The organism is Streptomyces sp. NPDC002896 (assembly GCF_040295225.1).
Lineage (GTDB): Bacteria > Actinomycetota > Actinomycetes > Streptomycetales > Streptomycetaceae > Streptomyces.
The window spans coordinates 1-55,608 of sequence record NZ_JBEOVA010000024.1; the positions used below are offsets into that span (position 1 = coordinate 1).

54 protein-coding genes and 3 pseudogenes are annotated in these 55,608 nt (G+C 69.7%); 30 read left to right on the forward strand and 27 right to left on the reverse strand.

Annotation, left to right across the window (positions count from 1 at the left end; translation table 11 throughout):
• The 4 genes and pseudogenes from ABT009_RS33310 to ABT009_RS33325 form a co-directional block, all read right to left on the reverse strand.
• A pseudogene (locus ABT009_RS33310) lies at positions 1-251 on the reverse strand (electron transfer flavoprotein subunit alpha/FixB family protein); the annotation flags it as partial.
• A 72-nt stretch (positions 252-323) separates the two neighbouring features.
• Entirely contained in the window at positions 324-1,112 is a 789-nt protein-coding gene (locus tag ABT009_RS33315) for an electron transfer flavoprotein subunit beta/FixA family protein (protein ID WP_351303541.1), read from the reverse strand.
• Positions 1,113-1,302: 190 nt separating this feature from the next.
• On the reverse strand, positions 1,303-1,809 hold the full coding sequence (locus tag ABT009_RS33320) for a flavin reductase family protein (protein ID WP_351303544.1): 507 nt from the start codon (positions 1,807-1,809) through the stop codon (positions 1,303-1,305).
• A 197-nt stretch (positions 1,810-2,006) separates the two neighbouring features.
• Positions 2,007-2,375, reverse strand: coding sequence for a TlpA family protein disulfide reductase (locus ABT009_RS33325; protein WP_351303547.1), 369 nt, complete (start codon positions 2,373-2,375; stop codon positions 2,007-2,009).
• 255 nt (positions 2,376-2,630) lie between these two features.
• On the opposite strand from ABT009_RS33325, the gene ABT009_RS33330 reads away from it, so the two are divergent.
• Positions 2,631-3,359: a lysophospholipid acyltransferase family protein gene (locus ABT009_RS33330; protein WP_351303550.1), complete on the forward strand. Its 729-nt coding sequence runs from the start codon at positions 2,631-2,633 to the stop codon at positions 3,357-3,359.
• A 4-nt stretch (positions 3,360-3,363) separates the two neighbouring features.
• On the opposite strand, the gene ABT009_RS33335 is transcribed toward ABT009_RS33330, so the two are convergent.
• The 5 genes from ABT009_RS33335 to ABT009_RS33355 form a co-directional block, all read right to left on the reverse strand.
• A complete protein-coding gene (locus tag ABT009_RS33335) occupies positions 3,364-4,059 on the reverse strand; it encodes a B3/B4 domain-containing protein (RefSeq protein WP_351303553.1) in 696 nt (231 codons plus the stop codon).
• Positions 4,060-4,072: 13 nt separating this feature from the next.
• Complete coding sequence (locus tag ABT009_RS33340) at positions 4,073-4,645, reverse strand: transglutaminase domain-containing protein (protein WP_351303556.1); 573 nt, start codon at positions 4,643-4,645, stop codon at positions 4,073-4,075.
• 89 nt (positions 4,646-4,734) lie between these two features.
• Positions 4,735-5,805 (reverse strand): threonine aldolase family protein, encoded by a 1,071-nt coding sequence (locus tag ABT009_RS33345; protein WP_351303559.1) that lies wholly within the window; start codon positions 5,803-5,805, stop codon positions 4,735-4,737.
• Complete coding sequence (locus tag ABT009_RS33350; RefSeq protein ID WP_351303562.1) at positions 5,802-6,548, reverse strand: SDR family oxidoreductase; 747 nt, start codon at positions 6,546-6,548, stop codon at positions 5,802-5,804. The genes ABT009_RS33345 and ABT009_RS33350 overlap by 4 nt, the downstream gene beginning before the upstream one ends.
• A gap of 38 nt (positions 6,549-6,586) precedes the next feature.
• On the reverse strand, positions 6,587-7,984 hold the full coding sequence (locus ABT009_RS33355) for a DUF6421 family protein (protein ID WP_351303565.1): 1,398 nt from the start codon (positions 7,982-7,984) through the stop codon (positions 6,587-6,589).
• Positions 7,985-8,322: 338 nt separating this feature from the next.
• On the opposite strand from ABT009_RS33355, the gene ABT009_RS33360 reads away from it, so the two are divergent.
• Positions 8,323-8,448, forward strand: coding sequence for a hypothetical protein (locus tag ABT009_RS33360; RefSeq protein ID WP_269801062.1), 126 nt, complete (start codon positions 8,323-8,325; stop codon positions 8,446-8,448).
• Positions 8,449-8,551: 103 nt separating this feature from the next.
• A complete protein-coding gene (locus tag ABT009_RS33365; protein WP_351303568.1) occupies positions 8,552-9,235 on the forward strand; it encodes a glycerophosphodiester phosphodiesterase in 684 nt (227 codons plus the stop codon).
• Positions 9,236-9,336: 101 nt separating this feature from the next.
• Here the strand turns inward: ABT009_RS33365 and ABT009_RS33370 are convergent, their stop codons facing one another.
• A complete protein-coding gene (locus ABT009_RS33370; protein WP_351303571.1) occupies positions 9,337-9,888 on the reverse strand; it encodes a GNAT family N-acetyltransferase in 552 nt (183 codons plus the stop codon).
• A gap of 70 nt (positions 9,889-9,958) precedes the next feature.
• Between ABT009_RS33370 and ABT009_RS33375 the strand changes: the two genes are divergently transcribed.
• Positions 9,959-10,351 carry a VOC family protein gene (locus ABT009_RS33375; protein ID WP_351303574.1) on the forward strand — a complete coding sequence of 131 codons (393 nt, stop codon included), beginning with the start codon at positions 9,959-9,961 and terminating at the stop codon, positions 10,349-10,351.
• 60 nt (positions 10,352-10,411) lie between these two features.
• Here the strand turns inward: ABT009_RS33375 and ABT009_RS33380 are convergent, their stop codons facing one another.
• On the reverse strand, positions 10,412-10,942 hold the full coding sequence (locus ABT009_RS33380; protein WP_351303577.1) for a MarR family winged helix-turn-helix transcriptional regulator: 531 nt from the start codon (positions 10,940-10,942) through the stop codon (positions 10,412-10,414).
• On the reverse strand, positions 10,939-12,606 hold the full coding sequence (locus ABT009_RS33385; RefSeq protein WP_351303580.1) for an FUSC family protein: 1,668 nt from the start codon (positions 12,604-12,606) through the stop codon (positions 10,939-10,941). Before ABT009_RS33385 ends, ABT009_RS33380 begins: the two co-directional genes overlap by 4 nt.
• A gap of 161 nt (positions 12,607-12,767) precedes the next feature.
• Here ABT009_RS33385 and ABT009_RS33390 point away from each other — a divergent pair, with 161 nt between their 5' ends.
• From ABT009_RS33390 to ABT009_RS33410, 5 genes are all read left to right on the forward strand, one after another.
• A complete protein-coding gene (locus tag ABT009_RS33390) occupies positions 12,768-13,328 on the forward strand; it encodes a DUF5134 domain-containing protein (RefSeq protein WP_351303582.1) in 561 nt (186 codons plus the stop codon).
• Positions 13,329-13,421: 93 nt separating this feature from the next.
• The gene (locus ABT009_RS33395; RefSeq protein ID WP_351303585.1) at positions 13,422-14,357 is read left to right on the forward strand and encodes a M56 family metallopeptidase; all 936 of its coding nucleotides are present in this window, start codon (positions 13,422-13,424) and stop codon (positions 14,355-14,357) included.
• 58 nt (positions 14,358-14,415) lie between these two features.
• Positions 14,416-15,156 (forward strand): phosphatase PAP2 family protein, encoded by a 741-nt coding sequence (locus ABT009_RS33400; protein ID WP_351303587.1) that lies wholly within the window; start codon positions 14,416-14,418, stop codon positions 15,154-15,156.
• A gap of 80 nt (positions 15,157-15,236) precedes the next feature.
• Positions 15,237-15,932 carry an HAD family hydrolase gene (locus ABT009_RS33405; RefSeq protein WP_351303590.1) on the forward strand — a complete coding sequence of 232 codons (696 nt, stop codon included), beginning with the start codon at positions 15,237-15,239 and terminating at the stop codon, positions 15,930-15,932.
• 257 nt (positions 15,933-16,189) lie between these two features.
• Positions 16,190-16,846 carry a TetR/AcrR family transcriptional regulator gene (locus tag ABT009_RS33410; RefSeq protein WP_351303593.1) on the forward strand — a complete coding sequence of 219 codons (657 nt, stop codon included), beginning with the start codon at positions 16,190-16,192 and terminating at the stop codon, positions 16,844-16,846.
• A 27-nt stretch (positions 16,847-16,873) separates the two neighbouring features.
• Here ABT009_RS33410 and ABT009_RS33415 read toward each other — a convergent pair whose 3' ends face one another.
• Positions 16,874-18,376 (reverse strand): LVIVD repeat-containing protein, encoded by a 1,503-nt coding sequence (locus tag ABT009_RS33415; protein ID WP_351303596.1) that lies wholly within the window; start codon positions 18,374-18,376, stop codon positions 16,874-16,876.
• 198 nt (positions 18,377-18,574) lie between these two features.
• Between ABT009_RS33415 and ABT009_RS33420 the strand changes: the two genes are divergently transcribed.
• The 8 genes from ABT009_RS33420 (at position 18,575) to ABT009_RS33455 (ending at position 28,204) form a co-directional block, all read left to right on the forward strand.
• Entirely contained in the window at positions 18,575-19,237 is a 663-nt protein-coding gene (locus ABT009_RS33420) for a DUF305 domain-containing protein (protein ID WP_351303914.1), read from the forward strand.
• A 120-nt stretch (positions 19,238-19,357) separates the two neighbouring features.
• Positions 19,358-20,713: an FAD-dependent oxidoreductase gene (locus tag ABT009_RS33425; protein ID WP_351303599.1), complete on the forward strand. Its 1,356-nt coding sequence runs from the start codon at positions 19,358-19,360 to the stop codon at positions 20,711-20,713.
• 233 nt (positions 20,714-20,946) lie between these two features.
• On the forward strand, positions 20,947-22,335 hold the full coding sequence (locus ABT009_RS33430) for a nucleobase:cation symporter-2 family protein (protein WP_351303602.1): 1,389 nt from the start codon (positions 20,947-20,949) through the stop codon (positions 22,333-22,335).
• Positions 22,336-22,488: 153 nt separating this feature from the next.
• Complete coding sequence (locus ABT009_RS33435; RefSeq protein WP_351303605.1) at positions 22,489-23,688, forward strand: damage-control phosphatase ARMT1 family protein; 1,200 nt, start codon at positions 22,489-22,491, stop codon at positions 23,686-23,688.
• Between the two features lie 195 nt (positions 23,689-23,883).
• Positions 23,884-24,969, forward strand: a complete 1,086-nt coding sequence (locus tag ABT009_RS33440; RefSeq protein WP_351303608.1) for a WD40/YVTN/BNR-like repeat-containing protein — start codon at positions 23,884-23,886, stop codon at positions 24,967-24,969.
• A gap of 240 nt (positions 24,970-25,209) precedes the next feature.
• Complete coding sequence (locus tag ABT009_RS33445) at positions 25,210-25,887, forward strand: uracil-DNA glycosylase (protein ID WP_351303611.1); 678 nt, start codon at positions 25,210-25,212, stop codon at positions 25,885-25,887.
• A gap of 99 nt (positions 25,888-25,986) precedes the next feature.
• A complete protein-coding gene (locus ABT009_RS33450; RefSeq protein ID WP_351303614.1) occupies positions 25,987-26,982 on the forward strand; it encodes an N-acetylglucosamine kinase in 996 nt (331 codons plus the stop codon).
• A gap of 298 nt (positions 26,983-27,280) precedes the next feature.
• The gene (locus tag ABT009_RS33455; RefSeq protein WP_351303616.1) at positions 27,281-28,204 is read left to right on the forward strand and encodes a sirohydrochlorin chelatase; all 924 of its coding nucleotides are present in this window, start codon (positions 27,281-27,283) and stop codon (positions 28,202-28,204) included.
• A gap of 70 nt (positions 28,205-28,274) precedes the next feature.
• Here ABT009_RS33455 and ABT009_RS33460 read toward each other — a convergent pair whose 3' ends face one another.
• From ABT009_RS33460 to ABT009_RS33485, 6 genes are all read right to left on the reverse strand, one after another.
• Positions 28,275-29,324 (reverse strand): lactonase family protein, encoded by a 1,050-nt coding sequence (locus ABT009_RS33460; RefSeq protein ID WP_351303619.1) that lies wholly within the window; start codon positions 29,322-29,324, stop codon positions 28,275-28,277.
• A 229-nt stretch (positions 29,325-29,553) separates the two neighbouring features.
• The gene (locus ABT009_RS33465; RefSeq protein WP_351303622.1) at positions 29,554-31,062 is read right to left on the reverse strand and encodes an FUSC family protein; all 1,509 of its coding nucleotides are present in this window, start codon (positions 31,060-31,062) and stop codon (positions 29,554-29,556) included.
• A 341-nt stretch (positions 31,063-31,403) separates the two neighbouring features.
• Positions 31,404-32,072, reverse strand: a complete 669-nt coding sequence (locus ABT009_RS33470) for a DUF305 domain-containing protein (protein WP_351303625.1) — start codon at positions 32,070-32,072, stop codon at positions 31,404-31,406.
• Between the two features lie 96 nt (positions 32,073-32,168).
• On the reverse strand, positions 32,169-32,624 hold the full coding sequence (locus ABT009_RS33475; protein WP_351303628.1) for a DUF6153 family protein: 456 nt from the start codon (positions 32,622-32,624) through the stop codon (positions 32,169-32,171).
• Positions 32,625-32,834: 210 nt separating this feature from the next.
• Complete coding sequence (locus ABT009_RS33480) at positions 32,835-35,117, reverse strand: heavy metal translocating P-type ATPase (RefSeq protein WP_351303631.1); 2,283 nt, start codon at positions 35,115-35,117, stop codon at positions 32,835-32,837.
• A gap of 129 nt (positions 35,118-35,246) precedes the next feature.
• Entirely contained in the window at positions 35,247-35,471 is a 225-nt protein-coding gene (locus tag ABT009_RS33485; protein WP_351303633.1) for a heavy-metal-associated domain-containing protein, read from the reverse strand.
• Positions 35,472-35,725: 254 nt separating this feature from the next.
• Between ABT009_RS33485 and ABT009_RS33490 the strand changes: the two are divergent.
• Positions 35,726-36,010, forward strand: a pseudogene (locus ABT009_RS33490) (RNA polymerase subunit sigma-24); the annotation flags it as partial.
• Between the two features lie 97 nt (positions 36,011-36,107).
• Here ABT009_RS33490 and ABT009_RS33495 read toward each other — a convergent pair.
• Both ABT009_RS33495 and ABT009_RS33500 read right to left on the reverse strand, forming a co-directional pair.
• A complete protein-coding gene (locus ABT009_RS33495; RefSeq protein WP_351303636.1) occupies positions 36,108-37,283 on the reverse strand; it encodes a macrolide family glycosyltransferase in 1,176 nt (391 codons plus the stop codon).
• 276 nt (positions 37,284-37,559) lie between these two features.
• Positions 37,560-38,210, reverse strand: coding sequence for a CatB-related O-acetyltransferase (locus ABT009_RS33500; protein ID WP_351303638.1), 651 nt, complete (start codon positions 38,208-38,210; stop codon positions 37,560-37,562).
• A 259-nt stretch (positions 38,211-38,469) separates the two neighbouring features.
• Here ABT009_RS33500 and ABT009_RS33505 point away from each other — a divergent pair, with 259 nt between their 5' ends.
• A complete protein-coding gene (locus ABT009_RS33505) occupies positions 38,470-38,952 on the forward strand; it encodes an Lrp/AsnC family transcriptional regulator (protein WP_351303641.1) in 483 nt (160 codons plus the stop codon).
• Positions 38,953-39,066: 114 nt separating this feature from the next.
• Positions 39,067-39,765: an HAD family hydrolase gene (locus tag ABT009_RS33510; protein WP_351303644.1), complete on the forward strand. Its 699-nt coding sequence runs from the start codon at positions 39,067-39,069 to the stop codon at positions 39,763-39,765.
• A gap of 34 nt (positions 39,766-39,799) precedes the next feature.
• On the opposite strand, the gene ABT009_RS33515 is transcribed toward ABT009_RS33510, so the two are convergent.
• Positions 39,800-40,573, reverse strand: a complete 774-nt coding sequence (locus ABT009_RS33515) for a LysR substrate-binding domain-containing protein (RefSeq protein ID WP_351303647.1) — start codon at positions 40,571-40,573, stop codon at positions 39,800-39,802.
• A 72-nt stretch (positions 40,574-40,645) separates the two neighbouring features.
• Between ABT009_RS33515 and ABT009_RS33520 the strand changes: the two genes are divergently transcribed.
• The 4 genes from ABT009_RS33520 (at position 40,646) to ABT009_RS33535 (ending at position 44,907) form a co-directional block, all read left to right on the forward strand.
• Positions 40,646-41,050, forward strand: coding sequence for a DUF5997 family protein (locus ABT009_RS33520; RefSeq protein WP_351303650.1), 405 nt, complete (start codon positions 40,646-40,648; stop codon positions 41,048-41,050).
• Between the two features lie 142 nt (positions 41,051-41,192).
• Entirely contained in the window at positions 41,193-41,711 is a 519-nt protein-coding gene (locus ABT009_RS33525; protein WP_351303653.1) for a (2Fe-2S)-binding protein, read from the forward strand.
• A 2-nt stretch (positions 41,712-41,713) separates the two neighbouring features.
• Positions 41,714-42,703 carry an FAD binding domain-containing protein gene (locus tag ABT009_RS33530; RefSeq protein WP_351303917.1) on the forward strand — a complete coding sequence of 330 codons (990 nt, stop codon included), beginning with the start codon at positions 41,714-41,716 and terminating at the stop codon, positions 42,701-42,703.
• Complete coding sequence (locus tag ABT009_RS33535; RefSeq protein WP_351303656.1) at positions 42,700-44,907, forward strand: xanthine dehydrogenase family protein molybdopterin-binding subunit; 2,208 nt, start codon at positions 42,700-42,702, stop codon at positions 44,905-44,907. The genes ABT009_RS33530 and ABT009_RS33535 overlap by 4 nt, the downstream gene beginning before the upstream one ends.
• A gap of 185 nt (positions 44,908-45,092) precedes the next feature.
• On the opposite strand, the gene ABT009_RS33540 is transcribed toward ABT009_RS33535, so the two are convergent.
• Entirely contained in the window at positions 45,093-46,199 is a 1,107-nt protein-coding gene (locus tag ABT009_RS33540) for an NAD(P)/FAD-dependent oxidoreductase (RefSeq protein WP_351303659.1), read from the reverse strand.
• Positions 46,200-46,408: 209 nt separating this feature from the next.
• On the opposite strand from ABT009_RS33540, the gene ABT009_RS33545 reads away from it, so the two are divergent.
• On the forward strand, positions 46,409-47,596 hold the full coding sequence (locus ABT009_RS33545) for a cytochrome P450 (RefSeq protein WP_351303662.1): 1,188 nt from the start codon (positions 46,409-46,411) through the stop codon (positions 47,594-47,596).
• A 12-nt stretch (positions 47,597-47,608) separates the two neighbouring features.
• Here the strand turns inward: ABT009_RS33545 and ABT009_RS33550 are convergent, their stop codons facing one another.
• Together ABT009_RS33550 and ABT009_RS33555 are read right to left on the reverse strand one after the other, a co-directional pair.
• Positions 47,609-47,821 (reverse strand): hypothetical protein, encoded by a 213-nt coding sequence (locus ABT009_RS33550; RefSeq protein ID WP_351303665.1) that lies wholly within the window; start codon positions 47,819-47,821, stop codon positions 47,609-47,611.
• Positions 47,822-47,868: 47 nt separating this feature from the next.
• Complete coding sequence (locus ABT009_RS33555; protein ID WP_351303668.1) at positions 47,869-48,885, reverse strand: DNA-directed RNA polymerase subunit alpha; 1,017 nt, start codon at positions 48,883-48,885, stop codon at positions 47,869-47,871.
• 218 nt (positions 48,886-49,103) lie between these two features.
• Between ABT009_RS33555 and ABT009_RS33560 the strand changes: the two genes are divergently transcribed.
• From ABT009_RS33560 to ABT009_RS33575, 4 genes are all read left to right on the forward strand, one after another.
• Complete coding sequence (locus ABT009_RS33560; RefSeq protein WP_067316111.1) at positions 49,104-49,325, forward strand: hypothetical protein; 222 nt, start codon at positions 49,104-49,106, stop codon at positions 49,323-49,325.
• 1,018 nt (positions 49,326-50,343) lie between these two features.
• Complete coding sequence (locus tag ABT009_RS33565; RefSeq protein ID WP_351303671.1) at positions 50,344-51,573, forward strand: IS110 family RNA-guided transposase; 1,230 nt, start codon at positions 50,344-50,346, stop codon at positions 51,571-51,573.
• 152 nt (positions 51,574-51,725) lie between these two features.
• Positions 51,726-51,941: a DUF4177 domain-containing protein gene (locus ABT009_RS33570; RefSeq protein ID WP_351303674.1), complete on the forward strand. Its 216-nt coding sequence runs from the start codon at positions 51,726-51,728 to the stop codon at positions 51,939-51,941.
• 213 nt (positions 51,942-52,154) lie between these two features.
• Positions 52,155-52,835, forward strand: coding sequence for a class I SAM-dependent methyltransferase (locus ABT009_RS33575; RefSeq protein WP_351303677.1), 681 nt, complete (start codon positions 52,155-52,157; stop codon positions 52,833-52,835).
• 36 nt (positions 52,836-52,871) lie between these two features.
• Here ABT009_RS33575 and ABT009_RS33580 read toward each other — a convergent pair whose 3' ends face one another.
• Together ABT009_RS33580 and ABT009_RS33585 are read right to left on the reverse strand one after the other, a co-directional pair.
• On the reverse strand, positions 52,872-54,356 hold the full coding sequence (locus ABT009_RS33580; protein ID WP_351303680.1) for a DEAD/DEAH box helicase: 1,485 nt from the start codon (positions 54,354-54,356) through the stop codon (positions 52,872-52,874).
• A 168-nt stretch (positions 54,357-54,524) separates the two neighbouring features.
• Entirely contained in the window at positions 54,525-54,728 is a 204-nt protein-coding gene (locus ABT009_RS33585; RefSeq protein ID WP_311699250.1) for a cold-shock protein, read from the reverse strand.
• A gap of 557 nt (positions 54,729-55,285) precedes the next feature.
• Between ABT009_RS33585 and ABT009_RS33590 the strand changes: the two are divergent.
• Positions 55,286-55,467: pseudogene (locus tag ABT009_RS33590) on the forward strand (integrase core domain-containing protein); the annotation flags it as partial.
• Positions 55,468-55,608: the final 141 nt, after the last annotated feature.

Consider the following 55,608-nt stretch of genomic DNA (forward strand, 5'->3'; position numbering starts at 1 on the left):
GACACGGCCTCGTACGCGGCCTGCAGCGCCTCCACCTTCGGCACGACCAGGTAGTCGGCGAACTCAGGCGCGTCGGCGGTCAGGACGCGTACCGCGCCGTGCTCACCGAGCGTGGCGGCCGTCGCCTCGGCACCGGCGCCCAGGGCGACGGCGACGGGCTCGCCGATGCGGCGGGCCAGCGTCAGCAGCTCCAGGGTGGGCTTGCGGACGGCACCGTCCACGTGGTCGACGTAGACGAGAACTTCAGCCATGGGACTTCTTCTCTCCTGCTTGCGAAGTATGCGGGGCGGTTGGGGTGATGACCAAAGCTCAGAAGCTCAGGCTCAGATGAACTTCTGGCTCGCGAGGAACTCCGCGAGCTGCTTGCCGCCCTCGCCCTCGTCCTTGACGATCGTGCCGGCCGTGCGGGCCGGACGCTCCGCCGCCGAGTCGACCGTGGTCCAGGCGCCCTCGAGACCGACCTCGTCCGCCTCGATCTCCAGGTCCTCCAGGTCCCAGGAGGTCACCGGCTTCTTCTTGGCCGCCATGATGCCCTTGAACGACGGGTAGCGGGCCTCGCCCGACTGGTCCGTCACGGACACGACCGCCGGCAGCGATGCCTGAAGCTGCTCGGACGCGGTGTCACCGTCGCGGCGGCCCTTGACCACGCCGTCCTCGACGGACACCTCGGAGAGCAGGGTGACCTGCGGGACGCCCAGACGCTCGGCCAGCAGGGCCGGGACCACACCGGCGGTGCCGTCGGTGGAGGCCATACCGGAGACCACCAGGTCGAAGCCGGCCTTCTCGATCGCCTTGGCCAGCACCAGCGACGTGCCGATCACATCCGTGCCGTGCAGGTCGTCGTCCTCCACGTGGATCGCCTTGTCCGCGCCCATCGACAGCGCCTTGCGCAGCGCGTCCTTGGCGTCCTCCGGGCCCACCGTCAAAACGGTGATCTCCACGTCGTCGTCGGAGTTCTCGGAGATCTGCAGCGCCTGCTCGACCGCGTACTCGTCCAGCTCCGACAGCAGCCCGTCGACGTCGTCACGGTCGACGGTCAGGTCATCGGCGAAGTGCCGATCGCCAGTGGCGTCGGGCACGTACTTCACAGTGACAACGATCCTCAAGCTCACGCCGGCTCTCCTACTGCATCGTCATTTCCGGGCTGCCTTATTGCAGGCAGCATAGGCGCCTGAAGCGGCAGATTCCGCTCGTGGCGGCCCGCGCTCCGAACGAAATATTACTCGTCAGTACACCCAGTACATGCCCGCTAAGCAAGCGCTTTGAACTGTGACCTTCGCAACGCTGTGTAACCGGGATCTCTCAGTCGCGCAGCGCGTTGAAGCGCCCCTGGTGGTACAGGAGCGGGCGTCCGGCGCCCGCGGGGTCACCGACGACCGCCTCGGCCAGGACTATGCGGTGGTCCCCGGCCGGAACCCGGGCGACGACCCGGCAGACGAGCCAGGCCAGAACGCCCTCGAGCACGGGTACGCCGTGCGGGCCTTCGTACCAGTGGGTGGGCGCGCCGAAGCGGTCGGCGCCGCTGCGGGCGAATGTGGCGGCCAACTCCTGCTGGTGCTCACCGAGTATGTGCACTCCGATGTGCTCGGACTCGGCTATCACCGGCCAGCTGGAGGCACCGAGGCCGATGCCGAACGAGATGACCGGGGGCTCCGCGGACACCGACGTGAGGGAGGTCGCGGTGAAGCCGACGGGGCGGCCGCCCTGCGCGGTGATCACCGCCACCCCGGCGGCATGCTGCCGGAAGACGGAGCGCAACAGATCCGGGGAGGCGAGCCGGGGATTGCCGAGACCGGACGTGGCCGTCATGGAGTCGTCCTTCTGTCGGAGGTTCGAGCGGATCGGCGACTGTTCATCGGCCGGGACAGCGGGCGCTCGCGTTGCGGGCGAGATCCACATCGACGCGCTCGTGAAGAAGGAGTTCCGTGGGCATGAAAGTCAGGCTGATGATAGGTGGCCCGTGCAGTCAAGTCTGTTCCGGTATCCGGAAGCCGGCTCACCATGCGTCAGACCGCCCCTCCGAGTGCCGCGATCACGTCGGCCTTGCGCGGCTGACCGGTCGCCCGCCGCACGATGCGCCCGTCCGCGTCGAGGACCAGCACCGTGGGCGTTCTGACGATGTCCAACTCCCGTACGAGGTCGAGATGGTCCTCGGCGTCGATGTCGACGTGTCTGACGCCGGGGACGAGTCCGGCGACGTCGGAGAGCACGCGGCGCGTGGCCCGGCAGGGCTGGCAGAAGGCGCTGGAGAACTGAACGAGCGTCGCCCGCTCGCCCAACTCGCCGCCCAGCTCCGCCGTACCGAGCCGCCGGCTTCCGTCCACTGCGCGCACTCCCGCCCTCCTGCTCTGCTCGTTGTCACGCCCCGTACACATCGTCGGTGCAGCAACGCCCTGTTCGTCTTCCCGTAGTCAGCGTCCGCCGAGCGGCAAAGATTCCCGGTTCGGCTGCCTTTGCGTGCCCGTTCGTTTACTCCAACGTGACGAGGATCTCGCGCCTTACAGGAGCCAGGACTGGCCACTCGTTCGTTCTTGGGGCACGATCTGCGCAAAGCCGCAAACCTACGGCTGCGTAACTTACCGCCGGGAGCAGCCCCCTCCCCAGGCAGAGACGAAGGGTTCTCCCCACGCATGGCAGAGCTTGTCTACCGTCCGGTCATCGGTGCCGCCCGCACGATGTTCAAGGCACTCGATCTGAAGATCGACTGCAAGGGGTCGGAACACATCCCCCACTCGGGCGGTGCGGTGCTGGTGAGCAACCACATCGGCTACCTGGACTTCATCTTCAACGGTCTCGCCGCGCTGCCGCAGAAGCGCCTGGTGCGCTTCATGGCGAAGGAGTCGGTCTTCCGGCACAAGATCTCGGGGCCGTTGATGCGCGGGATGAAGCACATCCCGGTGGACCGCAAGCAGGGCGAGCACGCGTATGCGCACGCGCTCGCCTCGCTGCGTGCCGGTGAGATCATCGGCGTGTTCCCCGAGGCGACCATCTCGCAGTCGTTCACGCTGAAGAGCTTCAAGTCCGGTGCCGCACGCCTGGCCCAGGAGGCCGGGGTGCCGCTGATCCCGATGGCCGTGTGGGGTACGCAGCGCCTGTGGACGAAGGACCGCCCGCGCAACTTCAAGCGCCACCACATCCCGATCACCATCCGCGTCGGCGAGGCTGTGGAGGCCCCGGGCGACCAGTACGCGGGTGCGATCACGCGGCGGCTGCGCGGCCGGGTCCAAGAGCTCCTCGAAGCCGCGCAGCGCTCCTACCCCGTGCGCCCGAAGGGCCCGGACGACACCTGGTGGATGCCGGCCCACCTCGGCGGTACGGCTCCGACGCCCGCCGAGGTGAAGGCCGCCGAGGCCCGCTGAGGGATTACGCCCGAGACTCCGGGGCGTGGAGAGTGAGCCGCGCCCCGGGGCTGAACTTCTCGATCAGCTCGGCCAGTTCGGCCCCCGCTGCCTCCGGGGCGCAGTGCGGCCCCATGCATTCCAGGAGGAAGAGGGCGCTCACGGACTCCTCGGTGAGGCGGGTGCGCGTTCCCTGCCGCCAGTTCCAGCGCCGGCACGTGACTCCGCTGTCGTCCCGCCACACCACTTCGCCCGCGTCGGGGTGTTCGACGACCTCCTCCCCCGCAGCGGCCGTCACGAAGTCCTCGTCACCCGTCGCCCGTACGAGCCGCATGCCGCCCTGGATGCGGTCGGCGTCCTCGCCGCCGACCGGGATCAGATGGGCCACGCTGATCGCGTTGTAGACGTCGACGAGCGCGTTGATCCGCGGCAGGCCCGCGTCGGAGAGTGCTCGCTTGGCGAGCGCCTCGGCCGAGTTGCGGGTCCGCGAGGGCTTGGCACCGAACGCCGTATAGGCCTCGCGCCAGGCGGTCATGTGCGGGTCCTCGTGCGGGGCGCGCCCACCGAGGCGCTCCGTGAGACGCCGGGCCGCGTCGTCCAGTAGCGCCGAGGTGGCGTCGGTGCTGGGCCCGTTGACGAGGCCGTACGCCTCGACGGCGACATGGGTGAAGCCGGGGGCCAGGGCGCGGACCTCGTCCGACACGGTGAGCGTGAGGGTCATTGTCTGCCTTGCCTCAGAGTGCGGTGGGAAGCGTCTTCCACAGGTGCTCCCGGTCGGAGGCGTCCTTGAGGGCACGCAGCACGGCCGGGTGAGGTTCAGCGTACAGCACTGGATAGTCCATCTCATTGGACTTTGGGTCGAGGGCGAAGGCGAGGCGCTCACCGTCGAGGGAGAACTGGGCGTCGACTCCCGGCTTGTTGCCACGCGCATCCTGGCGGTGCCATGCGCCACGGAACCGTACGGCGATCAGCCCGTGCACCATGTCGAGCCTCTGGTAGCACAGCGCGGTCGGGATATCCTCGGCCCTGAGCAGCGCGGCCAGTGCATGGGCCTTGGCGTGGCAGATGCCGGTGCGCTGCTCAAGGACGTCGGAGGCACGCCAGGTCACGCGCAGGTCGCCGCTGTCGGCGGAGTGCGGGATCTCGTCGCGCACGAACTCGTACGCGGCCTGCGCATAGGCATACGAGTCCACCGCACCGGCGGCGATACGCGCGGCCGTCTCGCGCACCAGCGGATGGTGATGGTCGATGACGTCGCCAGCGGCCAAATAGGCCGAAAGGTCAGGGGTTTCCTGGATCAGCTCCATGCCCGCAGAGCATAGGAATACGGCCGACCGAGAGTCAATGACTTTTCGTTCGACCGTATATCTATGCATCAACAGCCATGGCCGTGCCGCTAGCGCGCCATCTCCTCCTTGAGCGCCGCCACGAACCCGTCGACGTCGTCCTCGGTCGTGTCGAAAGAGCACATCCAGCGGACGTCGCCCGCCGCCTCGTCCCAGAAGTAGAAGCGGTAGCGCTTCTGCAGCCGGGCGCTGACGTCGTGCGGAAGGCGCGCGAAGACCGCGTTCGCCTGCACCGGGTAGAGGATCTCCACGCCGTGCACGGCCCGGACGCCCTCGGCGAGGCGCTGCGCCATCTCGTTCGCGTGGCGGGCGTTGCGCAGCCACAGGTCCTTGGCGAGCAGCGCCTCCAACTGCACGGACACGAACCGCATCTTCGAGGCGAGCTGCATCGACAGCTTGCGCAGATGCTTCATGTGGCTGACGGCGTCCTGGTTGAGGACGACGACGGCCTCCCCGAACAGCGCCCCGTTCTTGGTGCCGCCGAGGGACAGGATGTCGACGCCGACCGCGTTCGTGAACGCCCGCATGGGGACGTTGAGCGACGCGGCGGCGTTGGCTATCCGGGACCCGTCGAGGTGCACCTTCATTCCGTGGGCGTGCGCGTGCTCGCAGATCGCGCGGATCTCGTCGACCGTGTAGAGGGTGCCGAGTTCCGTGTTCTGCGTGATCGAGACGACCTGCGGCATCGCGCGGTGCTCGTCGTCCCAGCCGTACGCCTGCCGGTCGATCAGCTCGGGCGTGAGCTTGCCGTCGGGCGTGGGGACCGTGAGCAGCTTCAGACCCCCGACCCGCTCGGGCGCGCCGCACTCGTCGACGTTGATGTGCGCGCTCTCGGCGCAGATCACCGCGCCCCAGCGGTCGGTGACCGCCTGGAGCGCCACGACGTTCGCGCCCGTGCCGTTGAAGACCGGGAACGCCTCGGCGGCCGCACCGAAGTGACTGCGGATGACCTGCTGCAGATGCGCGGTGTAGTCGTCCTCGCCGTAGGAGATCTGGTGACCGCCGTTGGCGAGGGCGAGGGCGGCGAGGATGTCGGGGTGGGCGCCCGCGTAGTTGTCGCTGGCGAATCCGCGGATCTCCGGGTCGTGGTGACGCCGGGCGTCGGTCTTCGAAGGGTTCACGGCTTCTCGGTGAGCCACAGACGCTGTCCGTTCACTTCCTGGGCGGGCCGCTCCCAGAGCCCGGCGATGGCCTCGGCCAGCTCCTTGACGTCTGTGAAGCCCGCGAACTTCGCGTTGGGTTTCTCGGCGCGCATGGCGTCGTGCACCAGCGCCTTCACCACCAGGATCGCAGCCGCCGACGTGGGCCCCTCGGTGCCCCCGGCCTTGCGGAAGAAGTCCGCCATGGCCAGTGTCCACGCCTCGGCGGCGGCCTTGGCGGCGGCGTAGGCGGCGTTGCCCGCGGTGGGCTTGCTCGCGCCCGCGGCGCTGATCAGGATGTACCGGCCGCGGTCGCTGCGCTGCAGCGCCTCGTGGAAAGCCAGGGAGGTGTGCTGCACGGTGCGGATGAGCAGCAACTCCAGGAAGTCCCAGTCGTCGAGGCTCGTCCTGGTGAACGTCTCGCTGCCGCGCCAGCCGCCGACGAGGTGTACGAGCCCGTCGACGCGGCCGAAGTCCTTCTCGATGCGGGTGGCCCAGTCATGGGTGGCCCCCAGGTCGAGCAGGTCGACCGTGTCCCCCACGACGCTGGCGCCGCCGTGTCCGTAGCGTGCCGCGTCCACGGCCTCCGCCAGTCGCTCCGGGTCGTTGTCCGAGCCGACGACGGTGGCCCCCGCCTCGGCGAGCCGCACCAGCGTCGCACGTCCGGCGGGTCCGCCCGCACCGGCGACCGCGATCACCGCACCGCTGAGAGCCCCGTTCCCCATGATCCTCGCCTCCTGAGCAGTGTTGTGGACGTGATCGCTCACGCGGCGATCCGCTCGGCGCTGTCCGCTGTGATGCCCCTGGTGGAGGCGATCACGTCCTTCAGCTTCTTGGAGAGCGCCTCATAGAACATGCTGAGCGGAAACTCGTCCGGAAGCACGTCATCCACGAGTTTGCGCGGAGGCTGCGTCAGGTCGAGGGCGTCGGGGCCCTTGGCCCAGCGGGATCCGGGGTGCGGGGCGAGGTAGCGCGAGACCAGCTCGTACCCGGCGAACCAGTGGACCAGTTTCGGCCGGTCGATGCCGTCGCGGTAGAGCTGCTCGATCTCGGCGCACAGCTGGTTGGTGACCTGCGGGGCACGGTCCCAGTCGATGTGCAGCTTGTTGTCGGTCCAGCGCACGACGTCGTGCTTGTGCAGGTACGCGAAGAGCAGCTGGCCGCCGAGCCCGTCGTAGTTGCGTATGCGCTCACCGGTCACCGGGAAGCGGAACATACGGTCGAACAGCACCGCGTACTGCACGTCGCGGCCTTGTGGGAAGCCGTCGGCCTCGAGCTTCACGGCCTCCTTGAAGGCGGTGAGGTCACAGCGCAGCTCCTCCAGGCCGTACATCCAGAACGGCTGGCGCTGCTTGATCATGAACGGGTCGAACGGCAGGTCGCCGTGGCTGTGAGTGCGGTCGTGGACCATGTCCCAGAGCACGAACGCCTGCTGGCAGCGGTCCTGGTCGGCGACCATGTCGCGGATGTCGTCGGGCAGGTCGAGGCCGAGGATGTCGACGGCGGCCGCGGTGACACGGCGGAAACGGGCCGCCTCGCGGTCGCAGAATATGCCGCCCCAGCTGAACCGCTCGGGCGCCTCGCGCACAGCGATGGTCTCCGGGAAGAGCACCGCGGAGTTGGTGTCGTAGCCCGAGGTGAAGTCCTCGAAGGTGATGCCACAGAACAGCGGGTTGTCGTAGCGCGTGCGCTCCAGCTCGGCGAGCCAGCCGGGCCACACCATGCGCAGCACGACCGCTTCGAGGTTGCGGTCCGGGTTGCCGTTCTGGGTGTACATCGGGAAGACCACGAGGTGCTGCAGCCCGTCCTCGCGGTGCGCGGCCGGCTGGAAGGCGAGCAGCGAGTCGAGGAAGTCCGGGATCTGGAAGCCGCCGTCGGCCCAGCGGCGCAGATCCTTCACCAGGGCGCGGTGATAGGCGGCGTCGTGCGGAAGGAGCGGGGCGAGCTGCTCGATGGCGCAGACCACGCGGTCGACGGCGAGCTCGGCGACGGCCTTCGACGGTGCGCCGTCGGCCGCGAAGTCGATCGAGCCGTCCTTGGCCTGCCACGGACGTATCTCTTCCACGGCACCCTTGAGCACGGGCCAAGCCGGGTGCTCCACCACCCTGCCCATGGGAGGATCCTGTTCCTCCACGACCGCCTGCACAAGAATTTCCGTCATGACCCATCCTCCACGGGAGAACCTTCCGTAGGCACACCTTATGTTCAGACGCTTCGACCATCAAGGCGAGGTGACCGAAAATTCTCCTGCACACCACTCCTCAAACAGGTCTTTCTTCTGTGACACTCCGATGCGGGAGACGATTTGTGACATACTCGATGGAATGATCTCTGTGGCGGCCGCCGGAGCGAGCCTCTCCCAGTCGCGAGCGCGTCCGGCGGCCGTCAACCCTTGTTCAGGACGCGCCCACCCAGGGGTGACAGGGCTCGCGGTGACGGGGCGGCGGCCGGTAGGACAGGCCGCGTTCCTCCCCTCCCACCGTTTGGAGCCCGGCAGTCATGAGCACCCGCACCGTCCTCGTCGCCGCCGCCATCACCGCCATCGTCCTGGGGATCGTCGGCACCCGAGCGAACGCTTCCACCGACCCGCGTCGGAGCGGTTCCATCGCGGAGGCGGGCCGTTAGGCTGCGGTCTGGCCGCGCGGCACTCCCCTACTCCGGGCTGCGATGGGGCGGGGGCCGCCGCCGTGCGGGAGCCGAGCCGCCGTCGACGGAAGCGGAGTCCACCTTGAACTTCCTCACCATCGGTCATCGCGGAGTCATGGGCCTCGAGCCCGAGAACACCCTCCGTTCCTTCATCGCCGCGGAACGCGCGGGCCTCGACGTGATCGAACTCGATCTGCATCTCAGCAAGGACGGCGCGCTCGTCGTGATGCACGACGCCGACGTCGACCGTACGACCGACGGCAAGGGCCCGATCGCCGAGAAGACCCTCGACGAGCTGCGGCTCCTCGACGCGGGCGGCGGCGAGCGCATCCCGGTCTTCGAAGAGGTCCTCGACGCCGTCGGGGCGCCGTTGCAGGCGGAGATCAAGGACATCGCGGCGGCGCGCGCACTCGCCGATGTCATGCACCGGCGCGATCTCGTCTCCCGGGTCGAGGTCCTGTCGTTCCACGACGAGGCGATCGCCGAGATCTCCCGTCTCGTCCCAGGGGTGCGGACGGCGCTCGTCGCCAGCCGCTACGGCACCGACGTCGTGGACCGCGCCACGGCGGTCGGGGCCGCCGCCCTCGTACTGAACATCCGCCGGCTCACGCTGGAGGTCGTGGAGCGCGCCCGTAAGGCGGACCAGAGGATCATCGGCTGGGTCGTGAACACCCAGGAGCATCTGCGGCTGGTGCGCGCGTTCGAGCTGGACGGGGCGACCACCGACTACCCGGAGATCAAGCGCACGGGCCGGTTCACCGCTTGAGGGTCACGTGAACCGGGCGACGGGCTGCGTGAGGGTCACGCGAACCGCGGCGGTTCACGGCGTGACAGTCGCGCTGAACCGGCCGGTTCAGCGCGTGATCGTCATACGAGCGGCTTGACCAGCAGTTCGAACTGCAGGTCGGGGCGCTGGGGGATGCCGAAGCGCTCGTCGCCGTACGGGAAGGGTGTCATCTCACCCGTACGGCGGTAGCCGCGCCGCTCGTACCAGGCGATGAGGTCTTCGCGCACCGAGATCACCGTCATCTGCATCTCGGTCGCGCCCCACTCCTCGCGGACGGTCCGCTCGGCCTCGAAGATGATCACCTTGCCCAGGCCGCTGCCCTGCAGGTCGGGCCGGACGGCGAACATCCCGAAGTACGCGCTCGTACCCCGGTGCTCCAGCTGGCAGCACGCGATGATCGAGCCGTCGCGTTCGACGGTCAGCAGTCGGCTGTCGGGCGCCTTGATGACGGCCAGGACGCCCTCGGGGTCGGTGCGCTGCCCTTCGAGGATGTCCGCCTCGGTGGTCCAGCCGCCCCGGCTGGAGTCGCCGCGGTACGCAGACTCGATGAGCGCGACGAGCGCGTCCACGTCGGCGTCGGTGGCCTCCCTGAAAGCCAGGTCACCGGTGTCGGGGCGCGGGGCGGTCTCCATGGGGCGGTTCTCCGATCTCTGGTGCGGCTCGGGCTCCGATGAGCCTAACGCGCGGCTAAGGTGCGGCTGCATGGTGCATGTACTGAGCAGCAGGATCCTGCTGCGGCCCACGGACCCCGAGCGTTCACGGGCCTTCTACGGCGAGAAGCTGGGCCTGGGCGTCTACCGCGAGTTCGGCACGGGACCGGAGCGCGGCACGGTCTACTTCCTCGGCGGCGGCTTCCTCGAGGTCGCGGGCCGCTCCGAGACCCCGCCCTCCCCCGGAATGGAGCTGTGGCTGCAGGTCGCGGACGCTGCCGCCGCCCACGACCAGCTCAGGCAGCGCGGTGTGGAGGTGCTGCGGCCGCCTCAGAAGGAGCCGTGGGGGCTGATCGAGATGTGGATCGCCGATCCCGACGGCATCAGGATCTGCGTCGTCGAAGTGCCCGCCGATCATCCGATCCGCTACCGTCCCGGCATCTGACAGCTGGCGGCCACCACCCGGTTCCCGGACGGGACCAGTCGCTTCACGTGGCGCGGGGCCTCAGGCGCGTGGCCCGCCCAGCGTTCCCTCCAGGCGGCGGAGCAGCTCTCCGAGGCGGGCGCTCAGCTCGCGCTGGTCCGTGGGGTCGAGGCCGGAGAGGACGTCCTTCTCGTACCCGAGCTGCATGGGGAGGACCGAGTCGACCAGGTCGCGGCCCGTGTCCGTGAGCGTCACATGGGCGACGCGGCGGTCGCGGGCGTCGCCGTGGCGCTCGACGAGGCCGCGCTCCTGCAGCTGCTTGAGGCGCTTGGTGACGGCGGCGCCGGAGGAGAAGGTCTCGCGTGCGAGCCCGCCCGGCGTCAGGTCGCGGCCCGTGCGGCGCAGTGCGCCGAGGAGGTCGAACTCGGGCCGGGTGAGTCCGGCCCGGCGCAGCGGCGCGTCCTCGGCCTGCTGCAGCAGCGCCGCACAGCGGTTGATGCGGCCGATGATCTCCATGGGTCCGGTGTCCGCGCCGGGATGGACCGACTGCCACTGCCTCACCACCACGGCGACGGTGTCGTCGGCCGCCGTCCGGCCGTTCGCTGTCGTCATGTCCGTGCACCTTCCGACGCGTGCAGCCCCTGCCGTCGTACCAACGCGGCGAGCGTGCGGTGTCCGGCCTGCTCGGCGAGGACCACCTGTTCCATGGGCAGTGCGCGCTGCCACCATTCTCCTGCGGCGGCGTCGGCCACGTCGCGCAGGGCGACGACGGCGGCGGCGAGCCCCCGGCGGGCCGTCTCCAGGGCGCCGGGCGTGGGGTGCGGGTTGGCCAGGGTGCGCTCGGCGTGTTCGCGGGCGCGGTCGGCGGCCGTCAGGGCCCCCTCGATACGGTCGCCCGCGCGCCGGTTGGTGACGGCGATGGCGGCGATCATGCCGAACAGCGCGCCCACGAGCGTGTCCACGACGCGGTCGGAGACCAGCTCGCCGGTCTGCTGCACCTGCCCGAACTCGGTGATGAGCAGCGCCATGGGCGTCACGAAGGCGCTGCCCAGCCAGTAGTTGCGGCCCATCAGCCACTCGACGATCCAGCTGACGACGAGGAAGCACACGGAGAGCGCCGCATGGCCGAGGTGCGCGACCGGCACGATCGCCGCGAACAGCAGCACTCCGACGAGATTGCCGACGACGCGCTGCACGCCCCGCTTCCAGGTCAGCGTGACGTTGGCCTGGTACAGGGATGCGGCGGTGACGATGGCCCAGTACGGGCGGCCGATGCCGAGCGCGAGGGACACGTATCCGGCGACCGCGCAGCCGATGGCGCAGCGCAGGGCGATGGGCAGCAGCGGGGAGCAGGGGCCGATACGGTGCCACAGCGAGGGCTTCACGCCTGCGACTTCCACGTCGACGCCGAGCAGTTCGTCTGCGGCGCCGACCATGACGGGCGGGCGGGGTACGGATCCGGTGCCGCGCAGGCCCTTGGCCCAGGCCCGCAGCTGGCCCGCGTCCGTGGCCATGGGGGCGGCCAGGGCGACCTCAGCGCGGACGACGAGGAGTTCGAGGGCGCGGCGCGCCGCGGTGCGCTCACCGGTGGCCATCAGCGACTCCCAGGCCGCGTGGATGGCGGCGGCGCCGGCGGCCCGCGCGCGTTCATGGCCGGCGTCGGTGCCCTTGGTGTCGACGTAGGCGGCCGCGGCGTTCAGGGCGTGGGCGGTGGCGCGGCGCTCGGGCCCGTGCGGCCGGACCAGCGCAGGCGCCATGCCGATGACCCAGGAGAGGGCGCCGGCACCGACGGCCAGCGCGATGTGCCCGGGCACCTGCCCGAGCGTCTGCGGCGCGAACAGCGCCGCGGAGCTGATGAACGTGAAGATCACCGAGCCGGGCGGGCCGAGGCGCGTCGCGTCGCAGACGATCTTCTGCACGGCGGCGAGCACCGCTCCGACCGTGACCAGCACCACCGCGGAACTCGTGAGCGAGGCGGCGACCAGGGCGACGGCGAGACCCCCGACCATGCCGACGACGACCCAGAAGAGGGCACGCGCGCGTGCCGCGTAGGGGCGGTTGTGCGCATAGAGGGCACAGAACGAACCGGCCATGGTGTACATGGCGAGGTCGAGCCGGTCGAGTGCCAGCAGCGTCAGGACCGGGATCGCGGCCGAGATCGCGACGCTCCAGGCCCGCTTGAACCAGATGTCGGGCGACTTGCCGAGGCGCAGAACGCCGGCAAGCGGCAGCCGGTGGACGCGCCTGGGTCGGGGGTGGGGTATTGCGCTGCTCATGGAGACAAGTTTAGCAGATGTTTTACTAGAAAAACATTCAGAAACGATCCGAGACGATCCGTGTATGTCCGAGTGCTCCTCGAATACACCTGTGCGCTTGTATGCGCCCCCGCTGCCCCAGGGCATCTACTCGCCGACATCGTCGAGCGGGGAGGTACGCCGTGCACGGACCGGCATCGTCCGGCTGGCTGCTCGTCGCGCTGTGTGCGGCGGCCGGAGCGTACTGTCTGCTCCGCATGCGCAGCGGCGTCGAGGATCAGCGTCGCGCGGCGGGCGGCGAGGCGCTCATGGGCTTCGGTATGGCGGTGATGAGCATGCCCGCCGCCGTACTGACCCCGCCGCCCTGGACCTGGCTCCTCTACACGGCGGTGTTCGGCGCCGCGGCGCTGCACGCCCTGTGGGCGGCCCGGACGAGGCCGCATCATCTGCACCATCTGGTGGGCGCTTTCGCCATGGCGTACATGGCGGCGGTGATGGCGGCCATGCCCGAGGGGCACGCCGGTCATGGCGAGGCGGGCGTTCCGCCTCTCACGGGCGCGTTGCTGCTCTACTTCGCCGTGTACGTGCTGTGGGCGGGCGTGCGGCTCGTACCCATGGCGGCGGCAGCAGGTCACGGAGGTCGTAGTCCCGTGCCGGCCGCGTGGGGCGACCGGCCTGAGCTGGCCCGGGCGTGCCGGCTGTCGATGGGCATCGCCATGGTGGCCATGCTGCTCACGCTCTGACGACCCGGTGAGGCCCGTATCCGCCCGTGGCATACGTCACTTGCGGCGACGGCCCATTACCTCGGGTACCGCCGCCTGCATAGGCTGGCGCGCATGATGGTCCCCGCGGCACTGCTGCTGCTCGGCACCCTGACCGCCGTCATCGCCCCGAGGCTCCTCGCCCGGTCCGACTGGGCGGAACGCGAACCGGTGGTCGCCCTGTGGGTGTGGCAGTGCGTCGTGGCGGCCGTCCTGCTGTGCTGCGCCCTGTCGATGACGCTCAGCGCCGCTGCCGCCTGGCAGGCTGTGCGCGGCCATGTGTTCGCGCCGGCGCCGCACTCGGTCGTGGCCGCATACACCCTTGGCGCCACGGGACCCTGGGCCGCGGCGACCGCCGTGCTGCTGGCCTGCGGTGGCGTGTGGACCGCCGCGATGCTAACCAGCGAGATCGCCCGGGCCCGGGCGCGGCGCAGGAACCGGCGGGCCGAACTAATCGTCCGTGCACCGCTACTGCCCGGCGAGGAGCCGGGCAGCGACCGGCTGGTGGTGCTGGAGGGTGAGCGCCCCGACGCCTGGTGGCTGCCGGGTGCGGCGCCCCGACTGGTCATCACCACGGCGGCGTTGCGCCGGTTGAAGGGGCGGCAGCTGGATGCCGTACTCGCCCATGAGCAGGGACACGCCCAGGCCCGGCACGACTGGCTACTGCACTGCTCTGCCGCGCTGGCCAACGGCTTTCCGCAGGTGCCGGTGTTCTCTGCCTTCCGGGACGAGATGCACCGGCTGGTCGAGCTGGCGGCGGACGACGTCGCCTCGCGCCGCTTCGGACGCCTGACGATCGCGCTGGCCCTGGTCGAACTGAACGAGGACCGAGGCGTTTTCGGCCCGTGCCCCACTCCGCAGGCTCATGTGCCGCAGCGCGTCCACCGGTTGCTCGCTCCCCCGGCGCGGCTCACTGCCGGACGTCGGCTGCAGCTGACCGCGGCCGCCGCCCTGGTGCCCGTCGTGCCGCTGCTGGTGGCGTTCGTGCCTGGTCTGCACGCGCTGAGATGACACGGCCCACGTGCTCCGGAGTTGGCCCTCGGGCCCGGCCGTCGGCGAGGATCGCTCCATGCACCCCGCACCACCCCAGGCCCCGCCCCGCACTCGCCGCACACCGGAAACCCGGTCCGCGCGCGCCGCACTGGCCCTCGCCGTTCCCTCGGCGCTACTCGTCCTGCTGGTCGTGCTCCAGTGGGGGCCCCTCATGGACCTCGACAGCGGCATCTCGCGCACCACGCACCGCTGGGCGGCCTCCGAACCGGAGTTCACGCAGGTCAACCGCATCCTGACCGACTGGGTGTGGGATCCCTGGACGATGCGTGCGCTGTGTGCCGCCACCACGGTGTGGCTGATCTGGCGGTACCGCGCATGGTGGCTCGCCCTATGGGTCGCGGGCACATGTGCGCTCGGCACAGCTGTGCAGCAGTCGCTCAAGGCCGCGGTCGGCCGCGAACGGCCCGTGTGGCCCGACCCCGTGGACTCCGCCCACTACGCGGCCTTCCCCTCGGGCCATGCCATGACGGCGACAGTCGTGTGCGGGCTGCTGCTGTGGCTGCTGCGGCTGTATGGCGCCGGGCGCGCCCTGTGGCGGGCCGCGGTGGTCCTCGCCGTGGTGTCCGTCGTCGGGGTCGGGCTGACCCGTGTGTGGCTGGGCGTGCACTGGCCGTCGGACGTGCTGGCCGGCTGGCTGCTCGGGGCCCTGATGGTGACGCTCGCGATCACGTCCTACGGAAAGTTCATGGCGGCGAGGAGCGGCATGCCGCACTCGAACGTCATCGCGGGCGAAGAGGCACTGCCGCACGCGAAGTGACGCGAAGGGCGCGGTCGGGAGGTGCGCGCGGCTCGGGCCGTCCTTGACCGGATGAGGCAGGGGCGCGAAAGATCGGCCCCATGACGATCAAAGGCGTGCTGTTCGACTTCTCCGGGACCCTGTTCCGTATCGAGTCCAGCGAATCATGGCTGCGTGCCGTGCTCGACGAGGCAGGAATGACGCTCCCGGAGCCGGAGTTGCTCCGCACCGCCGCGGCCCTGGAGGACGCGGGCGCCCTGGCCGGAGGCTCGTATCCGCAGCACGTGCCCGAGCACCTCACCGGGGCATGGGCCACCCGCGACAGTACCGCCGAACTGCACCGGGCCGCCTACACCGGGCTCTCCCGCCAGGTGCCGCTGCCGGACCCGGCCCTGCACGACGCCCTCTACGACCGGCACATGACTCCCGCCGCATGGGCGCCCTATCCGGACGCCGCCGAGGTTCTCGAGGGTCTGCGGAGCCGCGGGATCGCCGTGGGAGTGGTCAGCAACATCGGCTGGGATCTGCGGCCGATCTTCCGGGAACACGGCCTCGACCCGTATGTCGGCGCGTACGTCCTGTCGTACGAGCACGGCATCCAGAAGCCCGATCCGCGGCTGTTCGCAACCGCCTGCGACGCGCTCGGCGTGATCCCGCAGGAGACGCTCATGGTCGGCGACGACCGGCGCGCGGACGGCGGCGCGGCCGCCCTCGGCTGCGCGGTGCACTTCGTGGAGCATCTGCCGGCGGCGGACCGGCCTGACGGACTGCGGCCGGTGCTGGACATGGTCGGCTGACGCGTTGCACAGGGTCCGGTCTGCGAATCTCCTCCGGCACCAGAGGGGCGCACGCAGAGCCCTGCGCGCGAGACTGGAAGCGTGGGTGCCAGGAGGTCTCGAGGCCCATACCGACCGGCCCGAAAGCGCCACTGTCCGCATGGACGATCCCCCGCGTCGCCCATGCGGACAGCCACATACCGAAAGGGCCCTACTGAGGGCTGCTTTCGGACTCTCTGAGTATATTGGCTCGGAGCCAGTCAACGCAGGAGTACAGGATGTCCCCGCGCAGCGCATCGGTCAATGAAGAATTGCGCCGACGGTCCCGGGAGCGGCTGCTGCAGGCGACGGTCGAGCTGGTCAGCGAGCGCGGATACGAGGCGACGACGCTGGGCGACATCGCGGACCGGGCCGGATCCGCGCGGGGCCTGGTGTCGTACTACTTCCCCGGGAAGCGGCAGTTGCTGCAGTCGGCCGTGCACCGGCTGATGCACCGCACGCTCCAGGAGGCGCTGGAGCGTGAGCCGCGGACCGAGGACGGACGTGAGCGGCTGGCCCGGGCCATCGACGCGATTCTGGGGCTGGCCGAGGACCGGCCGCGGCTGATGCGGTCCCACATGGCGGGGATCCTGCAGGCGGAGGGATTCATCCGATGCCCCGAGCAGCAGCGGCTCGCCGAGCTGCTGCGCGACACCGTGCAGCGGTACGGCACGAGCGACGTGGATCACGACTATCCAGTGCTGCGCGCCCTCCTGATGGGCGCGGTCTTCGCGGAGCTGCTGCCGGGGGCGCCGATGCCCACGGCGACGCTGCGGGCGGAGCTGTTCACGCGGTACGGGCTGGACTGGGAACTGGGTGTCCCGCCGGGCGAGAAGCCGCCCGGCGGGACGCGTGCCATGGGGTTGGTCGATCAGCCGGTGACCGATGCGCCTTGACCGGTCGGATCGGTCAGCCGGACTCGATCAGTCGAAGTAGTCCGGCTGTGTCTGGACGTTGAGTTCGCCGAGACGGACGCGCTTGGCCGGGTCGGTCCTCCTGTCGCTGATCTTCAGGACGTCGAAGCCCTTGGCGATGTCGTTCGAGTAGATGTAGCCGTTGTAGTAATACGCCGACCAGGATCCGCCGATGGTGATCGCGTCCGTGGTGAGCGGTCCGCGCTCGAAGTAGGCGATCTCCTTCGGGTTCGACGAGTCGGTGAAGTCCCAGACCGAGACGCCGCCCTGGTACCACGCCTGGACCATCAGGTCCTTGCCCTTCACCGGGATGATCGAGCCGTTGTGGGCCACGCAGTTCTCGGTGTCGGCCTGGTAGCGCGGGATCTTGTAGTAGCTGCGGAAGACCAGCTTGCGGTCGTCGCCCTTGCCGACGATGTCGTAGATGCCGTCGGCGCCGCGGTTCGGGCCGATGGCCGCGTTGCAGGTGGCTCCGCTGCCGCCGCCCAGCTCGTCGGTGAAGACGACCTTGTCAGCTGTCTGGTTGAAGGTCGCCGAGTGCCAGAACGCGAAGTTGACGTTGTCCTGGACCTGGTCGATGACCTTCGGGTGCTCCGGATCCTTGATGGAGAACAGGATGCCGTCGCCCATGCACGCACCGGCCGCGAGGTCCTTCGAGGGCAGGACCGTGATGTCGTGGCAGCCCGTGGTCTTGGAGACGCCCGGGTTGGTGGGCGCGCCCGGGTTGCCGCCGCCGTCAGGGCCGTCGCCCGGGAAGAGCACGGGGAAGTTCACGATCGCGGCCTTCTCGGGCGCGTTGCGCGGCACCTTGATGACGGAGATGCCGTCGTGCGGCGGCTGGCAGTCGGGGAACGTCGCGCTCGGCGAGTACGAGGAGACGTAGATGTAGACGTTCTTGCCCTCGGGAACCAGCGTGTGGGTGTGCGAGCCGCATGAGGTCTCGACGGCGGCGACGTACTTCGGGTTGGCCTTGTCGCTGATGTCGAAGACCTTCATGCCCTCCCAGGACGACTTCTCCGTCGCGGGCTGCGTGGTGCTGCTGCAGGAGTTGTCACTGCGCGAGGAGTCGGTCGAGAGGAAGAGCAGGTTCCCGGAGACGGAGATGTCGTTCTGCGAACCGGGGCACAGCACCTGGGAGACCGTCTTCGGGGCCTTCGGGTTGCTGATGTCGAAGATGCGGAAGCCGTCGTAGTTGCCGGCGAACGCGTACTTGCCCTGGAAGGCCAGGTCGGAGTTGAGGCCGGTGAAGGCCTCCTTGGGGACGTTGGCCAGGTGCTCGATGTTGTCGGAGTGGACGATCTCGTCCTGCCCGGGTATCTCGCCGCTCTCGATGGCCGCCTCGGCTTCGGCGGCCTCGCTCTTCGATACGCCTTCGGCAGCGGCGGGAGCGTCGCCGGGGTCTGGCGTCGCAGCCGCGGGGGCGGCCGTGAGCAGCGCGGCCAAGAGGCCGGCCGCTGCGGCGGCAACTCCGAGGCGTCTGCGCCGCGTTCGGGGGTCGTTCAACAGGGTCACTGCTTCCTCCCTAGTCGCCGTTCACGAGTGAACGGATCAGGCACCCCCGCAGTATCGTCTTCATCATGCACAGATCAACAGAGGGCAATGAACTCGTAACGAAACTCTTTGATCATCAGTGCCCGGAAGCGTGCTAGGACGGTATTCGGTTTTCCAACTCACCGTGCGCCACTGGAGGTTGCAGTGCTTTACCGCCGTATGTCGCCCTTGCGCACTGCCATCGTCGCGGCCTCTCTGGCCGTGGCCGTCGTCGCGCTCGGCGGCTGCGACTCCGGCTCGTCCGACGGCGGCTCGGCGAAGGGCGCCGGGACATCGGCGGGCCCCTCCGTCATCGCCCCCGGAAAGCCCGGCGAGGCTGCCGAGACGCTGTCCGCCGCGGACGCCGCGAAGAAGAACGGATCGGACGACGCCCCCAACTCGGCCGACTTCGCCTACGCCCAGATGATGATCAAGCACCACAAACAGGCCCTCGAGATGACCGTCCTCGCACCGACCCGCGCCGCGTCGTCGAAGGTGAAGCGCCTCGCGAGCCGCATCGCCTCCGGGCAGGCGCCGGAGATCAGCGCCATGAAGGGCTGGCTGAAGACCAACGGGGGCTCGGAGGAGCCGCAGGAGCAGGGGCATGACCATGCCGCCATGCCGGGCATGGCCACCGAGGCGCAGCTGAAGGAGTTGCGCGCGGCGAAGGGCAAGGCGTTCGACGAGCTCTTCCTCAAACTGATGATCACGCACCACGACGGCGCGGTCACGATGGCAACGGATGTCCTCGCACAGGGCAACAACATCCAGATCGAAGAGATGGCCAATGATGTGATCGCACAGCAGACCAGCGAGATCAACCGGATGCGTGAACTGTCCTGATCCATGCCCCCCGGTGTGCGGCGGCACCTCCCCTCAGGGGTGCCGCGGTGCGATGCTGGAGGTACGCGCAGTCACCTCACCGATGAGGTGCCACCGTTCCCTCGTGGAAGGAGCTCCGCCGTGCTCCAGGTCGCTGTGGTCGGCTCGGGTCCGAGCGGGGTCTACACCGCGCAGAGCCTCGTCCAGCAGAGCCAGGTGCCCGAGGTCAGGGTGGATGTGCTGGACCGCCTGCCCTGCCCGTACGGCCTCGTGCGCTATGGCGTCGCCCCCGACCACGAGAAGATCAAGTCGCTGCAGAACAATCTGCGGACCGTTCTGGAGGACGACCGCGTGCGGTTCCTCGGCGGGATCGAGGTGGGCCCGGCCGGGGTGACCCCCGCGCGGCTGCGGGAGCTCTATCACGCGGTGGTCTACTGCGTGGGCGCCGCGACGGACCGCAGGCTCGGCGTGCCGGGCGAGGAGCTGCCCGGCAGCTGGTCGGCAACGGAGTTCGTGTCCTGGTACAGCGCACACCCGGACACCACGACCGACGGATTCGTCGCGGGGGCACAGTCGGCCGTCGTCATCGGCGTCGGGAACGTCGCCGTGGACGTCACGCGCATCCTGGCCCGCGGCGCCGACGAACTGCGGCCCACCGACATGCCCGAGGCCGCGCTGCGGGCACTGGGCGCCAGCCGCGTACGGGAGATCAGCATGGTGGGGCGGCGCGGCCCGTCCCAGGCCAAGTTCACGACCAAGGAGCTACGCGAGCTCGGGGGGCTGCCGGACGCCGAGGTCGTCGTGGACCCCGAGGAACTGGCGCTCGACCCGGCGTACACCGATCCCTCCGGGCTGCCCGCCGCGAACCGGCGCAACATCGAGGTGCTGCGCGGCTGGGCCGAACGGCCGCCGCAGGGGCGCGCCCGCCGAATCCACCTGCGCTTCTTCCTGCGCCCGGTCGAACTCCTCGAGTCGGCCGGCCGGGTCGGCACCGTGCGCTTCGAACGCACCGTGCCGGACGGGCTTGGCGGGGTCAGGGGCACGGGCCGGTACGAGGACATCGAGGCGCAGCTGGTCCTGCGCTCCGTCGGCTACCGCGGAGTGCCGTTGGACGGGCTGCCGTTCGACTCCCAGCGCGGCACCGTGCCGCATACGGGCGGGCGTGTCCTGCGCGACGGCCAGGTGTCGCCCGGTGAGTACGTAGCCGGGTGGATCAAGCGCGGACCGACCGGCGTCATCGGCACCAACCGCCCCTGCGCCAAGGAGACGGTGACCTCGCTGCTCGAGGACGCGCCAGCTCTTGCCGGACGGGGCGCGCTGCCCGATCCGCTCGACGTCCTGAGCGCCGGGGGACTGCAGCCGATCGAGTGGTCCGGATGGCGGGCGATCGAACGGGCGGAGGCCGAGCTCGGCGCCTCGCTCGGGCGCGGGCCGGTGAAGATTCCTGACTGGGAGTCACTTCTGGAGGCTGCGCGGGCGGCTACGACTGCCCGCTAGCGCGGCAGCGGGAGCCCGGGGAACGGTATCTCGGCGACAAAACAGCCGAACCTGTGCGCAGCGCGGGACGCCGCGAGCGTCTGCCGCTGCCTGCCCGTGGGCCTGAGCAGGCGGACGGGTCCAGAAGCCTTGACACATCCAGGCAACGAGCCTGTAATCAACAAATTGTTTAAGGCGATTACGGTCGCGTGCAGTTCAAGTCACCCGCATTCCCCCCGGCCCTTGGAGTGCCCATGGCGTCCACAGCACCACCCGTGCATCCCGTCGACGAGGTCCCACCCGTCCGCCAACTCGCCGCCTTCGGGTTGCAGCACGTCCTCGCGATGTACGCGGGCGCGGTCGCCGTACCACTGATCGTGGGCGGTGCGATGAAGCTGCCGCCGGCGGACCTCGCGTATCTGATCACCGCGGATCTGCTGCTGTGCGGCATAGCCACGCTCATCCAGTGCGTGGGCTTTTGGCGCTTCGGTGTGCGGCTGCCGATCATGCAGGGATGCACGTTCGCAGCTGTGTCGCCGATGGTGCTCATCGGCACCACGGGTGGCGGCCTGCCCGCGATCTACGGGTCCGTGATCGTCTGCGGCCTCGCGATGATCCTGCTCGCGCCCGTCTTCGGAAAACTGCTGCGGTTCTTCCCGCCCCTGGTCACCGGCACGGTGATCCTGATCATCGGCGTCTCGCTGCTGCCCGTTGCGGGCAACTGGGCCGCGGGCGGCGTCGGCGCGAAGGACTTCGGCGAGCCGAAGAACCTGGCGCTCGCGGCCTTCGTACTGGCCGTGGTCCTCTGTGTGCAGCGGTTCGCGCCAGCTTTCCTGAGCCGGATCGCGGTCCTGGTCGGCATCGCCGTCGGCATGGCGGTCGCGGTGCCGTTCGGCTTCACGGACTTCGGCGGGGTCGGGGACGCCGACTGGGTCGGGATCAGCACGCCGTTCCACTTCGGCGCGCCCACCTTCCACGCGTCGGCGATCGTCTCGATGCTGGTCGTGGGGCTCGTGACGATGACCGAGACCACAGGTGACTTCATTGCGGTCGGTGAGATGACCGACCGGAAGATCCAGCCGCGCACGCTCGCCGACGGACTGCGCGCCGACGGACTGTCGACGGTCCTCGGCGGTGTCTTCAACACCTTCCCCTACACGGCCTTCGCGCAGAATGTGGGCCTCGTCGGCATGACGCGGGTGCGCAGCCGCTGGGTGGTCGCCACCGCGGGCGGCATCCTGGTCCTGCTCGGGCTGCTGCCCAAGCTGGGCGCCGTGGTCGCGGCGATTCCGGCGCCGGTGCTGGGCGGCGCGGGTCTGGTGATGTTCGGGACGGTCGCGGCGAGCGGTCTGCGCACGCTGGCCCAGGTCGATTTCCGCGGCAACCACAATCTGACCGTCGTGGCGGTGTCCGTCGCGGTCGGCATGCTGCCGGTCGGCGTCCCGGACATCTACGCGCACTTCCCGAACTGGTTCCAGACGGTGATGGACAGCGGTATCAGCGCCGGGTGCATCACGGCGATCGCGCTGAACCTGCTGTTCAACCATGTCGGCGGGGGCGCGTCGGGTTCGGCGTCCGCCGACGCCGACAGCACGTCCGGGGAGACTTCCGCGGAGGCCGGACGCAAGCCGGTGGAAGCATAGATCCACGCGGCACCGGTCGGTCCGACCACACGGCCGATCGGCCGCAGCCGCTCGCCGGAGTGGCGAGCGGCTGCGGGACGGGAATGCGTGCGGCGAATGGCAGAGACTGCTGTCAGCCGTTCCCACCCGTCCCGCAGAGGGAGTTCACGGAGTATGACCCAGCCCGCCCCCGTCCCCGACCCCTCTTCCAAGGCCGCCCCGGTCATCGTCAGCAATGTCGTCGGTTCCTTCCCGTGGGGTGTTCTCCATGAACGGCATCCGGCGCTGATCGAACGCGTCCGACGGGCCACGCCCTATCCGCCCGAGCTGCAGAAGGCCCTCGACGACCTGCTGCGGGAGACCGCCGAGGACGGCGTGATCGAGCCGCTGGACGACTCCGAACCGGGCGCCGCGCAGTGGAAGCAGTGGGGCGAGGGGCACGTCGGCCGCCGCTGGGCGGATGTCCCGTTCCTGTGGGCTGAGAGCTTCTTCTACCGCAAGCTGCTGGCCGCGCTGCGCTACTTCGTACCGGGTCCCTGGCAGGGGATCGACCCCTTCGCGCCGTTCAAGAACGCCGAGCTCACGAGCACCAAGGTGGACGAGGAGCTGTCCGCCCTCGACCGGATTCCCCAGCTCGCAGCGGATGAGCAGGACGTCACGCTGCTGCATGCGGCGTTGTGGGGCAACCGCGCCGATCTCGGTTTCCGCATCTCGGCTGGCGAGAGCGGCCTCGGCGATCGTGTGACCGGGCTCGTCGTGGACGACACACGGGCGTTCTGGGAGCTGCTGGCGTCCGGCTCGCCGGGCAGGATCTGCCTCGTTGCCGACAACGCCGGACCAGAGCTGCTGCCGGATCTGGTGCTCGCCGACCACTTGATCACCACGGGCCGGGCTTCGTCCGTGAGCGTGCACCTCAAGCCGTATCCCTATTACGTGTCCGACGCGACGACGGCCGACCTGCTGGCGTGCCTGGCCCGGATGACAGCGGCAGCCGGATACGCGTCCGAGGTCGGGCGCCGACTGCGGGATGCGATCAGCGACGGCCGACTCGCCCTCCTCGCCCATCCGTTCTCATGCGCGCCCCTTCCGTACGCCGAGATGCACGAGGACCTCCGGCGGGACTTCGCCTCGGCCAAGGTGACCGTGATGAAGGGCGACCTCAACTACCGCCGGCTGGTCGGCGACCGGCACTGGCCGGCCACCACACCCTTCGCCGACGTCACCGCCTACTTCCCCGGCCCTGTCGCCGCACTGCGCACGCTGAAGTCGGACGTCGTCACGGGACTGACAGCCGCCACGCTGACGGAGCTCGACGGGAGCGGGGCCCCTTGGCGCACCAGCGGTACGCATGCGCTCGTCCAGGTGCGGGCGTGAGCCGGGGGCGGCCCGCGTACGGGTGGCGCGACGGGTACCGACGTGACCGCCCGGCCGTGGAAGCGGTCCCGCGCGGCTTCCGCACCCAGCATGACCGGTCTGACCTGCGGAAACAACGCATACGGGGGTGACTGTCAGTGGTGAGGTGCAGACTGGCCCGTAGCTGAGACAACGACGTCCCGGAGGTGGTCTGGCATGACCGATGTACTGCTCACCGTAGGCACACGCAAGGGTCTCTTCATCGGGCGACGGCGCGGTGGCGCCTGGGAGTTCGACGACAGTCCCTACTTCAACGCCCAGGCCGTCTATTCGATCGCGATCGATACGCGCCGGCCGGTACCGCGACTCCTCGTCGGCGGGGACAGTGCGCACTGGGGCCCGTCCGTCTTCCACTCCGACGACCTGGGCGCGACCTGGACCGAGGCTATCCGGCCCGCCATCAAGTTCCCCCCGGACACGGACGCTTCGCTGGAGCGGGTGTGGCAGCTGCATCCGGCGGTCGCCGAGCCGGACGTGGTGTACGCGGGCACGGAACCGGCCGCGTTGTGGCGCTCGGAGGACCGGGGCGAGACGTTCGAGCTGGTCCGGCCGCTGTGGGAGCACCCCACGCGGTCGAAGTGGGCGCCGGGCGGGGGTGGCGAGGGGCTGCACACCGTGGTCACCGATCCGCGGGACCCGCGCGCCGTGACGGTCGCCGTCTCCGCGGCCGGCGTCTTCCGCACCCACGACGGCGGCGAGAGCTGGGCGCCGTCCAACTCCGGTGTGTCCGCCGTCTTCCTTCCAGAGCCCAACCCCGAGTTCGGGCAGTGCGTGCACAAGATCGCTCAGGACGCCGCCGACCCGGACCGGCTGTATCTGCAGAACCACTGGGGGGTGTACCGCAGCGACGACGCCGGCGCGCACTGGTCCGACATCGGCGAGGGCCTCCCATCCACCTTCGGCTTTGCCGCGGTGGCCCACCCGCACCGCGCGGACACGGCGTACGTCTTCCCGATCAACGCCGACGTGGACCGCGTGCCCGCCGGCCGTCGCTGTCGCGTCTACCGCACGGCCGACGCCGGCAAGAACTGGGAGCCGCTCTCCGCCGGGCTCCCCGAGGGCGATCACTACGGCGTGGTGCTGCGGGACGCCATGTGCACAGACGGCGCGGACCCGGCGGGCATCTACTTCGGCAATCGCAACGGGGAGGTGTACGCATCCGCCGACGACGGCGACAGCTGGCGGCAGTTGGCCTCGCATCTGCCGGATGTGCTGTGCGTACGGGCAGCGGTCATCGGGTGATCACTCGTGCGGGTATGACGGGGCGCAAGGCGGGGTCACGCCTTGTATGGCGGGGTCACGCCCGCGGGCAGCGCCTGCGGCGTACCGCATGGCCGGGGGCGGGCCGCGCATGACGGGTACGTCGCGGACGATCCGTCACGGGTGACTCAGCGGACGCGCCGGTGGCCAGGGCCCTGGAGTCATGTCTGCTCGTAACCTGCGCGTTCGGCCTTGGTCGGGGCGCCAGTAGAGTGACGCCCCGTGGCATCACGACCCTTGCATGAAATCGTCGAAGCGGGCTGGGCGAAGGCGCTGGAACCCGTAGCCGAACGGATCGCCGGGATGGGCGACTTCCTGCGCACGGAGATCGCCGCGGGACGCACCTATCTCCCGGCCGGAGCGAATGTCCTGCGCGCCTTCCAGCAGCCCTTCGACGACGTCCGCGTCCTGATCGTCGGGCAGGACCCCTACCCGACGCCGGGACATGCCGTGGGGCTGTCATTCTCCGTCGCGGCGGAGGTGCGGCCGCTGCCGGGCAGCCTGATCAACATCTACCGGGAGCTGGGTACCGACCTCGGGCTGCCGCAGCCGTCGAACGGTGACCTGACGCCATGGTCACAGCAGGGCGTGCTGCTGCTCAACAGGGCGCTCACCACGGCGCCGCGCCGTCCCGGTGCGCACCGCGGCAAGGGCTGGGAGGAGGTCACTGAGCAGGCGATCCGTGCGCTGGTCGCGCGCGGCCGGCCGCTCGTGTCGATCCTGTGGGGGCGCGACGCGCGCAATGTGCGGCCGCTGCTCGGCGATCTGCCGTCGGTGGAGTCCGCGCACCCCTCCCCCATGTCGGCGGACCGCGGTTTCTTCGGCTCCCGCCCCTTCAGCCGGGCGAACGAACTGCTGGTCAGGCAGGGCGCACAGCCGGTGGACTGGCGGCTGCCGTGACGGAGACCGGGCCGGCGGGCGGTGTCGTGACGGAGGCTGGGGTGGTGTCGTGACGGAGGCTGGGGTGGTGTCGTGACGGAGGCTGGGGCACCGTCGGCCGTGACAGACGCCGACGCGCCGTCGGCCGTGCTGGGCGTCGACTCCGGGGGCTCCGGACTGCGGGCCGCCCTTGCGGTCCTCAGCGGCACGGGCACGGTCGCGCCTTCGGGCAGCGGGTCGACAACACCGGTTCGCACGGGGCCCGGCGGCATCGACCCGGACCATCTGCTGGAGCAGCTGGTGCCCATGGCCAGGAAGCTGATGCGGGAGGCCGGTGTCGACGGCATCGGGGCCGTGACCATCGGGGCCGCCGGGATGGCGACCCTCGGCGCCCGGCTGCGCGCCGAGCTGCCCGCCGCGCTGGCGCGTGAACTCGGGGTACGGCGCCTCGCGCTCGCCGCCGACGCCGTCACCGCGTACGCCGGGGCCCTGGGCCGGAGGCCCGGCGCGGTCGTGGCCGCCGGCACCGGCATGATCGCGCTCGGCACGGATCTCAAGAGCTGGCGCAGGGCCGACGGTTGGGGCCATCTGCTCGGCGACTGCGGCGGCGGCGCGTGGATCGGACGGGCCGGCCTCGAGGCGGCCATGCGCGCCTCCGACGGGCGGCGCGGTGGCTCACCTGCTCTGCTTGCGCATGCCGAAAAGGTCTTCGGACCCGTGGCCGGGCTGCCCGCGCAGCTCTATCCCCGCGCCGACCGGCCCGCGGTACTCGCGTCGTTCGCTCCGGACGTCGCCGCGTGTGCGGCGGACGACCCGGTGGCTGCGGGCATCCTGGAGGACGCTGCGCGCCATATCGCCGAGGCCGCTGCAGCCGTCTGCCCGGAATCCGGCGAGAGCGAAGTCGCCCTCACCGGCGGCCTGTTCAAGATGGGTGAGCCCCTGCTCGCGCCCCTGCGCGCACAACTCGCCCAGCTGCTTCCGCAAGCGCGCCAGGTGCCTGCCGAGGGCGACCCGCTGCACGGAGCCGTACGCATGGCCGTCGACCTCGCCGTGGACCGGCCGGCCCTGCCGCATGACGAGCACTTGCTGTGCGTCGTACGGCTCGATGCGCCGTAAGGCTCGATGCTGAGCGGCCGTTTCCTGCTGAGCGATCCTGGCTCAGGCCCCGGCGTAATCCCCGCCGTAAACCCCACCGGACAAGGACCCTCGCTGCGCCGATGGTCACGACGCCGAGTTGAAGCACTCGATAGGCACTGATACACCACCACACGCGCATGAATCCGTACATGCTCCATCCGCGGCGAAGCCCGTGCAACCGATCCCCACATAACCCATAAGACAAATCAGGACGGATACCGCTCACCTGCACCCTCCCCGAACAGGGGAGCCCAAGAAGCCAGTAGCATGCGGCGCCATGAGCTCCCCCACTGGGCCCGCATCCGGCCTGCCTGTACGAATGCCGCGTCCCCGCCAGCCCGGGCGGCACCGCCGCCCTGAGCCCGTGGCGGCTCCCGAGGGCGCGCCCGCGCTCGTCCTCGCCGTGCCCGGCACTCCCAGCGCCACCGCGCGCAGCCTCGCCGAAGAGGTCGTGAGCATCGCCCGCTCCGAGCTTCCCGGCCTGGACGCGCGGATCGGATTCGTGGACGGGGACGACGCCGAGTACCCCGCGCTCCAGTCCGTACTCGCGCACGCGGCCCAGGAGCGCACCGCACGCTACGAGCAGGCCGTTGCCGCCGGTGCGAGCGTTGCCGCGCCGCCCGACGGCCCGGTGGCGGTCGTCGTGCCGCTGCTCGCCGGCCCCGACAGCGCGCTGCTGCGGAGCATCCGCCAGGCCCTGATGGACAGCCGTGCCGCTGCGGAGCTGACCGATGTGCTGGGCCCGCACCCGCTGCTCGCGGAGGCGCTGCACGTGCGCCTGTCCGAGGCCGGTCTGGCCCGTGCCGACCGTGCCCGGCTGTTCACCGTGGCGACCGCCGCGGACGGAATCATCCTCGCGTCCGTCGGCGGCACCGAGGCCGTGCAGGCCGCCGGGATCACCGGCATGCTGCTGGCCGCGCGCCTCGCGGTGCCGGTGATGGCCGCGGCCCTGGACGAGGAGGGCTCGATCGCGGCGACCGCGGAGCAGCTGCGCTCCTCGGGCTCGGCCCAGCTGGCGCTCGCGCCGTATCTGATCGGCCCGGAGATCGAGCCGGAGCTGCTGGACGCGGCGGCGAAGGAAGCGGGCTGCGCGGCCGCGGAGGCGCTGGGTGCGTACCCGGCGATCGGCAAGCTCGTGCTCTCCAAGTACACGACGGCGCTGGGCATCGCCCCGCAGCCGACGGGCGCACCGGTGCGCTGACCGTACGCGCAGAAGGCCCGCTCCCGGTGCCGGGGAGCGGGCCTTCGCCGTTACTGCGCTGTTGCCCCTGTCAGCCGAACACCACGCAGGAAGCGGCGGGCGCTTCGATCGAGCCGGCCCGCCGCGGCAGGCCCGTTTCGGGGTCGATGCGGAACCAGGTCACGTCACCGGAGCGCTCGTTCGCGGCGTACAGATACCGGCCCGACGGGTCGAGGGCCAGGTCCCGGGGCCAGTGCCCGCCGCACGGCACGGTGGTCAGCAACCGCGGACGTTCGCCCGTACCGTCGAGCGCGAGCACGGAGATGACGTCCTCGCCGCGGGTGGCCGTCCAGGCGAACCGGCCGTCGGGAGCGACGACGATCTCCGAGGGATAGGCATCACCGTCGGGCGCACCGGGCAGCACATGTGTCTCGCCGAGGGGCTGCAGCAGGCCTTCGTCCCCGTCCCAGCGGCACGTGGTCACGGTCGGCGCCAGCTCGTTCAGCACGTACACGAGATCGCCGCGCGGGTGGAAGGCAAGGTGACGCGGCCCGGACCCGGGCCTCAGCGCCACCTCGCGCCAGAGACTCAACTCCCCTTCGCCGTCGAGGGAGCAGATGCGCACGGAGTCGGTGCCGAGGTCCACGCTGACCGCCCAGCGGCCGGTCGGATCCGGCACCACCTGGTGGGCGTGCGGCGCCTGCTGGCGCTGCGGGTGCGGCCCCGAGCCCTCGTGTCGGAGCAGGCTGGACGGGGCGGCGGCGAGGGCGCCGTCGGCCTTCACGGGCACGGCGGTGACGCTGCCGGAGCCGTAGTTGGCGGTCAGCACATGCCCTGCGTGCACGGCGAGATGCGTGGGGCCGTCGCCCTTCACCGGCACCGGAGAACCGACCAACTCCGCTCTGCCTCCGGCGACTTGATATGCGGTGACCGAGCCGTCGGCCGTCTCGCTGACCGCGTAGAGCACGGTCGAGTCCGGTGAGAGCGCGAGATACGAGGGATCAGCGATCTCGTCGGCGGCGCTCAGCTCGGTCAGCGCACCCGTGTCCTGGTCGACAGCCGCGACGATGAGTCCCCTGCCCCCGGCTGCGGTGAACGATCCGATGTATGCCCGTCCGGCGCGCCTGCCGCCCATTGCCACTGCATTCCCCTCTCACTGCCGGTGCTTGCTGGCCCTCACCGCGCCCCTGCCGGTGCTGGCGCCGACGGTAGCAGTCGACAGCCATCGGTCTAGACCAAGCACCCCCGAAAGGGCATGGATCCCCACGCACGCACGCCGCCGGATGGCGCAGCCACGGGCATGCGGTAACCCCGTCGGCTCACATGGGGACGGTTGTCGGGCCGAGCACGCCCGGCCGCCGGCCCCCGGTTCAGGCCCCGACGAGCGGCGACCGCGGTGAGGTGCGCAGCGGTGCGGCCAGCGCGGTCAGTGCGCGCTCCAGGCCGTGCAGATGGGCGAGCGCGGGTTCGGTTGCGGGGTGGCGCGCCCCGGAGGCGTCGACGGCCGCCGACTCCCGCGCGGTGCGCTGTGCGGTGAGTGTCTCCACGGCGGCCTCCACGCGCAGGCAGGCGGCGGCGAGGCGGACATCGTGGGAAGCCTCGGGATCGGCGGCCACGGAGGCCAGCCCGCGGACCTCGCGGGCGCAGTCGTCGAGGAGCGCCAGCACCTGCCGGGCCCGGCTCTTACGGGCGTGCATCGGGCTCAGCGGGTGCACCAGCGGTGAGACCGAGAGCCGCACCCTGGCGAGCAACAGCTCCAGCTCGGCGACGCGCGTGGCGGGGTCGGCGGTCTCCGAGCCCGCGAGGCGCGCCGCGGCCTCGGCGGTGCACTCGTGTACGCACCGCAGGGCGCGCTGGATCCAGGCGTCGGTCGTGGCATGGGTGGTGACCGGCAGCACGAAGAGTACGGCGAGCGCCGCGCCCAGCGCCCCCACGCCTGTTTCCGCGAGACGCACGGCGAGCAGGCCGGGATCCAGCACCCCCAGAAGCCCGTAGAGCAGGTCGACCAGCAGCGTCACCGCGAGCATCATCCAGGTGTACGAGACCGCGGCCGTGTAGAAGATGCCGAAGACACTGACTGCGGCGAGGACCGCCGTGGGGATGGCAGCTCCCTGTAGCGGGACCACGAGGAGCAGACCGAGGCCGATGCCGATCAGCGTGCCGACGACCCGGCGGAAGCCCCGGACCAGCGTCTCGCCACGGGATGCGGTGTTGACGAAGATCCACCAGGTGGCGCCCACGGCCCAGTACCAGCGCTGATCGGACAGCAGCTCGCCCACCATGAGGGCGAAGGCGGCGCCGGCGGTCGCCTGAAGCGCCTGGCGGGTCGTCGGCCGGGCGAGACCCGTGCCGGCCTGCGGTGCCGGAACGACGGCCGGAGGCAGCCGCCGCTCATAGCACCACAGGCCGAAGCGGACGGCCGATGAGGCGAGCAGCGACAGCGTGACGGCGGCGTACAGCTCCGGCAGTTGGCCCGGCACCGTATGCAGGACCTGCGTCACGAAGAAGGCCATGAACGCGAACACGCCGAGACTGTGCCCGCGCGGCCCCCAGCGCCGGGCGTACACCCCCGCGCCGACCACGGCGAGGAAGGCCACGTCCCGCGCCACCGGATGGTCGTGCAGCCCCGCCGCCAGGGCGAATACCGGGAAGCCGACGGCGGGCATCAGCGCGGTCGTGACCGCCTGGCCCCGCACCGTCGCGTCGGTCACCGTGAAGAGGGCGAGCAGCGCGGCAAGCCCACCTGTGACAGCCGCGGCCAGCGAGTGACCGGCGAGGCCGCAGAGAGCGACCGCCGACCCGATACCGGCGACGGCCCGAGTGGCGCTGCGCAGCCGCAGCCGCCCCGGGTCCGGAGCCACGAACACCCTCTTCAGCACTTTCCCGCCCCTCCTGCTTCCGGACATGAAGAAGGCGCCGCGGGATCCGCAGCGCCATCGACGGGTACATCACAGCATCCTCGGGCCTCGTGGCTCAAGCGCTGCAAGAATCACTGGGCCATTGGCGCAGCCTCGAGCCTTTGGGCTGCACCGGCAGGAGGCCAACGGACCACGAAGGCAGGCAAGATCGACTTTGCTTCGTTCAGACTCGTCCAGACGAAGGACCGCCCCGGCCTCCCGGTCGTGGCCGGTAGAGCCCGGGGCGGTCAGTGTGGAACCGAAGGAGTCAGCGCGTGACCGAAGCAGTCAGCGTGTGACCGCAACGGTCGGTGCGCCGAGGATCAGAGCCGATCGAGAATGCCCTGGAGCTGCTTCACCTCGGCGGACTGGCCTTCGACGATGGCGTCGGCCATCTTCTTGACGTCGGCGTTGCTGCCGTTCTTCTGCTCGTCCTCGGCCATGCTGATCGCGCCGTCGTGGTGGTCGATCATCATCTGGGCGAACATCTTGTCGAACTCCGTGCCCTTCGCGGCCTCGAGTTCCTTCATGTCCTCGTCGGACATCATGCCGTCCATGCCGGAGTCCCCGGAGTCTCCTGAGTGGCCGGAGTGGTCCATGGACTCCGCCTGGGTCGGCTTACCCCAGGACTTCAGCCAGCCCTCCATCGTCTTGATCTCGGGGTCCTGGGCTTTCTCGATCTGCGCGGCCAGTTCCTTGATCTCAGAATCGGATGCGCGGCCGTCGGCCAGCTTGGCCATCTCCAGAGCCTGCTGGTGGTGCGGGATCATCATCTGCGCGAAGCTGACGTCCGCGTCGTTGAAGTCCGCGGCCGATGCGCTGTTGCCCGGCTCGGCGGTCGCCGATGCGGCAGCCGAGCTGCCGTGGTCCATGCCGCTCATGTCGTCGTCGTTGCCGCAGGCGGCGAGCAGCAGGGCCCCGGCCGCCACGACTCCCACGGCAGCGATGCGGCGGGCAGGCTTGCGGCGGAAGGCGCGAGTACGGTCAGTCATGGTCGATCTCACCTCGTATGTCGGTTCTCTGGCTGTTTTGGCGTGCGCGTCATCGCGGGGCGGCGCTTGGTGTGCGCGCCCGCGAGGCGGTTCGGCCTACAGCCGCAGGACCGACAACTGGGTGAGATCGGGGCCGCGTGGCGGCGGGTTGGGCCGCTGGGCGACGGTCGCCTGAGCGAGGAGGTTCGCCAGCCAGTCGGGCCGACTGGCGAGCGCGGCCTTCAGAAGGGCGGCGAGCACATACACACTGAGCAGCACCGCCAGGCACAGCGAGAGCATGTCCATCGCCATGGCGGGATGGTCTGCGGAGTCCCCGGACGACGAGTGCGAGGAAGCCATCGCGTGACTCGGCTCTGCGGCAGCCGCGGTGACCGCAGTGTCGTGAGCCTCGGATGCCCCATCCATCGTCGATGCGTGGGATGCGGTGGCCGCGCCATGACCGGACGATCCGTCCGGGTGCCCGAGGGTGTGCATGGCGAAGACGCCGAACGCGAGCACGACGACGAGCAGCAGGTGCCCGAGGGCCCCTCCCGCACGTACGTACCGGCTCATGTGCACCTTCCGCTCTCCGTCCCGGGCCGACCCGGGATCACCTTCCGGCATCCGACCGTACCTAACCAGAGTTGAAGTCGCGTCGTCGGCACCCCGCCCGCGACCAGGGAAGTCCGGTGCGGCGGCTCGGTGCGGACGCCGACCTGGGCCGACTGCGGGCTGGGCCTCAAGATGAGGGCCGCCACGGCCGCGACCGTCGGCCTGCGCGTCCTACGTGAAGGAGCGCAGCCGCAGGCTGTTGGTCACGACGAAGACCGACGAGAAGGCCATCGCGGCGCCCGCGATCATCGGGTTGAGCATGCCGGCCGCCGCCAGGGGCAGTGCGGCGATGTTGTAACCGAAGGCCCAGAACAAGTTGCCCTTGATGGTGGCCAGCGTCCTGCGGGAGAGCCGGATGGCGTCCGCGGCCACCCGCAGGTCTCCGCGTACGAGCGTGAGGTCGCCCGCTTCGATCGCCGCGTCCGTGCCCGTTCCCATCGCCAGGCCCAGGTCCGCGGTGGCGAGGGCGGCCGCGTCGTTGACTCCGTCGCCGACCATCGCGACCGTGCGGCCCTCGCGCTGCAGCCGCTTGATCACGGCCACCTTGTCCTGAGGCAGGACTTCGGCAATCACCTCGTCGATGCCGACCATCCGGGCGACGGAGTCGGCGACCGTCTGGTTGTCGCCGGTCAGCAGGACAGGCTTCAGGCCGAGCCTGCGCAGTTCGGCGATCGCCTCGGCGCTGGTCTCCTTGACCCCGTCGGCGACGGTGAGGACGCCGCGCGCCTTGCCGTCCCAGGCGACCGCGACCGCCGTACGCCCCCCCGCCTCCGCTGCGGCCCTGGCCTCGGCCAGTTCCCAGGGGAGGTCGATGGCCCAGTCCTCCATGAGCTTCTCGCGCCCGACGACCACCGCGCGTCCCTCGACCACACCCTGGACGCCGAGACCGGCGACGTTCTCGAAGTTCTCCGGGACGGGGAGGCTTCCGGTCCGTTCGACGGCGCCCGCGGCGATCGCCTGGGCGATCGGGTGTTCGGAGGCGTGTTCCAGCGCGCCCGCGAGCCGCAGCAGTTCACGCTCGTCCTCGCCCGGGGCGGTGACGATGTCCTGGAGCTGCATACGGCCCGTGGTCACGGTCCCGGTCTTGTCGAGGACGACGGTGTCCACGCGCCGGGTGGACTCCAGCACCTCCGGGCCCTTGATCAGGATGCCGAGCTGGGCTCCGCGCCCGGTGCCGACCATGAGGGCGGTCGGCGTCGCGAGCCCCAGCGCACAGGGGCAGGCGATGATCAGTACGGCGACGGCCGCGGTGAACGCGGCAGCCGGGTCGCCGGTGACGAAGAGCCAGGTCAGCAAGGTGCCCAGCGCGATGACGATGACCACGGGGACGAAGACCGCGGAGATGCGGTCGGCGAGGCGCTGCACCTCGGCCTTGCCGTTCTGGGCGTCCTCGACGAGCTTCGCCATGCGGGCGAGTTGGGTGTCGGCGCCGACCCGGGTCGCCTCGACGACCAGCCTTCCGCCGGCGTTCACCGTGGCACCGGTGACGGCATCGCCGACCGTCACGTCCACCGGCACGGACTCGCCGGTCAGCATCGAGGCGTCGACCGCGGAGCCGCCCTCCACGACGACTCCGTCGGTCGCGATCTTCTCTCCGGGACGGACGACGAAGCGGTCGCCGACGGCCAACTGCGCCACAGGAATGCGTACTTCCCTGCCTGCCCGCAGTACGCAGACGTCCTTGGCGCCCAGCTCCAGCAGCGCCCTCAGTGCCGCGCCGGCCTTCCGCTTCGACCTCGCCTCCAGATACCGCCCGGCGAGGATGAACGTGGTCACGCCCGCCGCGGCCTCCAGGTAGATGGAGGACGAGCCGTCCGTACGGGAGATGGTGAACTCGAACGCATGCCGCATGCCCGGCATCCCGGCGTGCCCGAAGAACAGCGCCCATACCGACCAGCCGAGCGCGGCGAGCGTACCGATGGACACCAGCGTGTCCATGGTCGCGGCGCCGTGGCGGGCGTTCGTCCAGGCCGCCTTGTGGAACGGGAAGGCACCCCAGACGACGACCGGAGCGGCCAGGGTCAGCGACAGCCACTGCCAGTTGTCGAACTGCAGGGCCGGGACCATCGCCATCAGGACGACGGGCACGGAGAGCGCCAGCGACACGAACAGCCGCTGCCGCAGAGACACGAGCTCACTGTCCGCCGCCGACATGGTCTGCGTCTCGCCCTCGCCTGCGTTTTCGGACGGGGGCGGGGGCGGCTCCTCGGCGGTGTAGCCGGTCTTCTCGACGGTCGCGATGAGGTCGGCGACCTCGACCTCTGCCCCGTAGGAGACCTTGGCCTTCTCCGTGGCGAAGTTGACGGTCGCCGTGACACCGTCCATGCGGTTGAGCTTCTTCTCCACGCGGGCGGCGCACGACGCGCAGGTCATGCCGCCGATGGAGAGCTCGACCTCGGAGGCGGGCGCGGGTGCCGTAGCGGAAAGGGCCTTTTCGGGAGCCGTGCTGGTCATGGGCGAATCTCCTGGGAGAGGCCGGGCGCACGGCGTCCGTATCAGCGGAGCGGCACGTCCCGGCGCGGGAGCGACATCGCGTTCCCGGGCCTGACAGCCCCGTCGGAACTGTCAGGCCCGGCGGAGCTGTCAGACCCGGCCGACGAGCTCGTAACCGGCCTCGTCGACCGCGGCGCGCACGGCTTCCTCTTCGAGGAGGGCGGCGGAGGTGACGGTAACCTCGCCGGAGGCGGCGACGGCCTTGACCGCGGTGACGCCGTCCAGCGCGGAGAGCTCCTCGGAAACAGCGCTCTCACAGTGGCCGCAGGTCATGCCGGACACCTTGTAGACGGTGGTGACGTTCTCGGAGGTCATGGCTTCTTCCTCAGGTCCGTGCGTATTGCGCGTGTCGTATTGCGGGACAGGCCGGTCGTCCGGAGCCCTGCCGATACACCCACACTATACCCCCCCTGGGTATTTGTGGCGCCGACACCCGAAGCCTTCTTGAGCTGATCGCACGGATCGCGGACCACGCCAAGGCGACTGTGTCGCTCATCACATCGACCCCATGTCACGGACCGGAGATCAACTTGCGTCTGGTGGCCGTCAGCAAGACGAGAAGCAGACGGCGCCAGGCATTGCGTCCGGTCGTCGGCGCAGAGACCGTGGCCGCCTGGTTCGGGGCCATCGGCACCATCACCTACCAAGGCGCCGAGCCTGCCGACATGAACGCCGAACTCGTCGAGATCAACGGCGGTCCGGGCATGCTGTTCAGCGGCCCGGGCCGCGTGATCGCCACTGTCACCTTCGACCTCGACGCCGACGGTCGCATCACCGCCATCCACAACGTCGCCAACCCCGACAAACTCCAAGCCATCGCCGACGGAACCACTCACGACGTCGGCATCCAATGAGCTGCCCGGGCCGCCCTCGGCTTGCAGCCCACGGCCGGGATTCGGATGGATCATGGAGGCATGGCAGCCCACCGGGACGGTGACCAGCGCCTCGCAATCAGCCCAGCATGTCCTCGATGAGGTCGGCGGCCCGCGTGGTGCCGCCCTCGGCTCGCGCTTCGGCACGGAGTAGCGCCGAGCGGCGGGTGACCTCCGCGTCGGAGACAAGTTCACTCAGGGCGGTGCGCAGGGTCTCGGCGGTGGCGTCCGGGGTGTCGATGCGGCGGGCCACGCCAAGCTCGACGAGCCGGTCGGCGTTGATGAACTGTTCGGCGGCTTGTGGGACGGCGATCATCGGAACACCGGTGATCAGCCCTTCGCTGCTGCCGCCCATTCCCGCATGGGTGACGAAGGCGTCGGCCTGTTCCAGAATTGCCAGTTGAGGCACCCAGGTGTGCACTTCGACGTTGGGCGGGACGTCGCCGAGTTCCCGCGGGTCGGTGTGCTTGCCGATCTGGAGTACGACGTGCCAGCCGGGCAGGTTGCCATAGGCCGCCAGGCACTGGCGGTAGAACTCCGGTCGGCGTGTGTACGCGGAGCCCAGGGAGATCAACAGGACGTTCTCGGCATCGGCGGGACGTGTCCAGACACCCTCACCCCCACGCGGGCCTCGACAGGGGCCGACGAATGTCACTGAGTCGGTGTCGACCTCGTCGGCGTGCGGTTGCATCGCCCGCGGGATCAGGGCCAGGGCCCGCGCGGGCCGGCCGGAGAAGGCGTCGACGTCGGTGGTGGACGCCCCGCAGTCGGTGAGCCACTGCGCGAACTTCGCTCGGTACGCGTCGGCGCCCGGCAACTGCCACAGGTGCGCCGCCACGTCCTGGTCGTAGCTCTTCCAGGCGACGAAGGTCGGGGACAGCTGCATGATGGGGCGGCCTTGCGTCTCGGCGAGGGCGCGCGCGGCGTAGGCGCCGATGTCGTACAGGTAGAGGTCCGCACGGTCGTGGTCGTAGGCGGCGCGCAACTGCGGGAGGGCCTGGATGGCGTCGTCGAGGAAGAGGTCCATCGCGGCGATGGGGTCGTCGGGCCAGTTGTTGTCGGCGACGGGCAGCACGGAGGTGCAGGGGACGAGTTCGGCGCCGGTGGCGGCGATCAGGTCGGTGACCGCCGGGTCGTTGGCGTAGGTCACCCGGTGGCCGCGGGCGACCAGCTCTCGGATGATCTCGAGGCTCGGCAGGACGTGGCTGACGGCGGGGATGCCGACCATCGCGATGTGGGCGCGGCGACGGGACATGGAAGATCACTCATTTCAGGTCTACGGCGGAAGGGACACCGCAAGCCGGCGCGCCAACCGCTCCGAGAGAAAAGCTCTGCGGTCGGGGCGCGCACATGGGCATGCGGGGCGGAAGCGGGGCGCGGCCCCGTCCGTGTCAGCCGTAGATCTGATGGAAGTACATGCTCATGACTCTATCCCGCCCCCGGGCTGCTCAGCACTGCAATTACGACGGCCTCCGCGCAGAGGGGTGTGCGGCGGGGTGCCGAGTCGTCCGCGGGAACTCCCGTGCCCGCGTTACATGCGGCGGGTGTCCGGGGCAACGGCTTCCAGGTCGCCGATGCTGCCCGACATGATCGTCCGCACGTACTCGGTGATGTGCTCCGCGGGCCAGTCCCACCAGGCCACAGCCAGCAGCCGGGCGATGTCCTGGTCGCTGTAGCGGGTGCGGATGAGACGGGCAGGGTTTCCGCCGACGATCCCGTAGTCGGGAACGTCTGAGGTCACCACGGCGCCGGAGCCGATGATCGCGCCGTGTCCGATCCGCACGCCGGGCATCACCATCGAGCCGTAGCCGAACCAGACGTCGTTGCCGACGATGGTGTCCCCCCGATTCGGCAGGCCTGTGAGCAGGTCGAAATGCTCGGACCACGAGCCGCCCATGGTGGGAAAGGGGAAGGTCGAGGGGCCGTCCGTGCGGTGGTTGGCGCCGTTCATGATGAACCGCACTCCGGTGCCCAGTGCGCAGAACTTGCCGATGACCAGCTTCTCCGGCCCGTAGTGGTAGAGCACGTTGCGCGTCTCGAACGCGGTCGGGTCGTCCGGGTCGTCGTAGTAGGAGTACTCCCCGACCTCGATCAATGGGGACTTCACCAACGGCCTGAGCAACACCACCCGCGGCTGCTCGGGCATCGGATGCAACACCGTCGGGTCGGCAGGCACAGGCATGGCGAGCGATTCCTTGCGGACTGGGTGTCAGTTCCGGCCCCATGATCGCAGTACGGCACCACCCGGAACACCGATTTTGTCACCTGCGGGAACACGCACGGACTGCCCGTCCGGGATGTTCCGCAAGGGCGCGCAGCGGCGGGGTGCACGGGTCGGGCTTCTTCGTCGGACTGGACCGTCTGGCCATGTCATGGATCTCGACTGAGCCATTGGTACCGTCATATGCGCTGCTCGCCGACCGGGAGGAGACCCACGGGCCATGGCCGTGGACGAGCTGGACACCCGCATCCTGCGGCTGCTGCTGGAGCAGCCCCGCACGAGCGCTCGCGAGTACGCCCGTATCCTCGGCATCGCACGGGGCACCCTCCAGGCCCGGCTGGACCGGCTGGAGCGGGACGGGGTGATCAGGGGTACCGGTCCCTCGCTCTCCCCCGCCGCGCTCGGCCATCCGGTGCTCGCGTTTGTGCACATCGAGGTCACTCAGGGGCATCTCGACGAGGTGGGCGATGCGCTGGCCGCCGTGCCGGAGATCATCGAGGCGTTCTCGATCACCGGTGGTGGCGATCTGCTGACGCGGGTCGTGGCGCGGGACAACGCGCACCTGGAGGACGTGATCCAGCAGCTGATCCAGGTGCCGGGCGTGGTGCGCACACGCACGGAGGTGGCGCTGCGCGAGCGGGTGCCGCATCGTCTGCTGCCGCTCGTGGAGTCGATCGGCCGCTCGGCTCGCGCGGCTCGCTGACCGCGCGGCTCGCCGACCGCGCCCGTACCCTCTCAGCCACCCGGGCCCATTCAGCCGTCCGCGCCCCCTCAGCCGCCCGTGCCCCCTCCCCCACTCCCTGGCATGCTGAACCGCATGAGCCAGGCAGCCACCACCTCGGTCATATTCGATCTCGACGGAACACTCGTGGACAGCGAACCGAACTATTTCGAAGCGGGGCGGCATGTTCTTGCGCAGCACGGCGTCACGGACTTCACCTGGGAGGACCACCAGCAGTACGTCGGCATAGGCACGCAGGAGACGATCGCTCTGTGGAAGGAGCGGTACGGGCTCATGGCACCGCTCGACGGGCTGCTGGCGGAGAAGAACCGCCGCTACCTGGCACTGGCCCGGGTCTCCACGCCCGTCTACCCGGAGATGCGGAAGTTCGTGGAGCGGCTGCACGACGCGGGTGTGCCGATGGCCGTGGCCTCGGGGTCCTCTCGCGAGGCCATCGAGGCGATCCTGTCCGGCGCCGGGATGACCCACCTGCTGCCCGTCGTCGTATCGGCGGACGAGGTGGCGCACGGCAAACCCGCACCGGACGTCTTCCTCGAGGCCGCCCGCCGGATCAGCGCCGAACCGGCGGGCTGTGTGGTTGTGGAGGACGCCGCGCCCGGGGCCGCCGCGGCGCATGCGGCGGGCATGCGTTGCATCGCGATCCCCTACGTCGCGGCGCAGGCGGACGACGCCCGGTTCAACACGGCGGGGCTGCTCTTCCGGGGCGGGCAGGGCGAGTTCACCGCGCAGGCCGCGTTCGAGTGGCTTGCGCTCGCTCCGACGACTCCGTCCTGACGTATCCGCCCGGAAGCGACGGAAGCCACGGAAACTACGACCGGCGGCGAGGTTTCCCGCGCTTGGTGCCTTTCGCGCCGCCGGAACCGCTGCGGGGACTCTTGCCGGTCGACTTGCCGGCTGCGGGCTTCCGCCCTGCGACGCCCGAATCGGGTCGCTTGCGCTTCGGCTGAACCGGGGTCGGGGCCGGGGTCGTGCGGCGACCCCGGGAGCTGTTGACGGTCCGCCCGCGGACGATCCCGATGAGGTCCTCCACCAGGTCGGTGGTCGCGTCCTCCGGCCACGACAGCGCAACGCGCGACTCGGGGGCGTCCGTCACCGGCCGATACGTGAGGTCCTTGCGGTGGTGCAGGCGGGCGAGTGACTGCGGCACCACGAGCAGTCCCACTCCGGCCGCCACCAGCTCGACGGCGTCCGCCGTCGTGGCGGGGCGCTCGATCGCCGGCCGTCCCGGCATACGCTCCCAGTCGAGGACGTCGTCGAGGGGATGCAACACGATGTCGTCGGCCAGATCCTCGGCGGACACCTCGTCGACCGCCGCCACGACGTGGTCCTTCGGAACCACGACCACCGTCGTCTCGGTGTAGAGAGGGATCGCGCTGAGGACCGTGCGGTCGACCGGCAGCCGTACGAAAGCCGCGTCCGCACTGCCGCCCAGCAACACATCGGGCGCTTCGGCGGCGGTCACCCCGATGAGGGTGAGGGGGACCTCGGGCAGCCGCTCGTTCCAGATCCGCACCCACTTGCCGGGTGTCACCCCCGGGACATACGCGAGCCGGAACGAAGGGGAGTCTTCCGAGCCTGTCACTCCGCCAGGTTACCGGTCGCCCGTCACCGGTCGTGGTCGGAGGTCGCGCAGGCGCTCGATACCCTGGACACCATGAAGTCGCACCAGACCGCCCAGACGATGAAGCCCGCGACCGCGGCGAAGAAGCTGGGTGTGTACCTCGAGGCCACCCCCGCCGAGTTCCAGGAGGGTGTCGTCTCGCGCGCCGAGCTGAACGCGCTGCAGGCCGATCCGCCCGAGTGGCTGCAGGAGCTGCGGCGCAACGGCCCGCACCCCCGTCCGGTGGTCGCGGCGAAGCTGGGCATCTCCATCTCGGGTCTCGCACGTGGTGGAATCACCGAACCCCTCACCACTGAGCAGATCGAGGAGTTGAAGAGGGACCGTCCCGACTGGCTGGAGAAGGAGCGCGCCACCCAGGCCGAGGTCCGGAAGGAAGCGGTGCGCATCAAGGAGAAGAAGGCCGAGCGCGACGACCAGCCCCGCGGAACGCTTTCCTGACAAAAGTTCGTGCCGACGCCGGGGCGTCATGAAAACCTAAAAAGGTACACATGGCACATAAGGCGTTTTTCGGGATAGCATCGGCGGAACGTGTTCGCTCTGTGAGCAGGGGCCTGATCGGATAACCCGGAATCGAGGCGCCATGAGCCGAGTCGACGTCCCGGCAAGCCCGTCCGCCGACGCATCACCCGAAGTTCCTCAGGTCGAGGTCACCCTCCATGTCAACGGCACGAGCCATCGGCTGCGGTTCGACGCCCGTGTCACCCTGCTCGACGCGCTGCGTGACCATCTGGGCCTGACCGGGGCGAAGAAGGGGTGCGACCAGGGCGCCTGCGGAGCTTGCACGGTGATGGCCGACGGGAAACGCGTGGTGTCGTGTCTGGCGCTTGCCGCCCAGTACGAGGGGCGTGAAATCGTCACCGTCGAATCCCTTTCGGAGAACGGCGAGTTGCACCCCATCCAGGCGGCATTCGCCCGACATGACGCGTTCCAGTGCGGTTACTGCACTCCAGGGCAGATCATGTCGGCGATCTCGCTTATTGCCGAGGGACGAGCGGGTTCGGATGAGGACATCTGCGAGTTCATGAGCGGCAACATCTGCCGCTGCGGCGCTTATCCCAACATTCGCGCTGCAATTCGCGAAGTGGCCGGAGAGGCGTGACAATGCGCCCGTTCACCTACATGCGCGCCATCGATGCCGACGAAGCCGTGGCCGCCGTGAGCGCCGATCCCGGTTCCTCGTATCTCGCCGGTGGCACCACTCAGTTGGATCTCATGAAGGACGGCGTGCTGGGTCCTGACAGGATCGTCGACATCAGCAGGCTGCCACTGGGCGGTATCACGCACACCGACTCGGCTGTCCTAGTCGGGGCACTGACGACGATGGAGGAGCTCGCCGCCGATCCCGTCGTGAGAGAGCGGCTGCCCTTCGTACGGGAGGCCCTCCTGCTCGGCGCCTCGACCCAGCTTCGCAACATGGCCACGATCGGGGGCAATCTGCTGCAACGGGCCCGGTGCCGCTACTTCAGAGACCCGACTGTCGAGGCGTGCAACAAGCGCACTCCCGGTTCGGGGTGCGCAGCCATCACAGGTGTCCACCGGATGCACGCCATTCTGGGCACCAGTGACCACTGCATCGCCCTGCACGCCTCCGACCTCGCCGTTCCCCTGACCGCTCTCGACGCCGTCGTCCGCGTTCAGGGCGCGAGCGGTGCACGCAGCATCCCGCTGACCGAGTTCTACCTCCCACCCGGTGACACCCCGCACATCGAGAACGTACTGAGGCATGGCGAGCTGATCACCGCGGTCGAGATCCCTCTGCTCCCGCGTGAGGCACGTTCGCTCTACATCAAGGTCCGCGACCGGGTGTCGTACGAGTTCGCGCTGACGTCGGCCGGGGTGGCCCTGGTGCAGGAGGACGGCTTCATCCGGGAAGCGCGTGTGGCGCTGGGCGGAATCGGCACCGTTCCCTGGCGGGCATGGGATGCCGAGGACGTCCTGCGTGAGGCGCCCGCGAGCAACGACACCTTCCGCACCGCGGCCCGGGCCGCCCTGGCGGGGGCCCGTCCGCTGCCCGGCACCGCCTTCAAGGTGGAGCTGGCCCAGCGCACCCTGGTGCGCACCCTCGAAAGCGTGGCAGGAGCGCCGTCATGACCACTCTCGAAGCCCCCAGGGTCGTCGGCCCGGGCCTGGAACGAGTGGAAGCGCCGCTGAAGGTCACCGGCAAGGCGCCCTACCCCAATGACTTCGGCTACCCCGACCTGGTGCACGCCGCCCTGGTGCGCAGCACCATCGCCGCCGGACGGATCCGCAGCATCGACACCTCCTCGGCCGGCGCCGCACCAGGCGTGCTGGCCGTTATCACCCACCTGAACTCGCCGAGGCTGGAACGCGCGCCGATGTCGCTGCTGGGCTCCTCCCCGCCGGCCCCGCTCCAGGACGACCGCATCCTCCACTACGGACAGCAGGTCGCCGTCGTGGTGGCCACCACCGCGGAGCAGACACGGCACGCCGCAACGCTGGTGCGAGTCGAGTACGACCCGACTGAGGCCCTGCTCGACATCGACGACCCCCGGGCGGAGGTCCTGACCAACCCATGGGGACTGGACTCCGAACGCGGCGACGTGGGCGCCGGGTTCGCCGCGGCGGACGTCGTTGTCGGGGGCACCTACACCACCCCGGACAACACCAACAACCCGCTCGGTCTGATGGCCACGATCGCCTCCTGGAACGGCGACTCGCTCACGGTCCACGACTCCACCCAGTGGCCCCACAACGTTCGCTCCTCACTGGCAGCGGTCTTCAAGATCCCTGAGAGTGGGATCCGGGTCCTCGCTCCCTACGTCGGCGGTGGCTTCGGCGCCGGGCTGCGGGTGTGGCCTCATGTGATCCTGACCGTGCTCGCTGCACGCGAGGTGGGCAGACCGGTCAAACTGGTACTCACCCGGCCCGAGATGTTCACCGCCGTGGGGCATCGGCCCAACAGCGTCCAGCACATCAGAATCGGGGCCACCCGCGCCGGGAACCTGACCGCCATCGAGCACGACGGCGTGTCGACGGTGGCGATGGAGGACGACGACTACGAACCCGTGTCCGCCTGCTCGGCCTTCTCGTACGCCTGCCCCAACGTCGTGACCCGGGACCGGCAGGTACGGGTGAACATCCCCAGCCCGGGCTCCATGCGCGCCCCGGCCGAGGCGCAGGGGAACTTCACCCTGGAGTCGGCCCTCGACGAGCTCGCCCACGAACTCGGCATCGATCCCCTCGAACTGCGCCTGCGGAACTATGCGGAAGAGCACCCGCTGCTCGGCCTCCCCTGGTCCAGCAAGGCCCTGCGGGAGTGCTATCTGCAGGGAGCCGAGCGGTTCGGCTGGTCGCGCCGCAGCCCGCAACCGGGCTCGATGCGCGACGGCCGCTGGCTGGTCGGCTACGGCATGGCCGGGGTCTCCTACCCCCACTACCAAGTCCCGTGCCAGGCGCGTGCGTCCGTGCACCGTGACGGATCGGCCCACGTACGCAGCGCGGCCACCGACATCGGCACGGGCACCTACACGGTCATGACGCAGCTGTCGGCCGAACTCCTCGGCCTGGACACCACCCGGGTACGTTTCGACCTCGGCGACTCCGACATGCCCTATTCCCCGCAGGCAGGCGGATCCGGCCTCACCGGGGCCCTGGGCAACGCAATCCATGCCGCCTGCCAAAACCTCGTACAGGAATTCCTCAACGTGGTCCGCGACGACCCGGACTCGCCGCTGCGCGGAGCCGCACTCGGCGATGTCACGGTCTCCGAAGGCCGCATCCACCTCACCGGCGCTCCCGAGCAGGGCGAGTCGTACACCGACATCCTGGCCCGTCACGGCCTGGAGGAGCTCAGTGCCGACGGCCGGAGCACGCCGCCTCAGCGCGATGGAACGGGGATGGCCACTGCGGGCGCCTTCGGAGCCAAGTTCGTCGAGGTACGCGTGGATCCCGACCTGGGCCTGCTGCGGGTGGCACGGGTCGTCTCGGCGATCGATGGCGGGCGCATCCTCAACGAAAAGACTGCCACCAGCCAGATCATCGGCGGCACGGTGGGGGGAATCGGCCAGGCGATGTTCGAGGACACCGCCACCGATCGCGGGACCGGGCGCATCGCCAACGCCACCTTCGGCGACTATCTGCTGCCCGTCAACGCCGACGTTCCCGACATGGAGGTGCTCTTCGTCGGCGGTCCGGACCCGGCCACGCCGGTCGGCACCAAGGGGATCGGGGAGATCGGCCTGGTCGGTGTGGCGGCGGCCATCGCCAACGCCGTGCACCACGCGACGGGGCGCCGTATCCGCTCTTTGCCGATCACCATCGACCAATTGCTCTGAGACGCGTTCGGCGAGGGCGGCCGGGCGCTGAGAGGCCTGGGGTCCATCAAGCCATCCTGTCGTGCGCGCGTGAATCCCGTGGAGGCGGGCGGGCCCTCTCCCACGCCGTCCGCAGCGGCCGGTATCCGGGACCGCCGAGTCATCGCCTCACTCGCGGCCGGACGACGGGATGGCGCGGCTGTGCATCAGGCCGCCGTGTACCCGAGCTGTCGCCTCATATAGGGGGTCATGAGGGTCTTCGCCTTGGCCAGGGTGGAGGTGCGGCTGCCGAGGACCGCGGTGTCGCCACCCGGCACGGGCAGCATGGTCACTCCGTCGGCCGGGCCGAACGGCACGATGAGCGGAGTGCGGTGGATCGGCCGGTAGAAGCGGGGTTGTTTGCGGTGCCTGCCAGAACTGTTCAGGTAGGCGCGGATGTTGTAGGCGGCGAGCTCCGCCTGGGCGAGCGCGATAGGGGTGATCTTGAGCTCGGTGGCGTCGTTCACGTCGCCGACCGCGAACACGTCCAGCCGGCCGTCGACCCGGAGCATCCGGTCGACCTTCACATGCCCGGTACCGTTCAGCCAGTTCCCGTGCCCGGCCAGGCGCAGCCAGAGCGTATTGGGGGTGGTGCCGGTCGCCCAGAAGGAGTGGTCGGCGTCGATGACGTTTCCCTGCGCGTCGCGATAGGTGCCGAAGTCGTTGCCAGGAGACATGAAGGAATCGAGCCGCACCTCCACACCCTGGGACTCCAGCCAGGCGTGGGCCATGCGTCCGGCCCGTGCGCTGCCGGTGGTGTGCAGCAGCGCCGGCCCGGAGTGGGCGAGCGTGACCCGGGCGTCCGGCCGGGCCAGGCGGATCTCGGCGCTGAGCTCGACGCCGGAAGGCCCGCCGCCGACGACGAGAATGTGATCGGCGGCGGCGATGTTCCGCTGATGCTCGGCGAACGACTTGGCCGCCTCCTCGGTGGTGGCGCCCGTGAAGCGGGCCGGTTCGGGGTAGTCGGCGCCGGTGGCGATCACCACCACGTCGTACGGGAGCCGCTCGCCCGTGGCCAGGACCACCTGCCGCTCCGCGGTGTCGATACGGACCACCTTGCCCACGGCCACACGACCGTTGCGCAGCAGCCGGTCGTACGGAATGAAGGGACTCTCCGTCCACTCCGGGCGTACGCCGGCGCGCAGGGAGGCGATGCGATGGAAGAAGACCTCCTTGCGGTCCACCAGCGTGACCCGCGCCGTCCCGTCCAGCCGTTTCGCCAGGCGGACGCCCGCATAGCCGCCGCCGATCACCACTACGTCGCCGTCATACACGCCGAGTCTCCTGTGCCTGGTGGGGGGTAGCGAGTGCCGCGACGGGTGAGGATCCCTCGGCTACTCGACTGCCGGCGAGCGTAACGCTTGAAACTTAAAGGGCTGATCGGGACTAAGTGTGCGTTCTGTGAAGGGGCGGCGCATACGCTCTGATGGGGTGGCTCCGGGACGGGGCCGGAATTCCGGGAACAGGAACAGGAGCAGCTCCTATGGTGACGGCGCGCCGGTTTCCGCTCGGCTCCGCGACCACGCTCGCGGAGCTGGAGGAGGACCCCCACCCTCGACTGGCCCTGCTGCGCGCCCGCGAACCGGTTTCCTGGCTTCCCGCGCTGGGCGGCTGGCTGGTGACCCGGCGCGATCTCGCGCTGCGTGTGATGCGCGACGCGGCCACCTTCACGGTGGACGACCCCCGCTTCTCCACCGCCCAGGTGGTCGGCCCGAGCATGCTCTCCACAGAAGGCGCCGAGCACAAGCGGCACCGCGACCCCTTCACCGACCCCTTCCGCACACGGGACGTGCACGACCGGTTCGCCGAGTTCGTGGAAGAGGAAGCCGCACGGCTCGTGGAAACCATCCGGCCGCGCGGCAGCGCCGAACTACGCCGGGAGGTGGCCGGGCCCCTGGCCGTCGCCGTAGTCGCCGAGTCGCTGGGCCTCGTCGACGCCGACGCCCAGGCGGTGCTGTCCTGGTACGACGCCATCGTGGGCACGGTCAACGACATCACCGCCGGCCGGCCGGCGAACCCCGCCGGAGCGGCTGCGTTCGACCGACTGAGAGGAAGCGTCGAGGCGACGGTCATCGCACGACGCGAGGCGTCACTGCTGGTCGCGGCGGCCGAGAGCGAGCGCCTGAAGCTGCCGGAGGTGGTCGCCAACGCCGCCGTGCTGATGTTCGGTGGCATCGAGACCACCGAGGGCATGATCGCCAACGCCGTACTGCACCTGCTGGCCAATCCCGACCAACTCGCTCTCCTGCAAGCCGATCCAGGCCTGGTCGACGCGGCGATCGAAGAATCGCTCCGTCTGGAACCCGCCGCGGCGGTCGTGGACCGCTACGCCACCGCCGACGTGACGATCGGCGGCACCGATGTGCGCCGCGGCGATCTGGTCGTCGTCTCGCTCGCCGGCGCGAACCGTGACCCCGAGGTCTTCCAGGACCCCGACTGTTTCGACGTGCGACGGGCGGGCTCCCGCCTCCATCTGGCCTTCGCCCACGGTCGGCACTTCTGCCTGGGCGCCCACCTCGCCCGCCTCGAAACCCGCGCCTGCCTCCTCACGCTCCTCGACCGCCTCCCCGGCCTCCGGCTGGACCCTGCCTCGCCCACCGCGCCCAGAGGCCTGGTCTTCCGCAAGCCCCCGGCGCTGCGCGTCCGCTGGGATGTGCCGACGCGAGCCTGACTCTTCGTGGGATTACTCCCAGACCGCCACGTTGCGGCGCACCGGCACCGTCGAGGGGTCGTTGGCGAACAGTTCGGGCGAGTGGGCCCGGATGCGCTCGATGTCGCTGAAGACGGCCCGCAGGTGGTTGCGCATGGAGGTGCGGGCGAGCGCGACGTTCCCGCCAACGTCTGTATCTCCGCCGGTGGGCCCTCGGGGAGCCGGGTGCGGTCGGCCGGTGCTCATCGCTGGCTCCTCTGCCTTCCTGGCTCCCCCACGACCTGGCGCGGCGTTCAGTACTGCTCGGTCTCCATGAAACCCGTGCTCCCGTTATCGTCCGCGTCGAAGGCAGCGGCGGTCGGGTCGAATCCGGGCGGGCTGTCCTTGAGTGCCAGGCCCAGGCCGGCCAGCTTCGCCTTGACCTCGTCGATCGACTTCGCACCGAAGTTGCGGATGTCGAGGAGGTCCGCCTCGGAGCGCGCCAGGAGCTCACCCACCGCGTGGACGCCCTCACGCTTGAGGCAGTTGTAGGAGCGGACGGTGAGCTCGAGCTCCTCGATCGGCAGCGCGAGGTCTGCGGCCAGGGCGGCGTCCGTCGGGGACGGGCCCATGTCGATGCCCTCGGCGTCGATGTTCAGCTCACGGGCGAGACCGAACAGCTCGACCAAGGTCTTACCGGCCGACGCCATGGCGTCACGCGGACGCATGGCCTGCTTGGTCTCGACGTCGACGATCAGCTTGTCGAAGTCGGTGCGCTGCTCGACACGCGTGGCCTCGACCTTGTACGTGACCTTGAGCACCGGCGAGTAGATGGAGTCGACCGGGATACGGCCGATCTCCTGGCCCACCTGCTTGTTCTGGACGGCGGAGACGTAGCCGCGACCGCGTTCGACGGTCAGCTCCATCTCCAGCTTGCCCTTGCCGTTGAGCGTGGCGAGGACGAGGTCCGGGTTGTGCACCTCGACACCGGCCGGGGGCGCGATGTCGGCGGCGGTGACCAGACCCGGGCCTTGCTTGCGCAGGTACATCACGACCGGCTCGTCGTGCTCCGAGGAGACGACCAGCTGCTTGATGTTGAGGATCAGGTCGGTGACGTCCTCCTTGACGCCCGGCACGGTGGTGAACTCGTGCAGGACACTGTCCATGCGGATGCTGGTGACAGCAGCGCCGGGGATCGACGACAGGAGGGTACGGCGGAGGGAGTTGCCGAGGGTGTAGCCGAAGCCCGGCTCCAGCGGCTCGATGACGAACCGGGAGCGGAACTCGTCGACGACCTCTTCGGTCAGTGACGGACGCTGAGCAATCAGCACGAGGTATTGCCTCCAGTGTTTGGCGCCCGCTATGTGACGCCGTAGACACCACCAAGGGTACGGGCGGTTCGGTCGCCTATCAGGCCGAACCGCCCGACCCCGTCCGTCTGCCGACCGGTCGGCAGGCTCAGCGCATGCTGGAGTGGAGTCCAACGTTCAACTACTCCTGCCCCTGAGAGTCAACCACCAGCGCAGTTCGTAGGCGCATACTGGGGGCAATGACAAAGCCTGCTGCACCGAAGCGTCATTTGCCTACCAGCCCCTTCAAGGCCCCGGTCACGCCCGCCCCCAAGCACTTCGCCGTGGGCGACCAGGTCACACACGACGTGTACGGCCTCGGCCGGGTGATCGGCATCGAGGATGGAATCGCGGCGCTCGTGGATTTCGGCTCGGCGCAAATGCGGATCTTGAGCCCGTACGCCAAGATGACCAAGCTGTAGGACCGCTGTGCCCTGTCACGGCACCACCAGGCCCCCTCAGGGACCTGTAACGAAAGGGAGACCTCTCATCGATCTGACGTCGCTGTTCTCTGCCCCGGAAGGGCAACCCCGCTGTTCCACTGCAGCATCGCCGCCTCCGACGACTAACCCCTTCCAAGCCCCGGACTTCGGGGAAGACGAAACCTTCCTGCTCGAGGAGGTACAGGGGCCCGCCTCGGGCACACGTGCGGCGCAATCCAAGGCGGCTTAGCTCCCACGCTCGCGATGGTTTCGACAGCTGGCCGCGGGCCGTCTCCGGTGCTGCGGTGAGGAGTGCAGCCGTCTCGATTCCCGAGATGGCGCTCGACGGTCCCGCGGAGGCGTACTTCCCCGTCCATGCAGGTATGGCGGGAGACGGTCGATGCGTTCACCGCCGTGCTGGCCCTACTCGGGCCTTGTTCGGTGCTGTTGGTGAGTGACGCGATAGGGAGCACCTTGGTGCTCCTCGGCTACGTTCGGATAGGGGGTGGCCAGCCCAAGCAGTTCCAGCGTGCGCTCCAGAGCGTGGCCGAACGGACGGGATTCCGCCGGGAACTCGCCTCACTCCCTGCACCGCTGATCGCGCGCAGTGATGCAGGCATCTCCGCGTACCACCGCCGGGAGTCTGCCCCGGGCGTCGCTCTGCGCGGGAAGGCGCCGGCTCAGTGCTCGGTTGAGCCGCCACACGTCGAGACCACCGAGGGCATGATCGCCAACGCCTGCCACCGAGGATTTCGACTATCACGTAATCCACCTTCACTGCGCACCGCGTCATAGCCCTCCTCGCCCCCGTTACCTTCTTCGTGGCCCCGGGCTCGGGGCTCCCGGCCTCCGGGCCCGGCATGACTTTTGCCCCCTGTCGACCATGACCCGGGGGGTGGTGTCACCGGGCCGGGAGGCACCGGTCGACCGCTGATAGGGGCACGAGCGCCAGCCCGTCTGGCAAGGCTCTGCGTAACGTGGTTGCCGGCAGCTGGTGCCACGTCGAGGCCGGGGCGGCATGACCTTCCCCTGGAGGAAGTACGTGATCGACATCAGCGACATCGGCGTCTATCTCGGGCTGGACGTCGGCAAGGGCGAGCACCACGCTCACGGCTTGAGGCTCGACGGGAAGACCGTGGTCGACAAGCCGCTGCCCAACAGCGAGCCGAAGCTGCGGGCCATGCTGGACAAGCTCGCCGCGAAGTACGGCACCGTGCTCGTGGTCGTCGACCAGCCCGCCTCGATTGGCGCTCTGCCGCTGGCGGTCGCCCGCGATGCGGGCTGCAAGGTCGCCTATCTGCCCGGCCTGACAATGCGGCGGATCGCCGACCTCTACCCGGGCGAGGGCAAGACCGATGCCCGCGACGCGGCGATCATCGCGGACGCTGCCCGCACTATGCCGCACACGCTCCGCTCCATCGAGCTGGACGACGAGACCGTCGCCGAACTGCAGATGATCGTGGGCTTCGACGACGACCTGGCGGGCGAGGTCACCCGAATCGCGAACAGGCTGCGGGGCCTGCTGACCCAGATCCACCCCTCGCTGGAGCGGGTGCTCGGCCCGCGCATCCAGCACCCGGCCGTGCTCTGGATGCTGGAACGCTTCGGCTCGCCCAAGGCGATCCGCAAGGCAGGCCGCCGCCAGCTGATCACCATCCTGCGGCCCAAGGCCCCGCGCATGGCCGAGCGCCTGGTCGAGGACATCTTCACGGCGCTCGATGAGCAGACCGTGGTCGTCCCGGGCACGGATGCGGCCGCGGTGATCGTGCCCAAGCTCGCCGCCAACCTCACCTCGCTGCTGGACCAGCGGAAACAACTGGCCTCCAGCATCGAGGAACTGCTGGAGGCCCACCCTCTTTCCGAGCTCCTGACGTCGATGCCGGGGATAGGCGTCAGGACCGGAGCCAGGATCCTCATCGATGTCGGTGACGGATCCGCCTTCCCCACCGCCGGCCACCTCGCCGCCTACGCGGGCCTGGCCCCCGTCACCCGCAGATCCGGATCCTCGATCCGCGGCGAGAGCCCGTCCCGGCGCGGCAACAAGCAACTCAAACGGGCCTTCTTTCTCTCCGCGTTCGCGGCCCTGGCTGACCCCGCGTCCAGGGCCTATTACGAGCGGAAGAAGGCCGAGGGGAAACGCCACAAACAGGCCCTGATGTGTCTCGCCCGCCGCCGCGTCGACGTCCTGTTCGCCATGCTCCGCGACGGCACCTTCTTCGAACCACACCCCATCCCCCAAACCGCCTGAACACTACAGAACAGCCACCCTGCCCCTTGACGAAAGAGATAGGGGCACTCCCCCGATGACATGACCCCCACCCCGCCGTGTGGGGCAACGTCGAACGGTGATTGGCTGTCCCCGGTTCCGTCAGGCAGTCCATCCACGGGAAGGCCCCAGCCATGAGCAACCCCTACGCACTCGAATACAAGGTCATCACCTTCCGCGAGTCACTGATCGGAGACGCACTGGACAGCGACAAGCTGGAGAAGGTTCTGAACAAGCACGCCGAGGACGGCTGGGCCCTCAAGGCGATCACGTCCGCCGACGTCAAGGGCCGTATAGGGCCCGGCGCGGTCGAGGGCCTGCTGCTCACTCTGGAGCGCCCGCGCCGCTGACGCCATTCCCGCACGGCACGGTGAACGACGGGCTCCGCCGTACTCGGCAGTCTCGTGCGGACAGGCCTGGGCCGCCGGGACTCCGAGTGACTCCGAGTGACTCCGAGGGTCCAGCAGAGGACGCAGATCGTTCAGCGCGAGCCGGCCGGTGGCTCCTGATGGCGACAGGCCGTTCCCGACCTCGCCTCGGGCAGAACGTCGGCCACCGTCGGCGTGACGGCGACGGGCACCCCCTACGCCGGGGCAGGAGCACGCCCGTCGAGCGCGCGGTGTTCGCTGTCGCACGCACCGACGGAGTCGCCCTACGTCGCTGAGGTCCACCGCCGCGTCCGGGGGCGCGGACTGCTACGCCGCGGCCCGGCGTACACGCACATGGCGGCGGTCCTGCGGCGCAAGATCGACGAGGGCACGCTCCCGGTCGCCATCGGGGACATGGCCACGACTGCCGTCCCTGGCGAGTCCACCCTGGTCTATCTCGTCTACAACACCATCACGAACCTGCTCACGCAGGACGAGCAGGTCGAGTGCTTCCGAAACGCCGCACGTCACCTGACGCCCGGCGGCCGATTCGTCATCGAGCTGGGCGTACCGCCGCTGCGGTTCCTGCCGCCCGGGCAGGTCTCGGTGCCGTTCGACGTCTCCGAGCGGCATCTCGGCTTCGACACCTTCGACCTGGTCGAGCAGATTCTCGTCTCGCACCACTTCACCCGCGACGGCGACGACGGCCGCTACCGCCGCAACAACTCCCTGCACCGGTACGCATGGCCGGCGGAGCTCGACCTGATGGCACGGATCGCGGGGCTCGAGCTGGAACGACGCGTCGCGGACTGGGACGGGGCGCCGTTCACCCAGGACTCCGCGAAGCACATCTCCGTGTGGCGCAAGCCAGCCTGAGTCACGCACACAGCGTACGAGGGGACCGTTGCCGGCCTATGCGCCACGACGGACCCGGGCGGCCTTGCGGGCCTCGGCAATCTGGCGGGCCTCAGTAGACCGGCGAGACTCGCCACCGCCGCCGGCCCGCCCCGGGCGGGTGCCGAGACCACGGAAAGGGGCACCGCCGCGCTTCGGGCGCTCAGCGACCGGCCCGCTGCCGGCGACGGGGACACCGGAGGGAGCCTGGGCGCCGGTGATGCGGCTCAGCTCGGCCTCGCCGGAGCGGACCTGCGTGATCTGCGGCCTGATGCCTGCGTCGGACATGAGACGGGCCATGTCCCGACGCTGGCCGGGCAGGACCAGCGTGACGACACTGCCGGACTCGCCGGCGCGGGCAGTTCGGCCACCGCGGTGCAGGTAGTCCTTGTGGTCGTTGGGCGGGTCGACGTTGACGACGAGATCGAGGTCGTCGACGTGAATGCCCCGAGCCGCGACGTTGGTGGCCACCAGCGCCGTGACGTCGCCGGTCTTGAACTGTGCCAGGGTACGGGTGCGCTGGGGCTGCGACTTGCCACCGTGCAGCGCCGCGGCCTTTACGCCGCTGCTCAGCAGGTGCTTGGTGAACTGGTCGACAGCGTGCTTGGTGTCCAGGAACATGATCACGCGCCCGTCGCGGGCAGCGATTTCGGTGGCGGTGGCGTACTTGTCGGCGCCGTGCACCTGCAGCACGTGATGCTCCATCGTGGTGACCGCGCCCGCCGACGGGTCGACCGAATGGACGACCGGGTCATGGAGGTAACGACGGACCAGGAGATCGATGTTGCGGTCCAGCGTGGCCGAGAACAGCATGCGCTGGCCGTCGGGACGTACCTGGTCCAGCAGTTCGGTGACCTGCGGCATGAAACCCATGTCCGCCATCTGGTCGGCCTCGTCCAGGACGGTGATGTTCACCCGGTCCAGGCGGCAGTCCTTGCGCTCGATGAGATCCGCGAGGCGGCCAGGAGTCGCGACGACCACCTCGGCCCCGGCACGCAGTGCGCCGGCCTGCCTGCCGATCGACATGCCGCCGACCACAGTGGCCAGCCGCAGCTTCAGCAACCGGGCGTACGGGGTGAGCACATCGGTGACCTGCTGGGCCAGCTCGCGCGTGGGGACGAGGATCAGGGCCAGCGGCTTCCGCGCCTCGGCACGCTGCCCGCTCGTGCGCACGAGGAGCGCCAGGCCGAAGGCGAGCGTCTTGCCCGATCCGGTGCGCCCGCGGCCCAGAACGTCGCGCCCTGCGAGGGAGTTCGGCAACGTGGCAGCCTGGATCGGGAACGGCTCGTTCAGGCCGAGACTGGTGAGCATCTTCAGCAACTCGACTGGCATGTCCAGTTCACCGAAGGTCGCGACCGCGGGCAGGGCCGGGGTGACGGTGACCGGCAGCGCGAACTCCCCCTGTGGTGCGGAGGGACGGCGCCCGGTGTCGCCTGGACTGGCGCCCGGGCGCCCCTGAGCCTGTGGGCGGAAACGGTCATTCGTGCGAGCTGAACGGCTCATGGAGAACCTTCCTCGACAGGGCGCGCACGAGGAATTCCCGACAGGAACGACCGGATGAATTGCAAGAACGAGCCGAATGCGAGACTAGAAGAATTCCATCGGAATACAAAACAAATATCTGGGGCCCCACCACAAGACGGGACCCCAGATACCTCATACGCTTCGACGTCAGGCAGGAGTGATGTTCTCCGCCTGCGGACCCTTCTGGCCCTGCGTGATGTCGAAGTTCACTTTCTGGCCTTCCTGGAGCTCACGGTAGCCCTGGGTGGCGATGTTCGAGTAGTGGGCGAAGACGTCCGGGCCGCCGCCGTCCTGCTCGATGAAGCCGAAGCCCTTTTCCGCGTTGAACCACTTGACGGTGCCAGTAGCCATGTCATATCCCCTTGGGGGCAGTGCCCGCGGGCCCACACCGTGTGAACCCGTGCGTTGCCACAATGAACCCCGTCCGGATAAGCACCGGAGATACAAAAATGCCCGACGACATACGGTCGCCATGGCACTTGAAGTTTCGGGAACCACAACTGCAACTGCCAGTAAGTTTAGCACGGTACGCACATCGGCACTAGTTTCACCCGTGATGTAAGGCCTCGGTCTCACGGGAGCACCGGATCAGTACGTCAGCCAGCGTCACCTCGAATACGTGCGGAAGATGAACTTCCAGATTACCCAAGGTGCGACCAAGGAGAACTCACCCTCTCCAGCGACGAGCACCTGACCTCCACGACCAGTTCGTTACCCGAGGAAAGTCAATGGCACCCCTCGGCTCGGATAATCCCGATTTGATTCCGCGAAAGACAGGCCCGGAATCCCTCGGTGTCGAGCTGTTCGAATCCCGCCCGCCGCCAGGCCTCGCGCTCCTCGCGTAGTTCGGCATCGCTCAGTCGAATTTCCAGGCTGTGGTGGCGGGCTTGGTACGCGAGGACGTTGGCAACGGCAAGGCCGAACGCTTCAACCGGACCTGCAGGCCGAGCGGGCCTACCGCCAGGTCTTCGTCTGCAACACCGAACGCGCCGCAGCACTCGCGCCCCGGCTGCACTTCTACAACACTGGCCGCCGACACACTGCGCTCGGCGGCCAGCCACCGATCAGCCGACTGTCACCAAAGTCATGACCGAGTGCATCTACAGCGAGACCAGACAGTCTCCGCGGGCGGTCCTTCCGCACTGCCCCCAAGCTCGCTTGGAGTGGCCGGACATAGGGCTACAGTCGCCACAATGCGCCGCCTCAACCCAGGAACGACAGGCGGACCTTC

What these genes read in the sequence shown, in the direction of transcription:
- ABT009_RS33435 (WP_351303605.1), top strand. Translation starts at nt 22,489, where the DNA reads ATGACCCAGCCCGCCCCCGTCCCCGACCCCTCTTCCAAGGCCGCCCCG.
- ABT009_RS33375 (WP_351303574.1), top strand. Translation starts at nt 9,959, where the DNA reads ATGGTGCATGTACTGAGCAGCAGGATCCTGCTGCGGCCCACGGACCCC.
- ABT009_RS33560 (WP_067316111.1), top strand. Translation starts at nt 49,104, where the DNA reads ATGACAAAGCCTGCTGCACCGAAGCGTCATTTGCCTACCAGCCCCTTC.
- ABT009_RS33455 (WP_351303616.1), top strand. Translation starts at nt 27,281, where the DNA reads ATGAGCTCCCCCACTGGGCCCGCATCCGGCCTGCCTGTACGAATGCCG.
- ABT009_RS33370 (WP_351303571.1), bottom strand. Translation starts at nt 9,888, where the DNA reads ATGGAGACCGCCCCGCGCCCCGACACCGGTGACCTGGCTTTCAGGGAG.
- ABT009_RS33335 (WP_351303553.1), bottom strand. Translation starts at nt 4,059, where the DNA reads ATGACCCTCACGCTCACCGTGTCGGACGAGGTCCGCGCCCTGGCCCCC.
- ABT009_RS33410 (WP_351303593.1), top strand. Translation starts at nt 16,190, where the DNA reads ATGTCCCCGCGCAGCGCATCGGTCAATGAAGAATTGCGCCGACGGTCC.
- ABT009_RS33355 (WP_351303565.1), bottom strand. Translation starts at nt 7,984, where the DNA reads ATGACGGAAATTCTTGTGCAGGCGGTCGTGGAGGAACAGGATCCTCCC.
- ABT009_RS33505 (WP_351303641.1), top strand. Translation starts at nt 38,470, where the DNA reads ATGGCCGTGGACGAGCTGGACACCCGCATCCTGCGGCTGCTGCTGGAG.
- ABT009_RS33545 (WP_351303662.1), top strand. Translation starts at nt 46,409, where the DNA reads ATGGTGACGGCGCGCCGGTTTCCGCTCGGCTCCGCGACCACGCTCGCG.
- ABT009_RS33580 (WP_351303680.1), bottom strand. Translation starts at nt 54,356, where the DNA reads ATGAGCCGTTCAGCTCGCACGAATGACCGTTTCCGCCCACAGGCTCAG.
- ABT009_RS33480 (WP_351303631.1), bottom strand. Translation starts at nt 35,117, where the DNA reads ATGACCAGCACGGCTCCCGAAAAGGCCCTTTCCGCTACGGCACCCGCG.
- ABT009_RS33570 (WP_351303674.1), top strand. Translation starts at nt 51,726, where the DNA reads ATGAGCAACCCCTACGCACTCGAATACAAGGTCATCACCTTCCGCGAG.
- ABT009_RS33535 (WP_351303656.1), top strand. Translation starts at nt 42,700, where the DNA reads ATGACCACTCTCGAAGCCCCCAGGGTCGTCGGCCCGGGCCTGGAACGA.
- ABT009_RS33400 (WP_351303587.1), top strand. Translation starts at nt 14,416, where the DNA reads ATGCACCCCGCACCACCCCAGGCCCCGCCCCGCACTCGCCGCACACCG.
- ABT009_RS33485 (WP_351303633.1), bottom strand. Translation starts at nt 35,471, where the DNA reads ATGACCTCCGAGAACGTCACCACCGTCTACAAGGTGTCCGGCATGACC.
- ABT009_RS33385 (WP_351303580.1), bottom strand. Translation starts at nt 12,606, where the DNA reads ATGAGCAGCGCAATACCCCACCCCCGACCCAGGCGCGTCCACCGGCTG.
- ABT009_RS33320 (WP_351303544.1), bottom strand. Translation starts at nt 1,809, where the DNA reads ATGACGGCCACGTCCGGTCTCGGCAATCCCCGGCTCGCCTCCCCGGAT.
- ABT009_RS33325 (WP_351303547.1), bottom strand. Translation starts at nt 2,375, where the DNA reads ATGTGTACGGGGCGTGACAACGAGCAGAGCAGGAGGGCGGGAGTGCGC.
- ABT009_RS33510 (WP_351303644.1), top strand. Translation starts at nt 39,067, where the DNA reads ATGAGCCAGGCAGCCACCACCTCGGTCATATTCGATCTCGACGGAACA.
- ABT009_RS33395 (WP_351303585.1), top strand. Translation starts at nt 13,422, where the DNA reads ATGATGGTCCCCGCGGCACTGCTGCTGCTCGGCACCCTGACCGCCGTC.
- ABT009_RS33360 (WP_269801062.1), top strand. Translation starts at nt 8,323, where the DNA reads ATGAGCACCCGCACCGTCCTCGTCGCCGCCGCCATCACCGCCATCGTC.
- ABT009_RS33530 (WP_351303917.1), top strand. Translation starts at nt 41,714, where the DNA reads ATGCGCCCGTTCACCTACATGCGCGCCATCGATGCCGACGAAGCCGTG.
- ABT009_RS33430 (WP_351303602.1), top strand. Translation starts at nt 20,947, where the DNA reads ATGGCGTCCACAGCACCACCCGTGCATCCCGTCGACGAGGTCCCACCC.
- ABT009_RS33495 (WP_351303636.1), bottom strand. Translation starts at nt 37,283, where the DNA reads ATGTCCCGTCGCCGCGCCCACATCGCGATGGTCGGCATCCCCGCCGTC.
- ABT009_RS33420 (WP_351303914.1), top strand. Translation starts at nt 18,575, where the DNA reads ATGTCGCCCTTGCGCACTGCCATCGTCGCGGCCTCTCTGGCCGTGGCC.
- ABT009_RS33440 (WP_351303608.1), top strand. Translation starts at nt 23,884, where the DNA reads ATGACCGATGTACTGCTCACCGTAGGCACACGCAAGGGTCTCTTCATC.
- ABT009_RS33330 (WP_351303550.1), top strand. Translation starts at nt 2,631, where the DNA reads ATGGCAGAGCTTGTCTACCGTCCGGTCATCGGTGCCGCCCGCACGATG.
- ABT009_RS33470 (WP_351303625.1), bottom strand. Translation starts at nt 32,072, where the DNA reads ATGACTGACCGTACTCGCGCCTTCCGCCGCAAGCCTGCCCGCCGCATC.
- ABT009_RS33550 (WP_351303665.1), bottom strand. Translation starts at nt 47,821, where the DNA reads ATGAGCACCGGCCGACCGCACCCGGCTCCCCGAGGGCCCACCGGCGGA.
- ABT009_RS33405 (WP_351303590.1), top strand. Translation starts at nt 15,237, where the DNA reads ATGACGATCAAAGGCGTGCTGTTCGACTTCTCCGGGACCCTGTTCCGT.
- ABT009_RS33475 (WP_351303628.1), bottom strand. Translation starts at nt 32,624, where the DNA reads ATGAGCCGGTACGTACGTGCGGGAGGGGCCCTCGGGCACCTGCTGCTC.
- ABT009_RS33500 (WP_351303638.1), bottom strand. Translation starts at nt 38,210, where the DNA reads ATGCCTGTGCCTGCCGACCCGACGGTGTTGCATCCGATGCCCGAGCAG.
- ABT009_RS33380 (WP_351303577.1), bottom strand. Translation starts at nt 10,942, where the DNA reads ATGACGACAGCGAACGGCCGGACGGCGGCCGACGACACCGTCGCCGTG.
- ABT009_RS33525 (WP_351303653.1), top strand. Translation starts at nt 41,193, where the DNA reads ATGAGCCGAGTCGACGTCCCGGCAAGCCCGTCCGCCGACGCATCACCC.
- ABT009_RS33350 (WP_351303562.1), bottom strand. Translation starts at nt 6,548, where the DNA reads ATGGGGAACGGGGCTCTCAGCGGTGCGGTGATCGCGGTCGCCGGTGCG.
- ABT009_RS33520 (WP_351303650.1), top strand. Translation starts at nt 40,646, where the DNA reads ATGAAGTCGCACCAGACCGCCCAGACGATGAAGCCCGCGACCGCGGCG.
- ABT009_RS33340 (WP_351303556.1), bottom strand. Translation starts at nt 4,645, where the DNA reads ATGGAGCTGATCCAGGAAACCCCTGACCTTTCGGCCTATTTGGCCGCT.
- ABT009_RS33565 (WP_351303671.1), top strand. Translation starts at nt 50,344, where the DNA reads ATGACCTTCCCCTGGAGGAAGTACGTGATCGACATCAGCGACATCGGC.
- ABT009_RS33585 (WP_311699250.1), bottom strand. Translation starts at nt 54,728, where the DNA reads ATGGCTACTGGCACCGTCAAGTGGTTCAACGCGGAAAAGGGCTTCGGC.